We start from the raw sequence: 54,685 nt of genomic DNA on the forward strand, positions 1-54,685 counted from the left end.
AAATTGGCATTGAACATAGTGCACGCTGTTGAGTTCTCAAGAATCGGACACATCCCGCCTCCACACCAGAACGGTGCTTCACAACGAAAGTGATCGAAGATAATGTTGCTTGCGTTATACGCGTCTTCTCGGTAGACTAGGAGAAGTTTCTTTCTCCCTGTCGCCGTGGCAACTTGTATAACTTAGCACATCCGCAGGCCGTGTCAAATCCGGCTTCTTCGCGATGCCGTCACGCTCATAGGCGCTCCGACGTTGCTCGGTTCAGGACCTGAGTCCTGCGCCGGGCGGCGAAGTTGCTGGATCCGAGGAATCCTGCGAAGGCTTTACATCCGTGCGGCAGACCTGCTCCGAAAAGCTGTCTTGCCGAGTGGATGGTCCCGATTGAGGCCGGGACGTAGGAGCTGCTGCTCTTTCCGTTTCCCTGCGGCCTTTGTGGCGACTCGGAATAAGTTACGCAGCGATCGCGGTGCTGTCAAACGACGGGCCGAAATCGCACATCCCGGGCGTGTCGGGATCAGGGGTCCTCCCCGTCGGCGCCCGGTTCCGCGGGCGGATCCGGGGTCCGAGCCGGCTGCATCGGACCGAGGCGGGCACCCGCGCGCGCGGGATCCGACTCCACCGAGTGGAAGGACCCTCCCCGATAACGACGAGGAGCGCGCGACCCGGATCGCTCCGGTACCGCGCGCTCCTCGAGGGGATGCCGGGACTACGCCCCGATGCCGACCGCCTCGGGGGAGACGTCCGCATCGGGAGCCGAGGGCTCGAGCGCCTCGGCGACGCGCTGCGAGAGCGACGAGTCGACGTTCGCCCAGTACTGGAGCACGCGCTGCCGCAGCTCCGGACGGGTGACCTTCGACACGTGGCCGGCGATGTTCGCGACCAGGCGGGCGCGCGCGTCGTCGTCGAGGACCTCGCGGTAGAGCGTCCCCGCCTGACCGAAGTCGTCGTCCTCCGGGTGGAGGGTCGCCGCGGCGCGCGTCAGCTCGCCGTCGGTCTCCCAGCCGGCCGACTCCGCCGCCCGGGCGGGATCGGCGTGGGCGCCGCCCATCGTGTTCGGCGCGTAGACGGGCACCTCGGTCTTCTGGAAGTCGAACCGCATGGGGCCGTCCTTCGAGTACGAGTGCACGGGCGACTTCGGCGCGTTCACCGGCAGCTGCGCGTGGTTGGTCCCCACGCGGTAGCGGTGCGCGTCGGCGTAGCTGAAGATGCGCGCGAGGAGCATCTTGTCGGGGCTGGCCGCGATCCCGGGCACGAAGTTCGAGGGGGCGAACGCCGCCTGCTCGATCTGCGCGAAGTAGTTCTCGGGGTTCCTGTCGAGCGTCATGGTGCCGACCTGGATCAGCGGGTAGTCCGAGTGGGGCCAGACCTTGGTGAGGTCGAACGGGTTGAACCGGTAGCTCTTCGCGTCCTCGTACGGCATGACCTGCACGGACAGCGTCCACGAGGGGAAGTCGCCGCGGTCGATGGCGGAGGACAGGTCGCGGATGTGGAAGTCCGCGTCCTCACCGGCGATCTGGTCGGCCTGCTCCTGGCTCAGGATCTCGACGCCCTGATCGGTCTTGAAGTGGTACTTGACCCAGAAGCGCTCGCCGGCGGCGTTGATCCACTGGTAGGTGTGCGAGCCGAAGCCGTCCATGTGCCGCCACGAGGAGGGGAGGCCGCGGTCGCCCATGAGCCATGTGACCTGGTGGGCCGACTCGGGCGAGAGGGTCCAGAAGTCCCACTGCATGTCGTGGTCGCGCAGGTGGCTGCCAGGCAGCCGCTTCTGCGAGCGGATGAAGTCGGGGAACTTGATGCCGTCGCGGATGAAGAAGACGGGGGTGTTGTTGCCGACGAGGTCGTAGTTGCCCTCGCTCGTGTAGAACTTCAGCGCGAAGCCGCGGGGGTCGCGCCAGGTGTCGGGCGAGCCCTGCTCGCCGGCGACCGTGGAGAACCGCGCGAGCATCTCGGTCTCGACTCCGGGCTGGAAGAGCGCGGCACGCGTGTAGGCGCTGACGTCGGCGGTGGTGGTGAAGCGTCCGAAGGCTCCGCCGCCCTTGGCGTGGACGACCCGCTCCGGGATGCGCTCGCGGTTGAACTGGGCCAGCTTCTCGACGAGGTAGTGGTCGTGGAGCGCGAGGGGTCCGTCGGCTCCGACGCTCAGCGAGTGGTCGTCACTCGCGACCGGTGCTCCGGAGTTCGTGGTGGTGAATCGTTCCTCGGTCATGTTCCTCCTGTCGGCGAGGGGCACGTAGCCCGCCGCTGCGGTGTAGCGGATGTCGGTCAGTGGGCCAGGGCCAGGCAGTCGGGGCAGGTGCCCCAGAACGTGACGTCGGCGGTGTCCACGGCGAAGCCGCTCGCGGTCTGCGGATGCAGGCACGGCGCCTCCCCGACGACGCAGTCGACGTCGGCCACGGCCCCGCAGCGCCGGCACACCACGTGGTGGTGGTTGTCGCCGACCCGCAGCTCGAACCGGCGGGGGTGGCCCTCCGGCTCGATGCGGCGGACGATCCCGGCGTCGGTGAACGCCGAGAGCACTCCGTAGACGGCCTGGGCCGAGGCCTCGGGGAGGCCCTCGCGCACTCGGGCCAGGACCGCGTCGACCCCGGAGTGCGGGTGCTCCTCGAGAGCGAGGAGCACCGCGCGCCGGGTGGCGGTGACCTTGAGCCCGGAGGCTCGGAGCCGCTCGTCCACTGTCGTCATGCCGAGGACACTACCCGAGTTGTCTTGAGCGGATCAAAACAACGGGCGGCGTGGCGCGCTCGTCCGGGTGAACGGCCGGGAACGCTCCGGCGGCCCCGCGGAGGCTCCGATCAGGCGACCGGACCCTCGACCAGCACGACCTGGGCGGAGCGGGCGGCGCCCGCGGTGTCGGTCCACGAGATCGTCACCGACTCCCCGGGCTCGCGCTGCGCGAGCGAGGCGGACAGCTGGTCGGCCGAGGCGACGGCGACCCCGTCGACCGCGGTGACGACGTCCCCCGCCTCGAGGCCCGCCTGCGCGGCCGGCCCGCCCTCGACGACTCCGCCGATCACGGCGCCGGACGCGGTGGTCGCGAGCGCGCGCGAGGTCGGCGACGCGGTGCCGGAGGAGAGGGAGACGCCGAGGAAGGCCGGGTAGCCGATCTCGACGGTGGCCGTGTCGGCGCCCGCCTCGATGGTGGCGACGATGTCCAGGGCCTTCGAGATCGGGATCGCGAAGCCGGTGATGTCGGCCGTCCCGCTGGAGGCGGCGGTGTCCATCCCCACGACGCGGCCGGCGGAGTCGACGAGCGGGCCGCCGGAGTCGCCGGAGACGATGTCGGCGTCGGTCTGGATCAGCCCGGTCAGCGTCTCGGCGGAGATCCCCGACTCGGAGCGGGTGGTGATCTGCTGATCGAGACCCGTGACCGTGCCGGTGGCGGCGACCAGGTCGCCCGTCCCTCCCGCGTTGCCGACGGCGGTCACGGTGTCGCCCACAGCGACCCCGTCCGTGTCGAGCGAGGCGGGAGTGAGGCCGGAGGCGTCCTCCAGCTGCAGGACGGCGACGTCGTTCGTCGCGTCGGTGCCGACGACGCGGGCGGTGTAGCTGCGGCCCGTCGACTCCACCGTGACCGAGATCGCGGTGGCGCCCTCGACGACGTGGTTGTTGGTGAGGATCATGCCGTCGGAGGTGAGGATCATGCCGGTGCCGGCCGAGCGGGCGCCCTGGTAGGTGAGCTCGGAGGTGATCGTGACCACGCCGGCGGTCTGCGCGGTGCTCGCGGCCACGGCGTCGGTCGCGCCGGTGGCCGGCTCGGAGGCGGAGGAGCCGCCCTGCATCGACCCGTACGCGGAGGAGCCGCCCTGCGTCGATCCGCCCTGCGTCGATCCGCCCCAGGAGGGGACGATCACGTACCCGCCGCCGAAGGATCCCCGCGAGCCGCCGGGGTAGACGATCGTGGCGGCGCCGGCCGAGGCGGAGGAGGCCGCCTCGGTGCGGCCGGCGGTGGCGACTCCGCCTGCTGTCACTCCGATCAGCACGGCGAGGCCGAGGCCGCCGGCGATCAGCGCCCGACGACGACGACGACGGTCGTCCGCGCGCAGCGCGCGCACCTCGTCGGCGCCCGTCGCCTCGGTGATGGCGGGCTGGTCGGTGAGCTCTCGCTCGTCGGATTCGTGTCGCTCGTTCATGGTGTCGTCCTCGTGCCGGGGCCGCCCCTGACGGCGACCGGTTCCCATTCCACGCCCGGCCTCCCCGCGCCGCCTGGACGATGCTTATGCGGTTCCTATGAGCGCTCGCCCCTCTGAATGGTTGTAGCTTCAACCAAAAGCGGGTAGCGTCTCCGCCGTGACCACCTCCTCCCCCGACCTGCTCGCTCCCGACACCGCGATGGGCGCGGTGACCCTCCGCGTCGCCGACCTCGACGGGATGATCGCCTACTACCGCGACGCCGTGACGCTCGAGCTGCTCTCGCACGACGGACCGGTCGCGGTGCTCGGCCGCGGCGGAGTGCCGGCCGTGATCCTCCAGCACGCGCCCGAGCTGGTGCACGCCTCGCCGCGCAGCGCCGGCCTCTTCCACACGGCGATCCTCTTCGAATCGGAGGCGGCGCTCGCCGCGGCCGTGTACAGCGTCGCGACCCGGCACCCCGGCTCCTTCACCGGCAGCTCCGACCACCTGGTCAGCAAGGCCTTCTACTTCGACGACCCCGAGCACAACGGCGTCGAGCTCTACTGGGACCGCGACCGCACGCAGTGGTCGTGGACGCACGGGCGGATCGAGATGAGCACGCTCTTCCTCGACCCGAACGCGTTCCTGCAGGAGCACCTCACCGAGGAGTCGATCGCGCAGCCGCGCCTCGGCGGCGCCTCCGTCGGCCACGTGCACCTGAGCGTGGGCGACGTCGCCACCGCGAAGGAGTTCTACGTCGACCGGCTCGGCTTCGAGACGACGATCGCGTACGGCGGGCAGGCGCTCTTCGTCTCGGCGGGCGGCTACCACCACCACATGGCGATGAACACCTGGAACTCGGCGGGCGCCGGACGCCGGCAGCAGGCCCTCGGCCTCGGACAGGTCGAGATCGTGGTGCCCGGCGCCGACGACCTCGGCGCGCTCGGCGAGCGGCTGGCCCGCTCTGGAGTCGCCACCCGCGACGACGGCCGCACCCTCGCCTTCGAGGACCCCTGGGCGAACGCGATCCGCGTCACGACCTTCTGAGCGCCGCCGACCGCGGGGACCCCCGCGGGTACGATGGTCGCGCGGAAGACCGCACTCCCCCGAGACTCCGGAGAACACGGTGCCCACGATCGTCGTTGAAGTCATGCCCAAGGCCGAGCTGCTCGACCCGCAGGGGAAGGCCGTCGCCGGCGCGCTCGCGCGGCTGGGCCACTACGCCCTCCACGGCGTGCGGGTGGGCAAGCGCTTCGAGATCACCGTCGACGAGGTGACCGACGAGGTGCGCGCCTCGGTGCAGCGCATCGCCGACGAGATGCTCTCGAACTCGGTGATCGAGGACGTCGTCGGGATCCACTACCCGGCGGAGGCCGCCCGATGAGGATCGGCGTCATCACCTTCCCCGGCTCGCTCGACGACCGCGACGCCCAGCGCGCCGTCCGGTTCGCGGGTGCGGAGCCGGTCGCGCTGTGGCACGGCGACCACGACCTCGACGGCGTCGACGCGATCGTCCTGCCCGGCGGCTTCTCCTACGGCGACTACCTGCGCTGCGGCGCCATCGCCTCCCATTCCCCGATCATGCGCGAGGTCGTCGACGCGGCGAACGCCGGGACCCCGGTCCTCGGCATCTGCAACGGCTTCCAGATGCTCACCGAGGCGCACCTGCTGCCCGGCGGCCTGATCGCGAACGACATCGGATCCTTCGTCTGCCGCGACCAGCGCCTGATGGTCGCGAGCACCGAGACCGCCTGGACGAACGGCTTCGAGCCCGGCCAGGAGATCACGATCCCGCTGAAGAACGGCGAGGGCGGCTACATCGCCTCGGCCGACACGCTGCTCGAGCTCGAGGCGGAGGGACGCGTCGTCGTCCGCTACCTCGGCCACAACCCGAACGGCTCCATGAACGACATCGCCGGCATCAGCAACCGCCGCGGCAATGTGGTGGGGCTCATGCCGCACCCGGAGCACGCCGTCGAGGAGGGCTTCGGGCCCGACACGGCCGCCGCGATGCGCTCGGGTGTGGACGGGCTGACGTTCTTCACGTCGGCGCTGAAGTCGCTGCTCGCCTCCGCCTGACGCATCCGGTCCGGGCGGCTCCGCCCGCCCGCGACGCACGAGACCCCCGGTTCCGGCCGGGGGTCTCGTGCGTGATGGGCGATGTTCGCGGAGCCGCTCAGGGCCCGGTCAGGACCTCGGGCTCGGGGGTCATCGAGATGGTGGGGATCGAGGCGGTGATCACGGTGCCGTCGGAGCGGCGGGTGCCCTCGATGTCGGACGTGGTCGGCGCGCCGTGCAGGCGGCGGCCCTGGTGCGTGAGCGGGACGCGCACGGGGCTGCCGGCGGCGACGTGCACGCGCTCGTCGCGGACGGTGATCGCGGCGGAGTCGCCGGTCTCGACCGTCAGCAGGACCTCGGTCTGCGTCACCTCGACGCGCACGCGCGTGCCGTGGAGGGTGATGCGGAAGGCGAGGCGGTCCCAGTCGTCGGGCAGGCGCGGGTCGAGCGTGATCCGCCCACCGTGGTCGCGCATCCCGCCGAAGCCGTAGACGAGGGCGCTCCAGACGCCGCCCGTCGAGGCGACGTGGATGCCGTCCGCGGTGTTGCGGTGCAGGTCGGCGAGGTCGACGAACAGCGCCGACAGGAAGTAGTGGCGGGCCAGGTCGCTGTAGCCGACCTCGGCGGCGATGATCGACTGCACGACGGCCGAGAGGGTCGAGTCACCGGTGGTCAGCGCGTCGTAGTACTCGAAGTCGGCGCGCTTCTGCTCGGCGGTGAACTCGTTGCCCTGCAGCAGCAGCGCGAGCACGACGTCGGCCTGCTTGAGCACCTGGAAGCGGTAGATCACCAGCGGGTGGAAGTGCAGCAGCAGCGGGCGCTTGCTCGCGGGGGTGTTCTCGAGGTCCCACAGCTCCTTCTCGAGGAAGGCCGCGTCCTGCGGGTGGATGCCCGCCCGCGCGTCGAAGGGGATGTGCATCTTCTCGGCGGCGCGCGCCCACTCGAGCACCTCGCCCTCGTCGAGAGCGAGGCGGTCGGCCATCCGCTCGTACGCGGCGGGCTCGACGGCTTTCAGCAGCTCGACGGCGCGTGCGGCCGAGCGGAGGTTCGCCCGGGCCATGACGTTCGTGTACAGGTTGTCGTTGACGACGGTCGTGTACTCGTCCGGCCCCGTCACTCCGTGGATGTGGAAGTGGTCGTCGCCGTTGCTGCGCCAGAAGCCCAGATCGGCCCACATCCGCGCGGTCTCGACGAGGATGTCGATCGCTCCGCGGGCGAGGAAGTCGTCGTCGCCCGTGGCACCCACGTACTGCATGAGCGCGTAGGAGATGTCGGCGTCGATGTGGTACTGAGCGGTGCCGGCGGCGTAGTACGCCGACGACTCCTGCCCGTTGATGGTGCGCCAGGGGAACAGCGCGCCGCGCTGATTGAGCTCGGAGGCGCGCGAGCGGGCCGCCTCGAGCATGTTCTGCCGGAAGCGCAGGGCGTTCCGGGCGACGAGGGGCGCCGTGTAGCTGAGGAACGGGAGGACGTAGACCTCGGTGTCCCAGAAGTAGTGGCCGCCGTAGCCGGAGCCCGAGACGCCCTTGGCCGCGACTCCGCCGCCGTCGGTGCGGGCGGTGGACTGGGCGAGCTGGAAGAGGTTCCAGCGGGTGGCCTGCTGGATGGCGGGCTGGCCGTCCAGCTGCACGTCGGAGCGGGTCCAGAAGTCGTCCAGCCACTCGCGCTGCTTGACGAACTGCTCCTCGACCGGCGTCTCGCGGGCGCGGTCGAGCGTGCGGTCGCAGCGGTCGGCGAGCTCGCGCACGGGCACGCCGCGGGAGGTGTGGTAGGTCAGCGTCTTGACCAGGCGGACCGGCCGGCCGGCCTTGGCCTTCACGCGGTAGACGTGCTTGGCGAGGTCGTCGTCGATCTGGGAGGTCTGGTCCCACTCGTTCTCGGTCTCGAGCTGGTGCTCGGCGCCGCAGGCGACGGTCATCTGGGAGTTGGTGGTCCGGTAGCCGAGGAGGTAGCGGGTGCCGCTGACGCGCTTGAGGCGCGGCTGGAGCACGCGGTCCTCGAACGACTCCGCCTTGCGCGGGTCGAAGCCGGCCCCCTCGCTGCCGGAGGGGGCGTGGTACTCGTCGACGCCGTCCTGGCGGTTGAGGATCTGGCTCGAGATCAGCACGGACGCGTCGTGGTCGAGCATCTCGACCTCGTAGTCGAGGATCGCGAGGTGCCGGTCGGTGAAGGAGACCAGGCGGCGCGAGCGGATCAGGACGCGCTTGCCGGAGGGGGTGCGCCACTCCAGCTCGCGGGTGAGCACGCCGTTCGCGAAGTCGAGGCGGCGCGAGTAGGCGAGGACGTCGGCCTCGCTCAGCACGAAGGGCTCGTCGTCGACGTAGAGGCGGATGATCTTGGCGTCCGGCACGTTGACGATGGTCTGGCCGACGCGGGCGAAGCCGAACGCCTCCTCCGCGTGGCGGATGGGCCAGGTCTCGTGGAACCCGTTGATGAAGGTGCCGTAGGCGTAGCCGTCGCGCCCCTCCTCCACGTTGCCGCGGAGGCCGAGGTAGCCGTTGCCGGTGGCGAAGAGCGTCTCGGTGCGGCCCTGCAGCTCGGAGGCGAACTCGGTCTCGACGAGGGCCCACTCGTCGATCGGGAAGCGGTTCCGGTCGAGCGGGTCGGAGGTGATGGGGTTCATGCGGCGTCCTCGGGGGCGGGAGCGGTGGGGAGGAAGGGGAGCAGCTCGGCCAGGTCGTCCACGACCAGGTCGGCGCCGTGCTCGAGCAGGGTGTCGGCCCCGACTCCGCGGTCGACGCCGACGACGAGGCCGAATCCGCCCGCGCGGCCTGCCGCGACTCCGGAGTGCGCGTCCTCGAGGACGGCGCACTCGGCGGCCGGGAGGCCGAGGAGCTCGGCCGCGTAGAGGTAGGTGTCGGGCGCGGGCTTGCCGGCGATCGAGCGCTCGGCGGCGAGGAGCCCGTCCACGACGACCTCGAAGCGGTCGCGGAGGCCGGCCGCCTCGAGCACCGGCACGCCGTTGCGGGAGGAGGTGACGACGGCGACCTGCACGCCCGCGGCGATCGCGGCGTCGACGAAGCGGAGCGAGCCCGGGTAGGGAGCGACGCCGGTCTCGGCGAGGGTGCGGTTGAAGGCGTCGTTCTTGCGGTTGCCGAGCCCGCAGACGGTCTCGAGCGACGGGTCGTCCTCGGGCGCGCCCTCGGGGAGGGTGATGCCGCGCGAGGCGAGGAGCGCCCGGACGCCGTCGTACCGCGGGCGTCCGTCGATGTACCGGAAGTAGTCGGCGTCGGTGTAGCCCTCGGCGATCCCGCGCGAGGAGAGGTACTCCGTGAACAGCCGCGACCAGGCCTGCATATGGACGTCGGCGGTCGGCGTGAGCACGCCGTCGAGGTCGAACAGGAGCGCGCGGACGCCGCGGAGGGCGGAGGCGTCGGGGCGCGTCGGGGATGCAGTCACGGCGGGGAGGACCTCTGATCGGGGGCAGGCGTTCGGCGGTTCCGCCGATGACGGTCGTCCGCCGCGGACTGCAGGTATCGTATACGCCCCCCGGCCGCCGTGTGGAACCGTTTACACGTCCGTCATCTGCGCGCCGCCGGGGGCGTCGATCCGCTCGGGGGCGAGGCGGTGCCGCCCGAGGGGGAGCATGAGCGGAGTGCCCGAGGTCGGGTCGGTGATGATGCGGCTGTCGAGGCCGAACACGGCGAGCACCGTCTCCTCGGTGAGCACCGCGGCCGGGCTGCCGGAGGCGTGCACCGCGCCGTGCGCGATCGCCACGAGGTGGTCGGCGTAGCGGGCGGCCATGTTGAGGTCGTGCAGGACCATCACCACCGTCGTCCCGCGGGTGCGGTTGAGGTCGACGAGCAGGTCGAGCACCTCGATCTGGTGGCTGACGTCGAGGAAGGTGGTCGGCTCGTCCAGCAGCAGCACGTCGGTCTCCTGCGCGAGTGCCATCGCGATCCAGACGCGCTGGCGCTGCCCGCCGCTGAGCTCGTCGACGGAGCGGTCGGCCAGGGCGGCGGTGTCGGTCGCGTCGAGCGCGGTCGCGACGGCCTCGTCGTCGTGCGCGCTCCAGCGGCTCAGCATCCCCTGGTGCGGATGGCGGCCGCGGCCGACGAGATCCGCGACGGTGATGCCCTCCGGGGCGATCGGCGACTGCGGGAGGAGGCCGAGCGTGCGGGCGAGCTGCTTCGCCGGCGTCCGGTGCACGGCCCTGCCGTCGAGCAGCACGGCGCCGGAGCGGGGCGCGAGCAGGCGCGACATCGAGCGCAGGAGCGTCGACTTGCCGCAGGCGTTCGCTCCGACGATCGCGGTGATGCGGCCGGGCGGGACGACGAGGTCGAGGCCGTCGACGACGGTCCGGTCGCCGTAGCCGAGGGTGACCCCCTCGGCCGTCAGGGTGTGCGCGGTGGTCACAGTGAGCCTCCCGCTCTGTTGCTGCGGACGATGAGGTAGACGAGGTAGGGCGCCCCGAGGACGCCGGTGACCACTCCGACCGGGTAGCGCAGGCCCAGCCCGAACTGCCCGACGAAGTCGGCGACGAGCACGAGCAGCGCGCCGACGAGGGCCGAGGGGATGAGGAGCGACGCGCCGGGCCCGATCAGGCGGGCGGCGATCGGGCCGGAGAGGAAGGCCACGAACGCGATCGGGCCGGCGGCGGCCGTCGCGAAGGCGATCAGCCCGACCGCGGCGACGATCACGACGAGGCGGGTGGCGTTCACGCGGATGCCGAGCGCGGAGGCGGTGTCGTCGCCGAGCTGCGTGGCGGAGAGGTCGCGCGAGCGCGAGAGCAGGACGGGGGTGAGGACGACGACCGCGGCGAGGACCGGCACGACCTCGCTCCAGCTCGCGCCGTTGAGGCTCCCGGTGAGCCAGCGGGACGCCTCCTGCAGGTCCCACGCGGCGGCCTGCGAGAGCACGTAGGCGGTGAGGGAGTCGAGCATCGCGGCGACCCCGATGCCGATCAGGATCAGCCGGGTGCCGGCGACTCCGCTGCGGTAGGACAGGGCGTAGACGAGCAGGGCGACCACGAGTCCCGCGACGATCGCGAGGGCCGAGACCTGCGCGGCCCCGAGCGAGAGCGTCACGATCGCGAAGGCCGCGGCGGCGCTCGCCCCGGCGCTGATCCCGATGATGTCGGGGCTGGCGAGCGGGTTGCGGAGCATGGTCTGGAAGCTCACTCCGCCGAGCCCGAAGCACAGGCCCACCAGCAGGGCGAGCACGGCGCGCGGGAGGCGGAGGCGCCCGACGGTGAAGCTCGCCCCGGGGACCTGCTCGCCGAGGATCACGCGGAGCACCTCGTCGGGCGAGTAGACGGTCTGGCCGACCAGCAGGGAGACGGCGAGGACGGCCGCGATCAGGACAGCGAGGACGGCGACGACGATCCGGCGGCGGGCCCCGCGGCGGCGGCGGCCGGCCGCGACGGCGCGGGCGGTGGCGGAGGGCGCCTCGAGCAGCGCGGTCACAGCTCGCGCACCTTCTGGCGGCGGACGATCGCGATGAACACCGGGGCGCCGACCAGCGCGGTGACGATGCCCACGTCGATCTCGCTCGGGCGCGCGACGACGCGGCCGACGATGTCCGCCGCGATCAGGAGCACGGCGCCGGTCACCGCCGAGAACGGCAGCAGCCAGCGGTGGTCCACGCCGACGAGGAGGCGGCAGGCGTGCGGGACGACCAGGCCGACGAAGCCGATGGGCCCCGTGACCGCGGTCGTCGCTCCGCAGAGCACGACCGCGCCCAGGGCGGCCCCGCCGCGCGCGAGGGCGACCCGCTCCCCCAGGCCCGCGGCGAGCTCGTCGCCGAGCGCGAGGGTGTTGAGGCTCTTGGCCGAGAGAACGCAGAGGACGAGGCCGGCCAGGAGGAAGGGGAGCACCTGCGCGATGCTCGCGGCCGTCGCGCCGCCCATTCCGCCGATCTGCCAGGAGCGGATGCCGCCCGCGATGTCGGCGCGCGGCAGGACGATCGCGCTGATCACCGAGACGAGCGCGGCCGAGGTGGCGGCGCCGGCCAGGGCGAGCTTGAGCGGAGTCGCGCCGCCGCGCCCGAGCGAACCGACCGTGTAGACGAAGACCGCGGCGACCGCGGCCCCGCCGATCGCGACCCAGACGTAGGCGGCGGAGCTCGTCAGCCCGAAGAAGACGATGCCCGTCACGACCGCGAGCGAGGCTCCGGTGTTCACCCCGAGGATGCCGGGGTCGGCCAGCGGATTGCGGGTCACCCCCTGCATCAGCACGCCGGCGACGCCGAGGGCCGCGCCCGCGATCGCGGCGAGCACGGTGCGCGGGATGCGCTTGGCGACCGCGGCCTGCGCGAATCCGTCCGTGGACCCGCCGAACGCGGCGACGACGTCGCTCCACGCCACCTCCCGCGACCCCACCAGCACCGAGACCACGGCGGCGGCGAGCAGCACGGCCACGGCCGCGACCAGCCAGAGGGCGCGCAGCCGCCTCGGGCGGCGCACGGCGGCGACGCCCGAGGCGGCGGGAGGAGCGGCGAGGGTCACGCGGGTCGGATCCCGGCTCAGGCGGCCGGAGTGCTCTGCGCGGCCTTGGCGGCGGCCTCGTCGAGCAGGTCCAGGTAGTCGTCGAGGACCCACGAGATCGAGAGCGGCGTCGGGTTGGCGGCGGTGCCGAGCGGGGTGGAGGGCAGGCGCACGATGGCGTCGTCGGCGACCGCGGGGATCTGCGAGAGCAGCGGGTCGGCCTTGAGGGTGCTCACGAGCTCGTCGTCGCCGTAGGTGACGATCACGTCGACGTCGCTGAAGGCGTCGGCCTGCTCGGCGCTCTGCGTGAGCGAGAACTTGTCGGTCGCGGCGGAGGCGGTGGCGATGCTGCCCGGGGTCGCCATGCCGAGGTCCTCGAAGAACGCGGGGCGGGTGTCGTGCGAGGTGTAGAAGCTGACCTGGCTGAGGTCCGTCGGGTCGACGTGGGTGAGGAACATCGCCGAGGTGCCGGCCAGCTGCGGGTGCGCGGCGACCTTCTCCTCGATCTCGCCCTCGAGCTCGGTGATCAGGGCGGCGCCCTCGTCGGCCCTGCCCATCGCCTCGCTGTTCAGCGTGATCATGTCGCGCCAGGAGGTGCCCCAGGCGGTCTCGGGGTAGGCGACGACGGGGGCGATCTCGCTCAGGGTGTCGTAGTCCTCCTGCGTGAGGCCGGAGTAGGCGGCGAGGATGACGTCCGGGTCGGTGTCCGAGACTGCCTCGAAGTCGATGCCGTCGGTCTCGTCGAAGAGGACGGGGGTCTCGGCGCCGAGCTCGTCGAGCTTCTCGCTCACCCAGGGGAGGAGCCCGTCGCCGTCGTCGTCGCCGAAGTTGGCGGCGGCCATGCCCACGGGGACGACACCCAGCGCGAGCGGGACCTCGTGGTTGGCCCAGTTGACGGTCGCCACGCGCTCGGGGGCCGACTCGATGGTGGTGGTGCCGAGAGCGTGCTCGATCGTGATCGGCGTGAAGCCGCTGTCGGCGGCGGCGTCGTCTCCGGCGGCCGAGCCGCTGCAGCCGGCGAGGCCGATCGTCAGCGCGGTGGCGGCGAGCAGGGCGAGGGGCGTGGTGGCGCGGGGCATGGGTCCCTTTCGAGAGGCTGTGCGGGAGGCGGCGCAGGGTCCGAGTGGACCGGCACTAAGGACAGCCTAACCAAAGAATGTGCGTGCTCTCAGCCCCGATTCCTCGCCTCCCGAGGTCGCAGGCGCCCCGAGGCGCCGCTCGCAGAGCCCGGAGGCGGCCCCGCCACGGCCGCGGACGTCACGCCGTCGCGAGCCTCTCGACGGTGCGCAGGTTCCGGGTCGTCGTGGTGGAGCGGTAGGCGGAACGGGCGAGGATCCTCGCGACCGGAGTGTCCGTCGAGGAGCCGCGCGGGCAGCGCCAGTAGAGGACACCGGCGCCCCGGGCGACGAGCTCGACCGCCGGATCCGGCTCGCCGATCGCGGCCTGCGCGGCGTCGAGCGCCTCCTCGTCCGAGCCGAAGACGACGTACGGATGCGCCTCCTCGTCGATCCGCGGGAACGGGTAGGCGGCGAGCACCGCGGCGAGCGCCTCCTGCGTCACGAGCACGATCCAGGCGTCGTAGCCGAACCGCTCGGCGAGCGCCGCCTCGAGCGCGTGCTTCAGCTCGGCGGCCGGGCGGTCGGAGTCGAAGGCCGCGTTGCCGCTCGCGAGGACCGTCCGCACCCGGTCCACGCCGATCCCGGCGACCGTCTCGGCGAGCTCGGCGCTGCGGACGGTGCGGCCGTTGACGTTCACTCCGCGGAGGAGGGCGAGGAACCGGGTCATGCGGCCGACGGTAGCGTGACGGCATGGCGCGCGGAAGCGGACGACGACGACCCCGGCGGACCCTCGAGGAGGAGATCCTGCGGGCGAGCGAGCGCGGACCCGGGGCGAGGACGCGGGCGGAGACCGTCCCTCCCTCCGGACGCCGGCTGGTGGCGCCGCCCGCCTCGGGCACCCTGCTCCACGTCGACGTGGACGCGCTGGTGGCGCTCGCCGCGCGGGAGGACCTGCTGATCGCGCTGGAGCGGCGGATCGGCGAGCACGCGGTGGCCGCGACTCCGGTGCTCTCGTGGTGGTCGGCGACTCCGTCGGTCCCGGGCGAGGAGGAGGAGCGTCGGCTCGACGCGCTCGTGCTGCGAACGGTGGAACTCGGGGCGGGGCCGGCCGAGGACGTGGACTCGCGGCTGCGGGAGCTGGCGCACGAGGGCGGTCTGGACGAGCTGGGCTCCGCTCTGGCGCTGCTCGCGCGGGTCCCGGATCCGCCGGCGGCGTTCCAGGATCCGGACGGGTTCCTGCGCGTGACGGTCCCGGAGTCGCCGTTCGAGCGGCGGCTCGAGGTCCTCGCGGAGGCGCAGGGCCGGGCGGGCGAGCTGCTGGTTCTGCTGCGCGACTGCGCGTTCACCGCGACCCTGCCGCGGCGGCGCTCGGCGATCGCTGCGATGAGCGGGCGGATCCGGGCGGCCGCGGACTCGGGGCGCCTCGACTCCCGGCGGCTGGACGAGCTCGCGGAGGCGGTGGACGCGGCGCTCGAGAAGCGGTGGACCGTGCTCTGACGGCGGTCGGCGTTACGGGCGCGCCCGTCGCAGTGACCGTTCGCGCACCGGTTCAGCCCCCGCGCACTCCGGGTGAATAGGCTGGACGGATGCCTCTCACCGGTCTCGACCTCCGCCGCTTCCCCGCCGCCCTGAACGACGAGGGCGGTCCCGACGCCGCCACCGCCGCGTGGGCCACCGCGATCAACGCGGGCTTCCACGAGAAGGAGTTCACGCCGGAGAAGCTGCGGGACTGGGCCGAGCACATGGTCGCCGACCAGCGCGTGCTGACCGCGGTCGTCGACTCCTCCGCCCCCGAGGGACTCGACGGCGCGGGCGTGCCGGTCGGCACCTACGCGGCGTTCCCCGGGGCCCTGCAGGTCGGCGGCGGACGCGAGCTGCCGGCGCACCTCGTCTCGCAGGTGACCGTGCGGCCCACGCACCGGCGCCGCGGCATCCTGCGCGCGATGATCACCGAGGACCTGCGCCTGGCGAAGGAGGCCGGCACCCCGGTCGCCGCGCTCACGGCGAGCGAGGCCTCCATCTACCGCCGGTTCGGCTTCGGCCGCTCGGCCTTCACCCGCTCCATCCGCGTCGACACCGGGCCGCGCTTCGGCCTGCAGACCGAGCCCGCCGGCCGCGTCGAGGTGGTCGCGACGAGCTGGCTGCAGCCGCGCATCCCCGCGGTGTTCGCCGCGTTCCAGGCGTCGACCCCCGGCTCGCTGACCCGCCAGTCGCGCTACGAGGCGAACTCCGTCGGCACCGCGTCCGGCGAGACCACGCCCGGCCTCGACGTCCGCTCGGCCGTCCACCTCGACGAGGAGGGGACGCTCGACGGCTTCGTGACCTACCGCGCGGTCGGGCCCGAGGACGACAAGACCCTCGAGATCGTCGACCTCGTCGCCCCCGGCGCCGACGCCTACCTCGCGCTCTGGGGCTACCTCGGCGCGGTCGACCTCGCCTCCGCGGTGACCTGGGACATGGCGCCGGTGGACGACCCGCTGACCTGGGCGCTCCGCGACGCGCGCGTGGTGCAGGTGAGCCACGTGGGCGACCTGATCTGGCTGCGGATCCTCGACGTCGCCGCCGCGTTCTCGGCCCGGCCGTGGACCGCTGACGGCTCGGTCGTCGTCGAGGTGGCCGACGGGCTCGGGCTCGCCGACGGCCGCTACCGCCTCACCGCCTCGGGCGGCTCCGCCACCGTGGAGCGCACCGGGGACGAGGCCGAGCTCGCGCTGGACGTGGCCGACCTGGGCTCGCTGCTGCTGGGCTCGGTGCGGCCGTCGATCCTGGCGAAGGCCGGGCTGGCGCGCGTCACGGGCGAGGCGGGGCGGATGGACCGCCTGTTCGCGCCGATCGCGACGCCGTACTGCATCTCGTTCTTCTAGGAGGCACCGCCCGCTCGGCTGCAGCGCCCGGCCGGCGGCAGCGCGCTGCCGGCGGTGTCCGGCTCCCGCGCCGCCGCCGCCGTCCCGCGCACCTCAGCCGCCGCGGACTGCCAGCCGCCTCCGGGCGTCCGCGCATCCCGCGTCGGTCATGCTGGAGGACCCGTCCCCGACACCGGCAGGAGTTCCGCGTGGGTGCATCCGTGATCGTCGACGTCATCGTCGTGCTGAGCCTCATCGGCGCGCTCGTCGACGGTCTGCGGCGCGGTCTGCTCCGGACCCTCGGCGGTCTCGCCGGGATCGTCGCGGGCGCGATCGGCGCCTCGTTCGCCGTGCCCGCCGTCTCGTCGTGGGCGGCCGGCAGCGAGTGGCGCCTGCTCGCCGTGATCGGCACCGCCGTGCTGCTGCTGGGCGTCGGCTACGCGATCGGAGCGACGCTCGGCGCGGTCATCGGCCGCGGAGCCGACCGCGTGAAGCTCGGCCTGCTCGACCGGCTCGCGGGCGGCGTCGCCGGCGTCGCGATCTCCGGCCTGGTCTGGATCGCCGTCACCTCGGCCGTCTCCCTCCTCGGCGTCCCCCTCGTCACGACCTCGGTCGCCGGATCGACGGTCATCCGCACGATCGACGACCTCACCCCCTCCCCCGTCCGCGCCTTCCTCGCCCAGCTGCAGTCGACCGTGGTCGACGAGGGCACGTCGTGGGTCGTCGAGGCGCTCGACGCTCCCACCCAGGCGCCCGCGATCCCGGACGTCTCGACCGACGACCCGGAGGTCGCCGCCGCCACCCGCTCGGTCGTGCGCGTCTCCGGCACGGCCTGGGCCTGTGACGTCGGAGTGACGGGCAGCGGCTTCGTCGTCTCGGACGACCGCGTGATCACCAACGCGCACGTGGTCGGCGGAGTCTCGCAGCCGGTCGTCGAGGCGCCGGGCGAGGCCCCGCGCACCGGCCGAGTCGTCTACCTGGACCCGGCCGCCGACCTCGCCGTGATCGCCGTCGACGGGCTCGACGCCTCCCCGCTCCCGCTCGACGACGCCGTCGCCGCCGGGGACGACGCGGTGGTCGCGGGCTACCCCTTCGGCGGCCCGCTGACCCTCGGCTCGGCCGAGATCTCCTCCGACGCCACGGTCTCGCTGATGGTCGACGGAGCACCGACCTCACGCGAGGTGCTGACCCTCGCCGCCGTCGTCAACCAGGGCAACTCGGGCGGCCCGCTGCTCTCTCTCGAGGGCACCGTGTCGGGCGTGGTCTTCGGCAAGGCCGCCTCCGTCGACAACGTCGGCTACGCCATCCCGCTCTCGGTCCTCACTCCCGTGGTCGAGCGGGCCGCCTCGCTGACGGACGCCGTCGATCCGGGGGCCTGCCGCTCGAAGTGAGCGGTCACGGCAGCGGTCCGTCGACCAGCACGAGGGTGAGGTCGTCGAGCCGCACCGTCTCGGGCCGCGCCGACTCGAGGTAGGCGGACACGCGCGGATCGACGGGGAAGCGCGCCGACCGCTCGATCGCGATGGCGACGATCCCTGCGGACGACGGATCGGTCGTCACCCGGTCGCCGATGTAGGGCACGTAGACGCCCGAGGACATGCCCTGCGCGAGGACCAGGCCGCCGTCGAGGCCGCGCTCGCGCAGCACGTCGGCCACCCGCGCGATCCCGGTCGGCCGCTCCTGGGCGATCCCCGCCGAGGTGGCGATCGCGATCACGAGGGAGGCGGCCAGCAGCACCGCGCCGGCGCCGCGGGCGAGGGGTGCGGGCAGCACGATCCCGCCGCGCAGTGCCTCCGCGATGCCGATGCCCGCCAGCGCGCAGAGGAGCCACGCCCACGCCGCGTAGTAGTGCGGCAGCGCGACCGAGCTGATCGCCAGGTGGAACACGAGGAGGAGCAGCGTCGCGGCGCCCAGGTAGAGCACCAGCGCGCGGCGCCGCGGAGCGAGCAGGGCCAGCAGGGTCCCGAGGAGCAGCACGGCGAGCGCCGCCGGCCCGATGCCGACGACCATGAACCAGAGGTTCGCCCACCACGGAGGGAAGACGTACGCGGTCCCGGCGACCTCGATCAGGTGGCCGTCGGCGTTGTGCTCGGACTGGACCTCGAGCAGATACCGGACCGCCTCGACCGGGTGCACCGGCAGGTAGGCGAGCACCCCGGTGACGACGAACGCGACGGAGAGGGCGAGGCCGCCCCGCAGAGCCCGGGCCCTGCTCCCCGACCACAGCAGCGGCAGCAGGAGCACGGGCGCGAGGACCGCGGTGGTCAGCTTCGAGGTGACCGACAGCGCCAGCAGCGCACCGGCCAGCGCGATCAGCCAGCCGCTCCGCCTGCCCGGGGAGGCGCGCGACCAGGTCCACGCCGCCGCCATCGCCGCGACGGCGAAGAGCACCATGAACGGCTCCAGGAGCGCGAGGCGGTCGATCCGGGTGCCGGCGCCCACGGCGGTGCGCGGGAGGAGGAGGAACAGGCCGGCCGGGACGAGCGCGAGCGTCGGGCCGAGCTCGCGCCGGAACCAGAGCCAGAGCACCACCCCGGTGAGGAACGCGGCCGCGCCGGCGGCGATCCTGCCCGCGAGCAGCCCCTCGCCGAGCAGCACCTGCGCGAGCCCGATCAGGTACTTCGCCGTCGGCGGATGCTCGAGGTTCGCGCTCACGTCGCCGTGCAGGTAGTCCCACCCCGCGGCGAGGTACACGGGCTCGTCCGACGAGATGTTCGCCGCTCCGAGGTTCCCGAAGCACTGGTAGAGCCCCCACAGCACGGTCCCGATCAGAGCCGCCCGCTTCACCCGCCCGATCCTAGGCGCCGGTGCCCGCACCGCTCCACCGGAGGGCCCGGGCCGCGGCGACCGCGGCGGGTAGGATCGACGCGCATCCCGTCCCCCTCCCCTGGAGCCTCCAGCACATGGCAGACAGCCGCACCGCCGTTCCCGACACCACTGCGAACGCGGAGGCGACGCCCGAGCGGGAGCAGCCCTACGCGGCCCTCGGACTCAAGCCCGACGAGTACGCGAGCATCCGCGAGATCCTCGGCCGCCGCCCCACGAGCGGCGAGCTCGCGATGTACTCGGTGATGTGGAGCGAGCACTGCTCCTACAAGTCGTCGAAGATGTACCTCCGCCAGTTCGGGCAGAAGGTCTCCCCCGCCATGAAGAAGAACCTCATGGTCGGCATGGGCGAGAACGCCGGAGTGGTCGACGTCGGCGAGGGCTGGGCCGTGACCTTCAAGATCGAGAGCCACAACCACCCGAGCTACATCGAGCCCTTCCAGGGTGCGGCGACGGGGGTCGGCGGCATCGTCCGCGACATCATCTCGATGGGCGCCCGGCCGGTCGCGGTCATGGACGCGCTGCGCTTCGGGGCGATCGACGACCCCGACACCGCGCGCGTGGTGCACGGCGTCGTGGCCGGCATCTCCTTCTACGGCAACTGCCTCGGCCTGCCGAACATCGGCGGCGAGACCTACTTCGACTCCGTCTACCAGGGCAACCCGCTCGTCAACGCGCTGGCCGTCGGCGTCCTCCGCCACGAGGACCTGCACCTCGCGAACGCCCGCGGCGTCGGCAACAAGGTCGTGCTCTTCGGGGCGCGCACCGGAGGCGACGGCATCGGCGGCGCGTCGATCCTCGCCTCCGACACCTTCGCCGACGGCGGACCGACCAAGCGCCCCGCGGTGCAGGTCGGCGACCCGTTCGCCGAGAAGGTGCTCATCGAGTGCTGCCTCGAGCTGTTCCGCAAGGACCTCGTCGAGGGCATCCAGGACCTGGGCGCCGCGGGCATCTCGTGCGCCACCTCGGAGCTGGCCTCCAACGGCGACGGCGGCATGTTCATCGAGCTCGACTCGGTGCTGCTGCGCGACCCCTCGCTCACGGCGGAGGAGATCCTCATGTCGGAGTCGCAGGAGCGGATGATGGCCGTCGTCACGCCCGAGAAGCTCGACGCGTTCCTCGAGGTCGTCGGCAAGTGGGACGTCGAGACCAGCGTGCTCGGCGAGGTCACCGACTCCGGCCGCCTCATCATCAACTGGCACGGCGAGGAGATCGTCAACGTCGACCCGCGAACCGTCGCGGTCGACGGCCCGGTCTACGAGCGCCCGATCGAGTACCCCTCCTGGCTCGACGCGCTGCAGGCCGACTCCTCCTCCCGACTGCCCCGCTCGACCGGCGGCGACGCGCTGCGCGCCGAGACCCTGGCGCTCCTGGGCTCGGCGAACCTCGCCGACAAGAGCTGGATCACCTCGCAGTACGACCGCTACGTGCTCGGCAACACCGCGCTCAGCTATCCCGACGACGGCGGCATGGTCCGCGTCGACGAGGAGTCGGGCCTCGGCTTCGCGGTCGCGACCGACGCGAACGGGCGCTGGTGCCAGCTCGACCCGGCGCAGGGCGCCCGCCTGGCGCTGGCGGAGGCGTTCCGCAACGTCGCCGTCACCGGAGCGACCCCGGTCGCCGTCTCGGACTGCCTCAACTTCGGCAGCCCCGAGAACCCCGAGGTGATGTGGCAGTTCCGCGAGGCCGTGGGCGCGCTCGCCGACGCCTGCCTCGAGCTCGAGATCCCCGTCACCGGCGGCAACGTCTCGTTCTACAACCAGACCGGCGACGTGCCGATCTTCCCGACCCCGGTCGTCGGCGTCCTCGGCGTGATCGACGACGTCGCGCGCCGCATCCCCTCCGGCTGGCAGGACGAGGGCGACAACCTCTACCTCCTCGGCACCACCCGCGACGAGCTCGACGGCTCCGCGTGGGCCGGCACGATCCACGACCACCTCGGCGGGCTGCCCCCGCAGCTCGACCTGGCCGCCGAGCGCGCGCTGGCCGAGCTGATCTCGGCGGGCGCGAAGGAGTCGCTCATCGCCTCCGCTCACGACCTCGCCGACGGCGGGCTCGTGGTGGCGCTGGCCGAGTCGGCGCTGCGCTTCGGCGTCGGGGCGCGCATCTGGCTCGACGAGCTGATGGAGCGCGACGGCGTCGACGCGACGGCCGCGCTGTTCTCGGAGTCGACCGGCCGCGTGCTCGTGTCGGTGCCGCGCGAGGACGACGTGAAGTTCCGCGGGCTCTGCGAGGGCCGGGGCTACCCGGTGCTGCGCATCGGCGTGACCGACGCGGCGACCCCCGCGGTCGAGGTGCAGGGCCTCTTCACGCTGCCGCTGGACGAGCTCCGCTCGGTGAACGGCGCCGTGCTGCCGCGCCACTTCGGCTGAGCCTCCGGGCGATCCGAGTCCGCAGGAGTCGCGGTGGTCGAGCTGGACCACCGCGACTCCTGCGGTACCGGCTCCGCTCCGGAGTTCCGTGATTACGGAATGTTTGCAATAGTGGAGCATGACCTCCTCCCGAGACCTCGCCGGCGAGGTCGACGAGCTCCGAGCGCGGCTGGACCGCCTCGAGCGCGCCGACACTCCCGCCGCGCCCGCCGCCGACGATCCGCTCTGGGCCCTGACCGCTCTCCGCGAGCGCCTGCCCTCTCCCGGCGGAGTCGTCTTCGCCGGCTCGGTCGCCACTCCGGCCGGCCCCGTCGAGTGGCAGTACGGCCTCAGCACCGACGCGTTCTTCGAGCGCGACTGGGGAGCGAGCCCCGGGCCGACCGCGCTCGCCGCGCTGGGCAGCCCCGTGCGTCTGCGGTTCCTGCAGGCGGTGGCCGGCGGAGTCGAGACCGTCGCCCAGCTCGCCGATAGCGAGGGCGCGGGCACCACCGGGCAGATCTACCACCACGTCAACCAGCTGGTCGCCGCCGGCTGGCTGGAGGCGCGCGGCCGCGGCCGCTACGGCGTCCCGCCGGAGCGCCTCGTCCCCCTGCTCGTGATCCTGCTCGCCTCCGGAGGACCGCGATGACCCGCCGCCGCCTCGCCCTCGCCGCCGCCTCCGCCGCGGCCGTCGTCCTGCTCGGCGGAGTGCTGCTCCGTCCCTCCGCTCCGACCCTCTCGACCGAGGCGACGGGCGACGCCGAGATCGCCGGGTGGCTCCGGACCGACGTCGGAGACGGGGCGCGGAACCACCTCGTCGCGGCCGTGATCACGCCCGACGGCGTGCGCTACGGCGGACTCGGAGCCGACGAGCGGACCGAGGTCGAGATCGGATCGGTCACGAAGACGATGACCGCGCTCCTCCTCGCCCGGAGCGTCGCCGACGGGACCGTCGGGCTCGAGGACCCCGCCGCGGAGCACGCCGACGTCGGCGGCTTCACCGGGACGCTCGAGGAGCTGGCGACCCACCGCTCCGGCCTGCCGCGCCTCCCCACCGGTGTCGGCGACCTCGCCTCGACGCTCGTCGCCCAGCTTCGCGGCACGGACCCCTACGCGGGCTGGTCGGCCGACGACGTCCTCCGGCAGGCCGCCGAGGCGGACCAGGGCGAGCACGTGCACGCCTACTCGAACCTCGGTGCGGCGGTGCTGGGCCAGACGCTCGCCCGCGCCGAGGGCCGCGACTACGCCGACCTCCTCCGCGAGCGCGTCCTCGCTCCGCTCGGGATGTCCGCGACCTCCGTCCCGGAGACCGCGGACGCCCTCCCCGCCGACGCGCCGACCGGCTTCTCGGCGAGCGGGCGGTCCGTCGACGCGTGGACGATGGCGGGCTACGCGCCGGCGGGCGGCGTCCGCTCCACGGCGGCGGACATGGCCCGCTACGCGCAGGCCCTCCTCACCGACGACCCCGCGCTGGGCGTGCCCGCGGCGAGCGTCCTGGATCCCCGATTCGACGCCGACGGGGCGCGGATCGGCCTCGGCTGGTTCACCTCGGAGTCGGAGGACGGCGGATCCGTGACCTGGCACAACGGAGGGACCTCCGGCTACTCGACGATGCTCGCGATGGACCGGGAGCGCGGCGTGGCCGTGTTCGTCAACGGAGACACGGCGAGCTCGGTCGACGAGCTCGGCCTGCGCCTGCTGCAGCGCGCCGGGGAGGAGTCGTGATGGTCGCCTCGATCCTCGTCCTGCTCGTCGTCGCGTTCACCGTCGGCCGCTTCGCCCTGGGGAGCATCCCGTGGCGCCGGGCGGCCGGGTTCCTCGACCGCGACCGCGTCCGGACGCTCGCCCGCGGCGTCGAGGCCGTCGCCGTGCTGCTGCTCGGGCGGGCGCTCGTCGACTGGTCGGCGCTGACGCTGCTCCCCTGGGCCGTGCTGGTGGCTCTCACCGCGGCCGGGGCGGCCGGCGCCGTGCTGCGCTGGGACGGGCTGCCGTGGTTCGAGGACCCGGCGCGCCGCCGCTCGCGGACGACCGGGCTCGCGGCGACCGTCGCCGTATCGGCGGTCCTGATCGGCGTCCTGGGCTGAGCGCCGCGCACATGCCGTCGGATCCGCGCCTTCCGCGGTGGTCGCGTGCTGCTGCGAGGCGGGAGGAGTGGCGGCGGGCGCGGCGTCAGCCGGTCTGCGCGGGGAGGTCGTCGGGCTCGGCGTTGTCGAGGACGCGGCCGTTCTGGTCGCCGACGCTCAGGACGGTCGTCGGGCGGAGGTTGAGGGTGTCGCCGCCGTAGAGGCTGTCGATGTCGACGCCGTCGCGGCGCACCGAGTTCAGCGCGGAGAGGTAGTCGGAGCTGATGCAGAACCGGTCCGCGATCCGCTCGCTGATGTCGCCCGCTGCCACCAGGTAGGAGGCCGGGGCGCCGTCGGAGGCGGTGCTCGCCGTCCCGGTCGCGCCGACGCGGGTGCCGCGGTCGCGCACGCGCTCGAGGTCGACGCCGTCGAGCGTCCCCTCGTCGAGCGCCTGGACGACGCACTCGCCCGAGACGTCCTCGACGGGTGCGGGAGTGGTCGAGACGCTCGGCACCGGCCGCGGCGCGGAGTCGGCTCCGGCGGCGGGCGGTGCGGTGGAGGCGGTCGGCTCGGCGGGTGGGGCGGCGGGGTTCGTCGCCTCCGCCGTGCAGCCGGCGAGCAGGACCACGGCGGAGAGGGCGATCACGAGGCGCTGCGTCGTCCGGACCATTCCGCGACTCTAACCCGGCACCCGGGCGGCCGGGCGCCACCGCGCCCAGCGGGCTGCGGGCGATCCGGTCGAGGCCGCTGGACCCGGCCGACGCGCAGGCCCGAGGCGGGGCGCGGGGCGGCCCCTGGACGGCGCGCCCCCGATTGACCTCCCCCGTCGATCGCACCCATGCCGAGCACCTGTTGGACACGCGGCCCGAACCGGAGTCGACTGGGACCATGCAGTACACGCACCTCGGTCGCACCGGCCTGTCCGTCTCCCGCACCGTCCTCGGCACCATGAACTTCGGCATGCAGACCGAGGAGTCCGACTCGTTCGCGATCATGGACCGCGCGCACGAGCTGGGCGTCAACTTCTTCGACACGGCCAACGTGTACGGAGGCGAGGCCGGCCGCGGCGCCACCGAGGAGATCGTGGGCCGCTGGTTCGCGCAGGGCGGCGAGCGCCGCGAGCGCACCGTCCTCGCGACCAAGGTCTTCGGCGACATGGGCGAGTTCGCCGCTCCCGGAGCCGAGCGCGGCCGCGACTCCTGGCCCAACGGCGGCCGCCTCTCGGCGCTCACCCTGCGCCGCGCGCTCGACGAGAGCCTCCGCCGCCTGCAGACGGACCACATCGACCTCTACCAGTTCCACCACGTCGACCGGACGACGCCCTGGGACGAGATCTGGCAGGCGATGGAGGTCGCCGTCCAGCAGGGCAAGGTCCTCTACGTCGGCTCCAGCAACTTCGCCGGCTGGCACCTCGCCCAGGCGCAGGAGGCGGCGCGCGCCCGCCACTTCACCGGCCTCGCCTCCGAGCAGTCGATCTACAACCTGCTCGTCCGCGACGTCGAGCGCGAGGTCCTGCCCGCCGCGCTGCACTACGGGCTCGGCGTCATCCCCTGGTCGCCGCTGCAGGGCGGACTGCTGGGCGGCGTGCTCGAGAAGACCGCGGAGGGCGGGCGCCGCTCCTCCGAGCGCACCCTCGCCGCGATCGAGGAGTACCGCCCCGCCCTGGAGCAGTGGGAGGCGTTCGCCCGCGAGCGCGGCGAGGCGCCCGGCGAGCTGGCGCTGGCGTGGCTCCTCCACCAGCCCGCCGTCACCGGTCCGATCACCGGGCCGCGGACGCTCGAGCAGCTCGAGAGCGCCGTCGCCGCCGTCGACATCACCCTCGACGCCGAGGCCCTCGCGCGCCTCGACGAGATCTTCCCCGGCCACCGGACCGCCCCCGAGGACTACGCCTGGTGACCACCCACCCCACTGCGAAGGAGCATTCATGAAGCAGCGCACTCTCGGCGACCTCCAGGTCGGCGCGATCGGACTCGGCGGCATGCCGATGTCGATCGAGGGCCGCCCGGACCGCGAGCGCTCGATCGCCACGATCCACGCCGCCCTCGACGCCGGCGTGACCCTGATCGACACGGCCGACGCCTACCACCTCGCCACCCAGGACGACCTCGGCCACAACGAGCTGCTGATCGCGGAGGCGCTGCGCAGCTACGGCGGCGACACCTCCGCCGTGCTCGTCGCCACCAAGGGCGGCCACCTGCGCCGCGAGCCCGGCCCCTGGGATCAGGACGGCCGCCCCGAGTACCTCAAGGAGGCGGCTCGCGCGTCCGCGAAGCGCCTCGGCGTCGATGCGATCGGCCTCTACCAGTACCACCGGCCCGACCCGGCGGTCCCCTACGCCGACTCGATCGGAGCGCTGGCCGAGCTGCTCGACGAGGGCGTCGTCCTCCGCGCGGGCATCTCGAACGCCGACCCGGACCAGATCCGCGAGGCGCACGGCATCCTCGGCGAGCGCCTGGTCTCGGTGCAGAACCAGTTCTCGCCGTCGTTCCGCTCCAGCGAGCCGGAGCTCGAGCTCTGCGCCGAGCTGGGACTGGCGTTCCTGCCGTGGAGCCCGCTCGGCGGCATCTCCTCGGCGGGCGAGCTCGGCTCGCGCTACTCCGCGTTCGCGGTGGTCGCCGAGGCCCGCGGCGTGACGCCGCAGGTCGTCTGCCTCGCCTGGGAGCTGGCGAAGGCCCCGGTCGTGCTGCCGATCCCGGGCGCCTCCCGCCCCGAGAGCATCCGCGACTCCGCCACGGCGGCCGACCTGGAGCTCACGCCCGAGGAGCTGGCCTCGCTCGACTGAGCCCGTTCATGACGGAGGAGGGATCCGGTCGAGGCACCGGTCCGACGCTGATCGCGGGATCTCGGCGCTGGTCCCTCCTCCGTTGCGAGCACGATCCCGCTCAGACCGCGTCCTGCAGCGGCTGCGGGAGGGCCGAGACGAACGCGCGGGCCGCGGCGCTCGGCCGCTCCGGCACCGCCACCATCGTCCGCCACACCAGGAGCGGATCGGCGAGCGCCACCGCCCGCAGCCCGGCCGGGCGCTTCTCGGCGAAGTGCGCCGGCACGACCGCGATCCCCATGCCGTACTCGACCAGGTCGAGCAGCGTGTGCACGTCGTTCACCTCGAGCTCGACCTCGAACGCGAGGCCGTGCGCCGCGAACGCCCGCGCCGCGAGGTGACTCGCCGCCCAGTGCTCCTGCAGCCCCACGATCGTCTCGCCCGCCAGGTCCGGGATGCGGCAGCCGACGCGGCTCGCGAGCGGGTGACCCGGGCGCACGAGCACCGCGAAGCCCTCGCTCGCCAGCGGCATCGTCCGCACGCCGCCCGGCACGGCTCCGATGTCGGCGACCAGCGCCAGGTCGAGGCGGCCGGCGGCGACGGAGTCGAGCAGCGTGCCGGACCCCTCGTGGATCAGCCGGAGCGCGACTCCCGGGTGCTGCTCGCGGAAGGTCGCGAGCTCGCGCGGCAGGTGCACGCCGCCGAGGCACTCCTCCGTGCCGACCGCGAGGCTCCCGCGGAGCACCCCCTGCACGGCGAGAACCGCGTCGCGGGCGGCGAGCGCGCTGGCGACCGAGCGCTCCGACTCCGCGAGCATCGCCCGGCCGGCCGGCGTCAGCTCGACCCGGCGCGTGCTGCGGGTGAAGAGGGGGCTGCCCAGCTCGCTCTCGAGCGCACGGATCGACGCCGAGAGGCCCGACTGCGAGATCTGCAGAGCGCTCGCGGCGCGGGTGAAGTGCTGCTCCTTCGCGACGGCGAGGAAGTGTTCGAGCTGACGCAGTTCCATGGGTCCATCCTCGTCGCGCGGGCGGAGGAGCGGGGACCGGACCCGGCACTCCCCAGCGGCCGCTCGGCCGCCGGGTGCGGAGCCGGCCGGCGGGTACGGCGGCCGCCGTCGCGAGAGCCGGCCCGGCTCAGGCGTCGGCGGACGAGATCGCGAGGACGATCGCCGTCAGCGTCGCCCGCAGGCGCTCGAGCGACGCGGGCTCCGACTCGTCCTCGAGGATCGACTGCTTGACCGCGTCGTCGTAGCCCGCCACCAGCAGGCGCACGGCGGTCGTGGGCTCGAGGGAGAACTCGCGGCGCACCTGGCGCAGCGCCCCGTGCACGATCTGCACGAGCGAGGCGTCGAAGCCGGCGCGGAAGTCGCGGTACTGCGGAGCGATCCGCGGGTCGCGGAGCGCGAGCAGCTCGAACTCCGACTCGACCACGCACCAGCGGCGGTTGTCGGTGGCAGGACCCTGAAGGAAGTCGAGGATGACCACGGCCAGCGTCTCGGCCGTCAGCGGCTCGTCGGCCGAGACGACGCGCGGGATCGTGCGGTCCATCTGCTCGACGAGGGCGGTCACCCGGGCGCCGTTCTCCCGCTCCATGAGCGCGAAGAACAGCTCCTCCTTGCTGGAGAAGTTGGAGTAGAAGGCGCCGCGCGAGAACCCGGCGCGCTCGCAGATCTGCTCGACGGACGCGCTGTGCACGCCGGTCTCGGCGAAGACGTCGTAGGCCGCGTCGAGCAGGCGCTCGCGGGTGCGGCCGCGGCGGGAGGTCTCGGGAGGGGTGGAGTCGATCGCCGTCATCACCAGCCTCCTGCCCGCCCTGTCAACACCTTCGACGCCGTTCACCTTATCCGATACATTCACGTATCGAATACGGTCCTGTATCGGATACGCTCGTGTATCGGAGCCCGGCTCCGCCCTGGTACAGAGACGTATCGCCATCCTCCCCACCCATCGTCAGGAGACCGCGTGTCGTCGCTGCTCTACCGTCTCGGTCGTCGCGTGTACCGCGCCCACCGCCTCGTCGCCGTCCTGTGGCTGCTGATCGTGGTGGCGGGCGGAGGAGGAGCGCTGCTGCTCAACCAGGGCACCGACAACACGTTCTCCATCCCGGGCACGCAGTCGCAGACCGCCCTCGACCAGCTCGAGCGCACCTTCCCCCAGGTCAGCGGCACGTCCGCGCGGTACGTGGTCGTCGCGCCCGACGGAGGCAGCGTCCAGGACGCCGACGTGAAGGGCCCCGTCAGTGACGCGGTCGCCGCGCTCGGCGACGTCGACGAGGTCGCGGCCGTCACGGACCCCTACTCCGACAGCGTCTCCGGCACGATCTCCGACGCCGGGAACGCCCTCGTCATCACCGCCCAGATGGACGGCTCCGCCACCACCACGAGCCCCGAGAGCCGCGACGCGCTGAAGGCCGAGGCGACGACCCTCCAGGACGCGCTGCCCGCCGGCTCCGTGGTCTCGCTCGGCGGCGACCTCTTCGCCCAGAACCTCCCCGGCGTGACCATCACGGAGGCGATCGGCCTCGTGGTCGCCCTCGTCGTCCTCGTGCTCACCTTCGGCTCGTTCCTGGCCGCCGGCATGCCGCTGGTCACCGCACTGCTCGGCGTCGCCCTCTCGATGTCGGCCATCTTCATCGCCACCCGCTTCGCCTCGATCTCCTCGACCACGCCGCTCCTGGCGCTGATGCTGGGCCTGGCGGTCGGGATCGACTACGCCCTCTTCATCATCAGCCGCCACCAGGACCAGCTGAAGCAGGGCATGGACCCGGAGGAGTCGACCGCGCGGGCGACCGCGACCGCGGGCTCCGCCGTCGTCTTCGCGGGCCTGACCGTGATCATCGCGCTCGTCGGCCTCTCGGTCGCGGGCATCCCGTTCCTCACCACGATGGGCGTCGCAGCGGCGGGCGGAGTCGCGATCGCCGTGGTCATCGCGCTCACCCTGACCCCCGCCCTCCTCGGCTTCGCCGGCGCGCGGCTGCGCCCGAAGGAGCGCCGCGCGAAGAAGAAGGCCGCGAAGGCCGCCGCCGCCGCGGGCACCCACGTCGACACCGAGGCGCACGAGGAGGCAGCGACCGCCTCCCCCGGCGGCCACGTGCACGCCGAGGTCCCGCGCGGGTTCTTCCGCGGCTGGGTCCGGGTCGTCACGCGCTTCCCGATCGTGACGATCATCGCGGTGATCGGCGTGCTCGGCGTCGCGAGCATCCCGGCGCTCAGCCTCCGCCTCGCCCTGCCGGACGCCGGCTACCAGGCCGAGGGCACTCCCGCGCGCACCACCTACGACCTGCTCGCCGAGAACTTCGGCGCCGGCTACAACGGCCCGCTCATCGTCACCGGCACGATCATCGGCTCGACCGATCCGCTCGGCCTGATGGACGACCTCAAGGGCGAGATCGAGAAGCTCGACGGAGTCGCCTCGGTGCCGCTCGCGACGCCCAACGAGACCGCCGACACCGGCATCATCCAGGTCATTCCCGAGGGCGGCCCCGACTCCGAGGCCACCAAGGCGCTGGTCGCCGAGATCCGCGACAAGCACGACTACTTCCAGCAGGAGTACGGCGTCGACCTCGCGGTGACCGGCCAGACCGCGGTCGGGATCGACATCTCGGACACTCTCGCCAAGGCCCTACTGCCGTTCGGCCTGCTCGTCGTGGGCCTGTCGCTGGTGCTGCTGACGATGGTGTTCCGCTCGCTCTGGGTGCCGATCAAGGCGACGCTGGGCTACCTGCTGTCGGTCGGTGCGTCCTTCGGCGCCGTGGCGGCGGTGTTCGAGTGGGGATGGTTCTCGGACGCTCTGCACGTCGACAAGACGGGCCCGATCATCAGCTTCATGCCGATCATCCTGATGGGCGTGCTCTTCGGCCTCGCGATGGACTACGAGGTGTTCCTGGTCTCGCGGATGCGCGAGGACTACGTGCACGGGAGGCCGGCGCGCGCCGCCGTCGAGTCGGGCTTCGTCGGCTCGGCCAAGGTGGTCACGGCCGCCGCGGTCATCATGTTCTCGGTCTTCGCCGCCTTCGTGCCGGAGGGGGACACCAACATCAAGCCGATCGCGCTCGGGCTCGCCGTGGGCGTCTTCGTCGACGCGTTCATCGTGCGGATGACGCTGGTGCCCGCCGTGCTGCACCTGCTCGGCGACCGCGCCTGGCACATGCCGCGCTGGCTCGACCGCGTCCTGCCGTCCTTCGACGTCGAGGGCGAGGGCCTCACGAAGGAGCTCGCGCTGGCCGACTGGCCGGAGCCCGGATCCACGGACGTGATCGCGGCCGAGGACCTCCGCCTCGACGGACCCGACGGTCCCGTCTACAGCGGCGTCTCGCTGCGGGTCGCTCCCGGCTCCTCCCTCGTGGTCCACGGGCCGCACCGCTCCGGCCGCACCGCGCTGCTGCTGAGCATCGCCGGTCGGCTCGCCCCCGACTCCGGGCGCCTGAAGGTCGCGGGCCTGGTCGTGCCGATCCGCTCCGCCGCCGTGCGCGGCCGGGTCGGGCTGGTGCGCCTCGCCGGAGCCGCCGACCCCGTCGCCGACGTCCGATCGGCCCTGGAGTCGGCCCCGCCGATCCTGGTGCTCGACGACCTCGACACGGTCACCGACCCGCAGCTGCGCGGCGCGATCCGGGCCGAGCTCGACGCCGCCCGCGCCGCCGACGACGCGTTCACCGTGGTCGCCTCCTCCGTCGACGCCGAGGCGCTCGACGACCTCCTCCCCTCCGACCGCGGCGTGCTCGCGGTCTCGCCCGCGGCCGAGCGCCGCGCGATCGCAAAGGTCCTCTGACAGATGGCTCTCCTCTCCCTCGAACGCCCCCGCGGCGTCAAGAAGGTGTCCTGGCTGACCCTTCTCGGGATCGTCCTGGTCCCCCTCGTCATCGGCGGCCTCCTGGTGTGGGCGCTGTGGAACCCGACCGAGCGACTCGACACGATCACGGCCGCCGTGGTCAACGAGGACACCCCGGTCGAGATCAACGGGCAGACCGTGCCGCTCGGGCGCCAGCTCGCGGCCGGCCTGGTGACGGGCGGCACCGACTCCGCGAGCTCGGACGCCCCCTCCTCCACCCCCTCGGCGAGCGCGACGCCGTCCGCGAGCACGACCCCGGTGCCCAACGTCTCCGGCTCGGACTCGACGGGCAACTTCACCTGGGTCCTCACGGACAAGGACGACGCCGCCAAGGGCCTCGCCGACGGCAGCTACGCGACCGTCGTGACGATCCCCTCGTCCTTCTCCGCCGCCGCCACCTCGTACTCCGGCGACGCCGCGGAGGCGACGAAGGCGACCATCGACATCGCCACCAGCGAGAAGGCCAAGCTCGTCGACGACGCCATCTCGGCCACCGTGACCAGCACCGCCACGTCGCTGCTCAACACGCAGCTGACCACGGCCTACCTCGAGAACGTCTACGTCGGCTTCAACACCCTCAACGAGCAGATCGGCCAGGCGGCCGAGGGCGCGGGCACGCTCGCCGACGGCGCCGACCAGCTCGGCACCGGCGCCTCCACCCTCGCCGACGGCACCAGCAGCCTCGCCGACGGGATCGACGAGCTCGCCACCGGCGCCTCCTCGCTCTCGGACGGCGTCGGGCAGATCGGCACCGGAGCCTCGTCCCTCGCCGACGGCGTGGGGCAGCTGGGCACCGGAGCCTCCGACCTCTCCGGCGGAGTCGCGCAGCTGGCCACCGGTGCGCGCGGCCTCTCCGGCGGAGTGGGACAGCTCGCGACGGGCGCCCGCGACTCGGCGACCAAGACGACCGCGCTGCAGGGCGGCGCCTCCGACCTGGCCGACGGGCTCGACCAGCTGAGGGAGGGAGTGGTGAGGACCGGCGACGGGACCCAGCAGGTCGCCGCCCTCAGCGCCGGCGCCGCCGCCGCCACTGCGGGGACCTTCGAGGCGCTCAGCGCCGCGCTCGAGGGCTGCGAGACGACGCAGTGCCTCGCCGCGCGCGCCGTCATCGCCTCGGCGGGCGGACCCACCGGCGCGACCACCCTCGCCACGACGACCGCGGGAGCCGTCGCCGGGATCGACGCGGGCATCCGCCTCGGCGGCGACGGGCAGCCCTCGCTGATCGACGCGGTCGGGCAGTCCGCCACCGGCGCGCGCACTCTCTCGGGGGGCATCGGACAGCTGTCCGGCGGCCTGACGCAGCTCGCGGACGGCGCGGACGACGCCGCGGACGGAGCGTCCCAGCTCGCCGACGGCCTCGACACCACGGCGGCCGGGTCCGCGCAGCTCGCGACCGGCGCCACCACCGCCGCGGCCGGCGCCCGCGACCTCGCGACCGGCGCGACCACCGCCGCGGGCGGTGCCGCCGACCTCGCCGCGGGAGCCTCCTCCGCCGCCGACGGAGCCGACCAGCTCGCCGACGGCGCGAGCGGGGTCTCGGACGGCGCCGTGCAGCTCGCCGACGGCACCCGCACGCTCGCGACCGGCCTCGACGCCGCGGTCGCGCAGCTCCCGACCTACACCGAGTCGGAGTCGACGAACCTCGCCGACGTCGTCTCGGACCCGGTCGAGAACGCGAGCAGCGCGACCGACCTGTTCGGAGCCTCCAGCGTCCCGTTCTTCGCGACGATCGCCCTCTGGCTCGGCGCCCTCGCGACGTTCCTGGTGCTCGCGGCGTTCTCGCACCGTGCACTCTCCTCGACCCGCTCCTCCGCGGCGCTCGCCCTCTCCTCCTACGTGCCGGCGCTCGTGATCGGCGTGGTGCAGGGACTCGCGGTCGCGATCGTGATGAGCGGCGTCGCGGGCCTGGAGCCGGGCCGCTGGGTCGGCTTCGCCCTCCTGGCGATGCTCACCGGCGCCTCGTTCGCCGCGGTGAACCAGGGGCTGGTCGCCCTGCTCGGAGGGATCGGCCGCTTCCTCGCGATGGTCGCGGCGGTGATCGCGCTCGGCGCGGGCATCATCTCGACGGTCCCCGGGCTGTTCGACGACGTGCTCGGGTTCCTGCCGCTCTCGGCGGCGCAGAACGCGCTGTCCGGAGTGGTCGAGGGCACCGACGGCACGGCCGGCGCCGTCGTCGGCCTGGTGATCTGGCTGCTGTTCGGGCTGCTGCTCACCGTCGCCGCGATCGCCCGTCGCCGGGTCGTCTCGGTCCGCGCCCTGCACCGCACCGCGGAGGCGTAGGCCGCGCCTCGCGCCACTCCTCCCCCGAACCGGGGACGGGTGGCGCGAGGATCGCGCCACCGACGCGCCTCTCCGGGCGACCGGTCCCGGCCGGGGCTAGCCTGACGCGATGGAGTCGGAACCGATGGCGATCCGGACGCGACGGGTGTACGGCCCGTCGGTCCTGCGACGCCTCCGCGCCCTCCTCCTGCGGCTCCTCGGCGCCGGCCTCGCGGCCGTGCTCATCCCGTTCGCCGTCCTCGCGGACCGCCGCGGCGTCCTCGACGAGTCGGTGCTCGCGCTCGGGCTCCTCGCCCTCACCGTCGTCATCGGACTGGCCTCGGCGGTCTCGCTCTTCGTCGTCTCCCCCACCCGCGTGATGACGACCGAGACGCAGGTCGTGCTGATGCGCGGCCGCCGCCGCCGCGAGCAGTGGCCCCGCCGGTCGGTCCGCTTCCTCGAGTCCGCCGACGGCGACGGCTTCGTCGCCTGGTGCCGCGGAGACGGAGTCGAGGTCCGCTGCGGCCACTTCCGCCCGGAGGACCTCGCCGCCCTGCTCGCCGACCTCGGCGCCGCCGCCCGCGTCCGCGACGCCCTGCCGCCCGCTCTGGCCGGGCCCGCCTCGGCCGTCCGCTTCCGGCCGCACCGCGCTCCGCTCCAGCGCCGGGCGGTCGCCCTGGTCGTCGTCGCCACGGAGGCGTTCGCCGCCGGCGTCCTGGCCGTCGCCCTCGCGGGATCCCCGTCGGGCGACCGCGCGCAGATCGCGCTGGGGGCGGTCGTCGTGGCGCTCTCCCTCCCGCTCGGGCTGGTCGCCGCGCGGCTGGCGCTGCGGCCCGGGCTGCCGGGCTCGATCGTGGTGTCGGAGTCGGCCATCCAGATCGACGGGCTGATCTTCCCGCTCGAGGCTCTGCGCTCGGTCGTCGCCTCGAGCCCGACGGGGAGCCGGAGCCTCCGCCTGACCCTCACCGAGACGAACGGCCGCATCACGGAGGTCCCCCTCGGGCTGCGGGTGCCGACGCTGCGGCGCGACCAGCTCTTCCCCGACTACCCGCTGCTGCTCGGCGTGCTGCGCGAGCGCACGGCGGGGCTGCTGCGGATCGAGGGCTGAGGCTCAGTCCTCGGCGCCGTCGGCGATGCGCTGGTGGTGGTGGATGACCTCGGCGACGATGAACCCGAGGAACTTCTCGGCGAACGCCGGGTCGAGGTGCGACTCCTCGGCGAGCGCCCGCAGCCGCGCGATCTGGCGCGCCTCGCGCTCGAGGTCCGCGGCGGGCAGCCCGTGCGCGGCCTTCAGCCGGCCGACCTTCTGCGTGAACTTGAAGCGCTCGGCGAGCAGGTGGATCAGCGCCGCGTCGATGTTGTCGATGCTCTGACGGATCTGCACGAGCTCGGCCCGCGCCAGGGACTCCTCGTGCGACGGCTCCTCGTGCGACAGCTCCTCGGTCATGCCCCGACCCTAACGGACCGCCCCCGGACACGACGACGGCCCCTGCCCGGAGTCCGGGAGGGGCCGTCGAGAGGGCCCGGTCAGTCGACCAGGTTGATCTGCACGGGGATGTTGCCGCGGGTGGCGTTGGAGTACGGGCAGAGCTGGTGCGCCGCATCGGCCACCTTCTGCGCGTCCTCGGAGCTCGCCTTCGGCACGTAGACGTCGAGCTCGACCGAGAGGCCGAAGCCGTCGGAGTCGTTCTTCCCGATCGAGACGCTGGCCGAGACGGCCGCGTCGGTCGTGTCGATCTTCAGCTGGCGACCGGCTCCGTGCAGGGCGCTGAGGAAGCAGGCGGAGTAGCCGGCCGCGAACAGCTGCTCGGGGTTGGTCCCCTCGCCGGAGCCGCCGAGCTCCTGCGGGGCGCGGGTGTCGAGGTCGAGACGGTCGTCCTCGGTGCGGACGTGGCCGTCGCGTCCTCCACCGGAGGCGTGGGCGATGGCGGTGTAGAGAGCATCCATCCCCCCATCCCACCACTCGGCCGCCGTGAGTCGGGTGAACGCGGGATGCACGTCCGTGCGTTCTCCCGGGAATCCCCCTCGGGAACGCTCCGGGGAGCGTCAAGCCCCTCCCCCTCGGCGCCCTCCGGGTGTGCGGTGGAGGGACACCGACCCCGACCGGCGCGAGCCGGAGAACGGACACGAGCATGCGAGCACTCACCTGGCAGGGCATCGAGAAGGTCTCGGTCGAGACCGTCCCCGACCCCCGCATCCAGCAGCCGACCGACGCGATCGTCCGGATCACCTCGACCGCGATCTGCGGCTCCGACCTGCACCTCTACCGCCTCCTCGGGCCCTACATCGACCGCGGGGACGTGCTCGGCCACGAGCCCATGGGCGTCGTCGAGGAGGTGGGCTCCGGAGTCACCACCCTGAAGCCCGGCGACCGGGTCGTCGTGCCCTTCACCATCGCCTGCGGCGAGTGCTTCATGTGCCGCCGAGGGCTGCAGTCGCAGTGCGAGACGACGCAGGTCACCGAGTACGGCTCGGGAGCGGCGCTCTTCGGCTACACGAAGATGTACGGCCAGGTCCCCGGCGGGCAGGCCGAGCTGCTCCGCGTGCCGCTGGCCGACTACAACACGATCGTCGTCGGCACGGACCTGCCGGACGAGCGCTACCTCTTCCTCAGCGACATCGTGCCCACCGCCTGGCAGGGCGTGGAGTACGCGCAGGTGCCCGACGGCGGGACCCTGGTCGTCTTCGGACTCGGCCCGGTCGGCCAGTTCGCGGCGCGGATCGGCGCCCACCGCGGCTACCGCGTCCTCGCCGTGGAGCCCGTCGCCGAGCGGCGCGCGATGGCCGAGCGGTACGGCGTGGAGACGTTCGACCTGTCCGATGACATCGCCGCGCAGCTGCGCGACCTCACGGACGGGCGCGGCCCCGACTCCGTCGTCGACGCGGTCGGCATGGAGGCGCACGGCTCGCCTGTCGGCTCGTTCGCGCAGTCGATGGCGGGGCTCCTGCCCGACCCGATCGCCCGCAAGGCGATGGACACGGTCGGCGTCGACCGCCTCGCCGCAGTGCACGCCTCCCTCGACCTGGTGCGCCGCGGCGGCACCGTGTCGCTGAGCGGGGTCTACGGCGGAGAGGCCGACCCGATGCCGCTGAAGTCGATGTTCGACAAGCAGGTGACGGTGCGGATGGGCCAGTGCAACGTGAAGCGCTGGATCGACGACCTGCTGCCGCTGGTGGAGGACTCCTCCGATCCGCTCGGCGTGATGGACCTCGTGACCCACCGGGCGCCGCTCGAGGACGCTCCGGCCCTCTACGAGACCTTCCAGAAGAAGGAGGACGGCTGCATCAAGGTCGTCCTGCACCCCTAGCCGGGGAACAGCGAAGGCGGCGCCCCCCGAGGGGAGCGCCGCCTTCGCGGTACTGCCGAGACCTACTTGAAGACGTCCTTGACGTCCTCGCCGGCCTTCTTGGCCGAGGCCGCGGCCTGGTCCTTCTGGCCTTCGGCCTTCAGGCTGTCGTCGTTCTTGTGGTCGCCCAGGGCTTCCTTCGCCTTGCCGGCGATGTCCTGAGCGGCGTTCTTGATCTTGTCATCGAGCCCCATGGTGGTGCCTCCTTCGCTGATCGTTGGCACGACCGTAGGACCGGGAACTGCCCGCTTCCTGGGAGCGGGAAGGGGCTTGCCCGGGTGCCCGCTGGACTGCGATGATTCGCGCCCTCGACCGGTGCCGGCCGGTCGAGGGCGCGGGATCAGGTCGCCGGGGTGGCGGACTCGGACGGAGCGGACTGCGAGGGCGCGTTCGTGGGCGTCTGCGACGATCCGTCGTCGGCGCTGGTGGGCACCGCGCTCCCCGACTGGTACGGCGTCTGGGCGTCGCCGGTGCAGCCGGCCAGCAGGCCGATCGTCAGGGCGGAGGCGCCGAGCGCCCCGAGGACCCGTGCGGCGCTCACTTGCCCGTCACCGCGTCCTTGACGGCCCCCACTGCCTTCTCGACGATGTTCGGCTTCGGGTCGGTGCCGTAGAGGCGCTCGTCCGGCTGCGTGGGCGGAGGCATCGGGACGTTGCCGCCGGGCTCCGCGACACGGTAGCTGAACTCTCCCTTGCCGTCCGGGGTCGGGCCCGAGGCCCAGCTGCCCTCGGAGGCCGCTGCTCCGTCCGAGAAGTTGATGTACTCGTACGACACGGAGCGCTCCTCCTTCGAGATCGGGAAGTTCGAGGGCACGGGCAGGTCCTCCCGGCCCTCCGCGCGCAGCTCGGCGGCCGCCGCGATCCACTGGTTCTGGTGCATGGTGTCGCGGGCCAGGAGGAACGACAGGAGGTCGCGCACGCCGTGGTCGTCGGTCATGTGGTAGAGCCGGGCGACCTGGAGCCGGCCCTGCATCTCCGCGTTCGCGTTGGCGGTGAAGTCGGCCAGCAGGTTGCCGCTGGCGGTGATGTAGGAGCCCTGCCACGGGTTGCCCATGCTGTCGACGGGGCGCGCGCCGGCGCCGGCCACGATGGCGTGCTGCACGTCGGAGCCGCCGATGACCGCCGCGAGCACGGGGTCCTTCTTCATCGCGTCCTCGGACTGCTCGACCGGGGCCTTCTCGAGCAGCTGGGCGATCATCACGGCGATCATCTCGACGTGGCCGAACTCCTCGGCGCCGATGCCGAAGAGCAGATCCCGGTACTTGCCCGGGTCGTGGGCGTTCCAGGCCTGGAAGCCGTACTGCATCGCCACGGTGATCTCGCCGTACTGGCCGCCGAGCACCTCCTGGAAGCGGCGGGCGAAGACCGCGTCGGGCTTCGAGGGCGTGGACGTGAACTGGAGTTCCTGACGGTGGAAGAACATGACTGGTTGCCTTTCCGGGGTAGCCGGGCGGATCCGGGTGCGGACGTCCGATGTCTGTCCTCTCGACGGTAGGGAGCCCTGTTCGCGGGTCAGAAGGGGCTTGACGCGGTGGCTGAGCAGTCGATCCACGGGCCCTCGGGACCCGCCCTCGTGGGCGCGGGATGGTAGCCCCAACAGGGGGTCAGCCGCTATGCCCTTCCCGGTACTCGAGGGCCCGAACAGACTGGCGACGCCGGCACGCATTCATCCCCCACTCGATCCTGGAAGGGACAGACGATGTCGAACATCGATCCCGCTTCACCTCCGTTCGGAGACGGCGCCGCGAACTTCGGCGCGACCGAGACCCCCACCGACAGCGGGGCGCACGTCGCCCCCACGGACACGTCCTCCGGCTCCTCCACGGGCGGTGCAGCCGACTCCGCGAAGGAGAAGGCGAGCGCCGCCGCGGGCACCGCCAAGGACCAGGCCGGCGCCGTCGCCGGCGACGCCAAGCAGGCCGCGAGCGAAGTGCTCTCGACCGGCAAGGACGAGGCCGCCAACGTGGTCCAGGAGGCCAAGGTCCAGGTCAAGGACCTCTACGACCAGAGCCGCACCCAGCTCACCGAGCAGGCCCACGCCCAGAAGGAGAACGCCGCCAAGGGCGCCCGCGCCTTCAGCGACGACCTGACCGCGCTGGCCAACGGCGAGGGCGGCAGCGACAACGCCGCCGCGAAGCTCGTCTCCCAGGCGGCCACCCGCGTGCAGGGTGTGGCCTCGTGGCTCGAGAACCGCGACCCGTCCGAGCTCCTCGACGACGTCCGCGCGTTCGCCCGCCGCCGCCCGGGTGCCTTCATCCTCATCGCCGCGGCGACGGGACTCGTCGGCGGGCGCCTCATCCGCGCCCTGACCGCCGAGGCGAAGGACGAGAAGGAGGCGACGAGCACCCGCACCGACGGGCCCGAGTTCGACGCCCCCGCCTCGACCACCGCGTACTCCGACGCCTCCGCGTACGACGCGCCCGTCGCGTCCGCCTACGGCACCGTCGGCTCGAGCTCCCTCGAGCGCGACTACGCGCCGACCGAGCCCGTCGCCGACCCGCTCGACGGCGGCTTCCCGAACGGCGGCCGGCTGTGACCGACCCGACGGGCGTCCACCGCTCGACGGAGACGCCCGACCAGCGGGCCGGGTCGACGTCGCTGGGCGATCTGCTCGGCGAGGTCTCGCGCGACCTCTCCACGCTGATCCGCCAGGAGATGGCCCTCGCGAAGGCCGAGCTCAAGGAGTCCGCCGGCAAGGCGGGCAAGGGAGCGGGCCTCCTCGGCGGGGCGGGCTACGCCGCGCTGATGGCCGTGCTCTTCCTCTCGATCGCCCTCTGGTGGGGCCTGGGCACTCTGATCGGCAACGGCTGGTCCGGAGTGGTAGTGGCCGTCATCTGGGCGATCGTGGCCGCGATCCTCTACGCGGTGGGCCGCAAGAGCCTGAAGCAGGTCGACGGCGCTCCCGAGACGGTCGACTCCCTCAAGAAGATTCCCGACACCCTCAAGCCGAACGGGGCAAGACGATGACGTACGACGCAGGACAGAACAAGACACCCGAGGAGATCCGGGCGGACATCGAGCGCACGCGCCTCGAGCTGGGCGGGGACGTCGACGCGCTGGCCGAGAAGGTCAGCCCGTCCGCCATCGCGCAGCGTCAGACCGACAAGGTCAAGTCGGCCGTGGGCTCCGTCCGCGACCGCGTGATGGGCTCGGCGCACGACGCCTCCGACTCGCTCTCGAGCGGTGCGGGCTCGGCGAAGGCCAAGGCCGAGGGCAACCCGTTCGCCGTGGGGCTCATCGCCCTCGGCGCCGGACTCCTCGTCGCCTCGCTCATCCCCGCCTCCAGCAAGGAGAAGGAGGCGGCGAGCCGCGTCAAGGAGCAGGCCCAGCCGGTCGTCGACAAGGTGACCGACGCGGCCAAGGAGGCGGCGAGCGAGCTCCGCGAGCCCGCGCAGCAGGCCTTCGCCTCCGTCAAGGAGACCGCGACCGACGCCGCGCAGAACGTCAAGGAGGCGGGCACCTCCGCCACCGACGACGTGAAGGACTCGGCCCGCGAGGCCAAGCACGCCGTCCAGGAGGACGTGCAGCACTGATCCGTCGGCGCTGACAGGGCGGTGGGCCTCCGGGCCCGCCGCCCTTCGTCGTGCCGCCGGGAATACACCGCCGCCCGCACTCCTTGCCCTCCGTATGCGATCGATCGTCTACTCCCGCACCGGTGACTCCTCCGTCCTCTCCCTCGTCGACCGGGAGGAGCGGGCGCCGGGCGCCGGCGAGGTCCGCGTCCGCGTCCTGGCGTCGGGCGTGAATCCGACCGACTGGAAGGCACGCGCCGACGGCGACCTCGCGTTCGACGAGGTCGTCCCGAACCAGGACGGCGCCGGTGTCGTCGAGGCGGTCGGCGAGGGCGTCGAGGGCCTGGCCGTCGGCGACCGGGTCTGGATGTACCTCTCCGCGCACCGCCGCCCCACCGGCACCGCGCAGGAGTCGGCGGTGCTCGCCGCCGAGCACGTCGTGCGCCTGCCCGAGGGCGTCGGCGCCGACGTCGCCGCGAGCCTCGGCGTCCCCGCGATGACCGCCCACCGCGCCCTCACCGTGCACGAGCACGGCCCCTCCCGTCTCGCGCCCGGCACCCTCGCCGGCCGCACCGTCCTGGTCCAGGGCGGCGCCGGAGCCGTCGGGCACGCCGCGATCCAGCTCGCGGTCTGGGCCGGGGCGACCGTCATCGCGACGGTGAGCAGCGACCCCAAGGAGCGGCTCGCCCGTGCGGCCGGTGCGCAGCACGTGCTGCAGTACCCGGACGACGCGCTCGCCGACCGGATCCGCGGGCTCGCCCCCGAGGGCGTCCAGCACGTGGTCGAGGTCGCCCCGGCTCAGAACGCCGCGCTCGACGTCGAGGTGCTCGCCAACCACGGCAGCATCGGGTACTACGCGAACAACAACGGCGACGAGTTCACCGTGCCGATCGTCGCGAGCTTCGCGAAGAACGCCCGCTGGCAGGGCCTGCTGCTCTACACCGTGGGCGAGGAGGCACTGCAGGCCGCGGCCGAGGACATCACCGCGGCGCTCGTCGACGGCGCGCTCCCGGTGGGCGAGGAGGCGGGCCTCCCGCTGACTTGGTTCCCGCTCGAGGAGACCGCGGCCGCCCACGACGCGGTCGAGCAGGGCGCGACGGGAAAGGTGCTCATCCGCGTCGCCGACTGACCGCGAGGGCTCGCCTCTGATCGACTCCCGGCCGGATCAGCCCCGGAGCGGGGGCGAGCCCGGGACGGTCGAGCGGTCGGCCAGGCCGGCCACGAGCTCGGCGAGCGCCTCCTCCGCCGTGCGGGTCGGCGCCCAGCCGAGCTCGGCGCGGGCGCGCTCGGTCGACATGACCGGGACGTTGCCCGCGATGTCGAGCCAGCCCGCGTCGGTGCGCTGCAGGCGCAGGTGCCAGGTCGCCGTGACGACGGAGCGGAGCAGCCCGAACGGCACTGTGACCAGGCGGGCGCCGAAGGCGTGCGCCAGCCGCTCCGGAGTGAGGACCGGCTCGGCCGCGATGTTGAAGGCCCCGCCGGCGCGCCGGTCGAGCGCGCGCCAGAAGGCGTCGGCCACGTCGTCGGCGTGCACGCCCTGGAAGACGATGCTCCGCGGCAGCGGCAGGACCGGGATCCGGACCGCCTTCAGCCACCGCGTCGGGTAGTGGGGACCGGCGAAGAGCCCGGCGATCTCCGTCGCCGCTCCGCGCTGGAAGACGAGCCCCGGGCGCAGGCGCGTGACGACGATCTCGGGGTGCCGCTCCTCGAAGGCGTCGAGCTGCCGCTCGTTCGCGGCCTTGTGGCGGCTGTAGGTCGAGGTGTGCAGGCCGCCCGTGGGCCAGTCCTCGGTGACCCGGATCGACTTCGGCGCCGCGCTGTAGGCGCCCACGGACGAGGCGACGGCGACCTGGCCGACTCCCGCGGCGGCGACCGCCTCGAGCACGGCCGCGGTGCCTCCGACGTCGACCAGCCGCTGGAACGGCTCGTCGTGGCTGGGCTGCAGCGCCCAGGCGAGGTGCACGACGGCGTCGACGCCGGCGAAGGCCTCGCGGAGCCGCCGCGGGGCGACGCTCGACGCGAGGTCGATCTCGACCCAGCGCACGTCGCGGTACTCCTCCGAGCGGAGCCGAGGGGCCCGGCGGGCGATGCCCACGATCTCCTCCACCCCGGCCTCGCCGTGCAGGCGCCGCAGCAGCGCCGTCCCCAGGTTGCCGGTCGCCCCGACGATCGCGATCCGCATGGCGTCATCCCTCCGGGAGCAGCGCACGCCGACCCCCTCCTCCGAGGCTAGGCAGGGGCGCCGCCGCGGAGGAGCCGCTTGACAGCGGGCACGACGGGACGCTCGGCGGGGACCGCCGGCCGCCGGCGGGGTGAACGCTCCTCCCCAGGGCGGACGCGGCCTAGACCACGGCGGGAGCGGGCGCATCCCCCCGCGCGGCCGGCCGACGATCCCTAGCCTGGGACGATGCTGCCGACACCGCCCCGCCGCGTCCTCCCCGTGCGACACGAGGTCGAGGGCGTCACGCTGCGGACGGTCGACACCGGTCCGGCCGGGGCGGGCGCGGTGTTCGTCCTGATCCACGGGATCGGGATGTCGCACCACACCTTCTCGCCGCTCGCCGCCCGCCTGAAGCGGCACGGCCGGGTGATCGGCGTCGACCTCGCCGGCTTCGGCGCGAACGGGCGACCGCGGCGGAGGGTCGGCCTCGAGGACCACGCGCGGCAGGTCGAGCAGGTCCTCCGCGGACTGGGCGTCTCGCGCGCGGTCGTCGTCGGGCACTCGATGGGGTCGCAGGTGGCGGTCGAGCTGGGGCTGCGCGCGCCCGGCCTCGTCGACGGCGCGGTGCTCATCGGGCCGGTGGTGGATCCGCAGCGGCCCGGAGCGGTCCGCCAGGGGCTCGCGCTGCTGCGGGACTGCCTCGGCGAGCCGGTGGGCGTCGACGCGATCCTGCTGGCCGACTACCTGCGCGGCGGCCTGCGCTGGTACCTGCGCCAGCTGCCCGAGATGCTGCGGCATCCGGTCCAGGAGCGCGTCGCCCGGCTGGAGGTGCCGGTCCTCGTCGCCCGCGGCCGCGACGATCCGATCGCCACCCGTGACTGGTGCGAGCGGCTCACGGCCCACGCGCGCGAGGGGCGGCTCGTCGAGTTCGCCGGCTCGCGCCACGTCGTCCCCCGCACCGAGCCCGGAGCGCTCGCCCGCGAGATCCTCCGCTTCGCCGCCGCGCTCGGCGAGAGGCCCGCCGCCCCGCTCCCCCTCCGGTCGGAGCCGGCCGCATGAGCCGGCTCCGGCGCCTGGTCCGCGACGCCGTCTGGTGGATCCGCGACTACGCCTACGCCGTCGCCTGGCAGGTGCGCGGCGTCCTCTCGCGCCGTGCCCCGGACGACTACCTCGACGGCGACCGGCGGCCCGTCGTGGTCCTGCCGGGGATCTGGGAGACCTGGTCCTTCCTCCGCCCGATCATCGATCCGCTGCACGAGCGCGGGCACCCTCTCCACGTGCTGACGAGCCTCGGCCGCAACGGCCGCCCGGTCGCCCGGACGGCCGAGGACGTGGCCGCCTACCTCGCCGAGCACGGGCTCCGCAACGTGGTGATCGTCGCCCACAGCAAGGGCGGGCTGATCGGCAAGTACGTGATGACCGAGCTCGACCCGGACGGCCGGGTCGACCGGATGGTCGCCGTGGCGACCCCGTTCGGCGGCTCCCGCTACGCGCCCTACCTGGTCCTCCGGAGCCTGCGCGCCTTCTCGCCGCGCGACGCCACGACCCTGCTGCTGTCGAGCCGCTCCGGAGCGAACGCGCGGATCACCTCCGTGTTCGGCCTCTTCGATCCGCACATCCCCGAGGGCAGCATGCTCGAGGGCGCGGTCAACGTCCGGATCGAGACCGGCGGGCACTTCCGCATCCTGAGCGACCCCGAGACGCTCACCGCGGTCGTCACGGCGGTCTCGGCTGAGGAGCGCGCCGACGGAGAGGCGCCCTGACGACGGCGGAACCCCTGACGACTCCGTAGCAACCCGCGTCGCCGCGGCGGAACCCCCTGGCGCCTCCGGCCCGCGAGGCGGAGCGTGGAGCCATGCCCGCCTCCTCCACCGGCCCGACCGAGCTCCTCCTCGTCCGTCACGGCGAGAGCCTCGCCAACATCGCGGCGAGCGCCGCCGAGGCCTCGGGGGCTCACGAGATCGCCGTCGACCGCCGCGACCCCGACGTCGAGCTCTCCCCCGCCGGCGAGGAGCAGGCGCGCGCGCTCGGCCGCTGGCTGGCCGAGGAGGCGCGGCCCGCCTCCGCCTGGACGTCGCCCTACCGCCGCGCCTCCGCGACCGCGCGTCTCGCCCTCGGCGAGGCCGGCATCGACCTGCGGCTGCGCCCCGACGAGCGCCTGCGCGACCGCGACCTCGGCGTCACCGACCGCCTCACCTCCGCCGGCGTGCGGGCCCGGATGCCCGAGGAGGCGGCGCGGCGCGAGTGGCTCGGCAAGTTCTACTACCGGCCGCCGGGAGGCGAGGCCTGGACGGACCTCGCGCTCCGCGTCCGCGCCTTCGTCGACCACCTCGCCGTCGCCGCGCCTCCCGGGCCGGCGATCCTCTTCTGCCACGACGCGGTCGTCCTCGTCCTCCGCTACGTCCTCGAGGGCCTCTCCGAGCACGAGCTGCTCGACATCGGCGCCTCGACGCCCGTCGCCAACGGCTCCGTCACCCGTCTCGTCCGCGACGGCGGCGCGTGGCGCCTCGACCTCTTCAACCGCACGTCCCACCTCGAGCGCTCCGGCACCCCCGTCACCCGGCACGACGACCGCGCGGACGGAGAAGGAGACCCTCATGAGTGACCTCGTCTCCCGCGCCCTGCTCGAGCAGCGCTGGCCCCTCCCGGAGCCCGGAGGCTCGAAGCACTCCCGCGGCGACGTGGTCGTCGTCGGCGGCGCCCGCAAGACGCCCGGCGCCGCGATCCTCGCGGGGATCGCCGCGCTGCGGACCGGCGCGGGGCGCATCACGCTCTGCGTCGCCGAGTCGGTCGCGTCGGCCACCGCGGTCGCGCTGCCGGAGTGCGGAGTGGTCCCGCTCGCGGAGACCCGGACCGGCTCCGTCTCGGGCCGCGGGCTCGACGTCCTGGCCGGCGAGCTCTCCTCCGCCGACGTCGCCCTGATCGGACCCGGCCTGGACGACCCGCGCGCGACCGCCGCGACCCTGCGGGCCCTCGCTCCGCTCCTCGACGACGTGCCGGCTGTGCACCTCGACGCCTTCCCGCTCGGAGTCCTGCCCGGGCAGCGCCGTCTCGCACGGAGGCTCGCGGGCCGGCTCCTGCTGACCCCGAACTCGGAGGAGGCGTCCCGGCTCCTCGGCGAGGAGGTCGACGACGTCGAGCGGGCCGCCCTCGCGGTCGCCGAGCGCTACTGCGCGGTGGTGAGCCTGTTCAACACGATCGCCTCGCCCGACGGCGACGCGGTGCGGATCGAGGGCGAGCACCCCGGGCTGGCCACCGCGGGCAGCGGCGACGTGCTCGCCGGAGCGACGGCGGGCCTGCGCGGGCGCGGCGTCGATCCGATGGGCGCGGCCGCGTGGGGCGCGTTCCTGCACACGGAGGCGGACACGCGCCTCTCCGCGCGGATCGGCCCGGCCGGGTACCTCGCGAGCGAGATCCCGGGGGAGTTCCCGCGCGTGCTGGCGGGCTGAGCGGCGCGGGTGCACTGAGGACGGCAGTCGTTCCGAGGCGGGCCGGCGGTGCGAGCGCCCCGGACCGAGCCGGCGGCGTGAGCGGCGGCGATCACCGTGACCGCGGCGTCGACCTCAGTGCGCGACGTCGGCGACCGAGAACGCCACTCCCGGCGTGATCAGGATCGAGGTCTCGCGGGGCTCGCCCTCGCCCTGGTTCACCGTGATCCAGCGCGACGCGGAGCCGTCCAGGGCGCGGTCGATGCTCTCGCGCACCTCCGCGGCCGACGTCTCGCTCAGGCTGAACGGCGCTCCGCCGTAGATGATCTCGACGCGCTTCACAGCATGCTCTCCTCGCTCTGACGGGCGGTCCCGTGGGGCTCCTCGCTGATCCGCAGCCCGTGCGCCGTGTGCGAGTCGGCGAGCAGCTGGCGGATCCAGTCCGGGTTGATGTTCGGGGCACGGCCGCCGTGGTACTTGAAGCGCAGCGGGATGGCGGGGTGCAGCCAGATCGAGGTGCGTCCGTCGCCGACCGCCTGCGAGTCCTTCCACGAGAAGTAGAAGGACTCGTTGCGCGCGAGCTTCGAGCCGATCACGATCTGCAGGTGCGCCAGCAGACGGTCGTCGAAGTCGGCCTCGAGGGTCGAGTCGTAGATCAGTCGCCCCATCAGGCGGTTCTCCGTTCGGGAAGTCGCCCGTCCGCGAAGGATCGGGCGGAGTCGTGAGTGTCGATCCTACCGGCGCCCCGGATGCTCACCAGGAGTCGTCCTCCCCGTGGAAGTGCGGGATCTCGGTGTCGACGGCGGAGAGGGGCCCGGCGCCGCCGTCCTCCTCGGCCACGGGGTGCGAGACGCCCAGGCGGGCCGTCTCGCGGGTGAAGCGCTCGACGAGCTCCTCGTCGAGGAGCTCCTCGGCTCCGTCGTCCTCGGACTCCGAGAACAGCTGGCTCGCCGGTCCGATCAGCAGCGCCGCCCGTCCGGGCCGGCCGGACTCCTGGCGGATCGGGATGTCGACCGTGATCGACCCCTTGGTGAGCGCCAGCGCCTCCGCGTAGGCCAGCAGCGACCGCGCGATGGCGGTACCCGTCAGCACGGAGCTGCCGGCGTAGTGGATGCGTTCCATGCCTCCTTCCTACTCCTCGGGCGGCCGCCCGGTCAGCGGTTGCGCGGTCGAGGGAGGGAGCGCTAGCGCCGTCTCGATCCGGCGGTCGAGCGCGTCGCGGACGGCCGGCCACTCGGCCGCGAGGATCGAGTGGACGGCCGTGTCGCGCCACGAGCCGTCGGCCCGCCGCTGGTCGTGGCGGAGTACCCCCTCGAACACGGCGCCGAGGCGGAGGATCGCGGACCGCGAGCGCGCGTTCACCGCATCCGCCTGGAGCTTCACCCGCTCGTAGCCGCTGTCGAAGGCGAGCCCGAGCACCAGCCGCTTCGCCTCCGGGTTCACGACGGTGCCCCACGTCTCGGGCGCGTAGGCCGTCCAGCCGAGGTGGGCCGCCTCGCGCGCCTCGTCGAAGTCGGCCAGCGAGGTCGTGCCGACGACGCGTCCCTCCTGCAGCACGGCGAACGGCAGGCCCGTGCCCCAGGGGTAGTAGCGGTCGACGAAGGCGCGGAACTCCTCCGGGGTGCCGGGGAGGCCGGACGGTCCTCCTCCGTAGCCGCCGGCGAACACCTCCGGACGCCCGATCGCCCGCCCGAGCGGCTCGACGTGCTCGACGGCGAGCGGCTCGAGGACGATCGAGCGGCCGACGAGCGTGACGGGACCGGGGCGGCGGGGACTGCTCATGCGATCAGTGTGGGGCACCGTGCCAGCATGGCTCCATGAGCACCGCCGCGCTGTTCGAGTCCGCCGCCGCCGCCCTCGTCGGCCTGCTCGCGCAGGTGCGGGACGATCAGTGGGAGCAGCCGGGGCTCGGTGTCTGGGACGTCCGCGGCCTCGCGGGACACGCCTCGCGGGCGGTGCTGACCGTCGAGGCGTACCTCCTCGCTCCGGAGCCGCCCGAGCCGACCATCGAGGACGCGCTCGACTACTACGCCGCGCTGGCCGGGAACGTCGCCGACCCCGCGGCGGTGGCGCGGCGCGGGGTCGAGGCGGGGCTGCTGCTCGGCGACAGGCCGGCTCAGGCGCTGGCGGAGGCGGCGGGCCGCGCGGTCGAGCTGGCCGCCGCCCAGCGTCCCGGCCGCCTCGTCGCCGTGGGCGGCCACGCGATCGAGCTGGACGAGTACCTCCGGACCCGGCTGCTCGAGCTGGTCGTGCACACGCTCGACCTCTCGCGGGCCACCGGGATCCCGCACGTGCTGCCCGCCGAGGCCGTCGAGGCGTGCATCGCGCTGACCGGTGGGCTGGCCGCTCGAGCCGGACGCGGCGAGGAGCTCCTGCTCGCGCTGAGCGGGCGGGAGCCCCTCGCCGCGGGGTTCTCGGTGGTGTGAGGGCGCCGGCCCTCCGGCTGCGGGTTCTGCGCGGCGCCGGCCCTCGGGGCACCGGGTCCTCCGTGTGAGGGCGCCGATCCTCGGGCCGCGGGTTCTACGTGGTGCCGGTCCTCAGGCCACGGCGAGAGCGGCGACCGGCGACACCTTCGTGGCGCGGCGGGCGGGCAGCACGGCCGAGACGACCGTGATCACGACGCCCACCACGAGCACCGCCACCAGGATCGGCACCGGGACGGTCGGCGGGATCAGTCCGATGCCCGGCAGCGAGCCGAACACCGAGATCGCGCCGCACCAGCCGTAGACGATCCCGAGCACGATGCCGAGCACCGCGGCAGCGATGATCATCTGCGCCGCCTCGAGCACCACCATCGACCGCACCTGCGAGCCGGTGAAGCCGAGCGCGCGGAGCAGGCCCAGCTCGCGCCGGCGCTGCAGCACGCTGAGCGACAGCGTGTTGACCATCCCGACGGCGGCCAGGACGACCGAGAAGCCGAGCAGGACGCTCATCACCGCGGTGCTCACCTGGATGAACTGCTCGAACGCCGCGATCACCTCGGGGTTCGTCTCACCCGAGCGCTCCATGATCGTGCCGAAGGTGGCGGCGGCGACCGCGAACATCGTGACCAGCGACACTCCGATGACCAGTCCGATGACGGCGCGGGCGCTGCGCGCCGGATTGCGGACGGCGTTGGCGGACGCCAGGCGGGCGACGGGGCCCCGGCCGAAGGCGCGGCCCACGAGGGCCGTGAGCGGAGGGAGCAGGACGGGCGCCCCGAGGATCACGCCGGTGAAGGACGCCATGCCTCCGACGAGCCCGAGCAAGACGCCGCCGGGGTTGGCCATCCCGAACACCACGCCGCCGGCGAGCAGCAGCGCGCCGACCACGACGAAGACGATCGCCGTGACGTTGCGGGCGGTGCGGCCTCGCAGCTCCTCGTAGCGGGGCTCGGCGGAGGATCCGGCGGCCTGCGACGGCGCGACCGCGAGCACGCGGCGCGATCCGGACCACGAGGCGATGACCGTCGAGGCGACCACGGCGATCAGCGGCAGCACGAGGCCGGGCGAGACGAGCGGGTAGTCGAAGCGGGGCAGGGTGCCGCTCCGGATGGCGAGCTCCGCGGCGAGCGCCACGAGAGCGACGCCGGCGACCAGGCCGATCGCCGCTCCGAGGAGCCCCTGCAGGAGGCCCGTGCGGACGATCCCGCTGCGCAGCGACCGGCCGGAGGCGCCGAGCAGGCGCAGCAGGGCGATCTCGCGCGTGCGCCCGGCGATGACGGTCGAGACCGCGTTGGCCGTGACGATCCCGCCCACGAACACCGCGATGCCGAAGAAGACGGCGCCGACCATCCCGAGCATGAGGGCGACCTGGCCGATGCCGTCGATCCCCGCTGCCGCGAAGGCCGCGACCATGTCGGCGATGACCTGCACGAGCACGGCGCCGAACGCCGCGGCGAGTGCGGCGACGGTGACGATGGCGCCCCCGCCCTGGCTCGAGCCCGTGCGCACGCCGCTCACGCCGCGCCCTCCATCGTGAGCATCGCGCGCGAGATCTCCTCGGCGCTCATCCCGCGGCGGTCGTCGACGACGGCCCCGTCGCGGAGGAAGACGATGCGGTCGGCGTAGGCCGCGGCGATCGGGTCGTGGGTGACCATCGCGATCGACTGGCCGTACTCGCGCGTGGAGGCGCGGAGCAGGCTGAGGACCTCGCGGCCGGTACGGGAGTCCAGGTTGCCGGTGGGCTCGTCGGCGAAGATCAGCTGCGGCCGGGTGGCGAGGGCGCGGGCGATCGCCACGCGCTGCTGCTGCCCGCCCGAGAGCTCGTGGGGCCGGTGCGTGAGGCGCTCGCGGAGCCCGAGGGACTCGATCAGCCGGGCGATCCACTGCTCCTCGTCGCCGGTCACGGAGCGGCCGTCGAGCTCGAACGGGAGGCGGATGTTTCCGCGCACGTCGAGCGTGGGGACGAGGTTGAAGGCCTGGAAGACGAAGCCGACGCTGCGGCGGCGGAGCACGGTCAGCTCGGCGTCGCTCATCGAGGTGATCTCGGCGTCCCCGAGGAACACGCGGCCGGAGGAGGCGGTGTCGAGGCCGGCGAGGACGTGCATGAGCGTCGACTTGCCGGATCCGCTGGGGCCCATCACGGCGGTGAACTCGCCCCGCTCGATCGAGAGCGTGACGTCGTCGAGGGCGACGACGGGCGGCGTGCTGCCGTAGAGCTTGCGCAGGCCCTCGACGCGCGCCACGACGGAGGAGGTCTGGTTCTGCATGTCCTCGACGCTACGGAGGCACCCGTGTCGCCGGCGTCGTCCGCAGTGGCTCGCGGCGTCATCCCTCCGGCGGACCCGCGATGGTCCTGCGGGGTCAGCGGGGCCGGAGTCCCGCCCGGCGGAGGGCGAGGGCCGCCAGCGCGGCGGTGACGGCGGGGTCGCCGGTCCTCCAGCCCGCGGCGGCCTCCGGGTGCGCGGCGAGGATGTCGCGGGGGGACGCCTGGGTGAGCGCGCGCAGGGCCAGCAGCTCGGTTCCGCCGCCGGTCGAGCCGAGGGCGCGCAGCTCGGCGGTCCGGCGGGCGAAGCGGAGCCGGGGCCGGAGCCAGAGCACGGCCAGGAGCAGGAGCGGGAGGCCCCCGACGGCGAGCCCGGCGACCACGGCCAGGGCGCTCGCGAGCTGCTGCTGGTCGCGTCCGGCGGCGGCGAGCACGGAGCCGGCCCCGCTCGCCTCGTCGAACGGAGCGCGCACCGCGTCGCCGAGCAGGGGGATGCCGCCGAGGGTGGTCCCGGCGTCGCTCATGGTCGAGCCGAAGCCGCTGCCGGCGCTCTCGAGCCGCCGGCCGATCTCGGCCAGGCCGGCGATCAGCGAGCCGACCGCGATCCCCGCGGCGATCGCCACGACGGCCACGCCGAGAGCGAGGGCGTCGGCCAGGATCTGCCGCGCGCGGACGGCCGGGAGGTCGGCGTAGATCTGCATGCGCCGATTATCCGGCGCGCTCGGCGGCGGTCGTGTCCACACCGGAGGCAGGATTCGTCGAGAGGGCCGGGGATCCGCGTCACTCCGCGAGGTCACCGAGGTTCTTCCTCCGTTGTGACCACGTCGGCCGCCTCCGAGAGGGCTGCCCGGCCCGGCTCCTCGCCGCCTCTAGTCGAGCAGGTCGTGCAGCACGACGACCTGCTCGCGCTCCGGGCCGACGCCGATCGCCGAGAACCGGGCGCCGCTCATCGCCTCGAGCGCGCGCACGTAGTCCTGCGCGGTCTGCGGCAGGTCCGAGAACTCGCGGCAGCCGGAGATGTCCTCCTGCCAGCCGGGGAACTCCTCGTAGATCGGCTTCGCGTGGTGGAAGTCGCTCTGCGAGACCGGGACCTCGTCGTGGCGCACGCCGTCGACGTCGTAGGCGACGCAGACGGGGATGGTCTCGAGGCCCGAGAGCACGTCGAGCTTGGTGAGGACGAAGTCGGTGACCCCGTTGATCCGCGCCGAGTAGCGGGCGATCGGGGCGTCGTACCAGCCGCAGCGGCGCGGGCGGCCGGTCGTGGTGCCGAACTCGAAGCCCTGCCGGCGGAGGTACTCACCCCACTCGTCGAAGAGCTCGGTCGGGAACGGGCCGGCGCCGACGCGGGTCGTGTACGCCTTGATGACCGCGATGACGCGGTCGATGCGGTTCGGTGCGACTCCGGAGCCGGTGGCCGCTCCTCCCGAGGTCGCGTTGGAGGAGGTGACGAACGGGTACGTGCCGTGGTCGACGTCGAGCATCGTGGCCTGGCCGGCCTCGAACAGCACCGTTTTGCCCGCGTCGAGCGCCTGCGAGAGGACCAGCGACGTGTCGGCGACCATCGGGCGCAGGCGCTCGGTGTACTGCAGCAGGTCCTCCAGCACCTGCTCGACCAGGATCGCGCGGCGGTTGTAGACCTTCACCAGCAGGTGGTTCTTCTGGTCGAGGGCGCCCTCGACCTTCTGGCGGAGGATGTTCTCATCGAAGAGGTCCTGGATGCGGATGCCGACGCGGTTGATCTTGTCGGCGTACGCCGGGCCGATGCCGCGGCCGGTGGTGCCGATCTGGCGCTTGCCGAGGAAGCGCTCCGTCACCTTGTCGAGGGTGCGGTGGTAGCTGGTGATGACGTGCGCGTTGGCGCTGACGAGCAGCTTCGACACGTCGACGCCGCGGGCGCTCAGCGCCTCGAGCTCGTGGAACAGCACCTCGATGTCGACGACGACGCCGTTCGCGATGACCGGGACGACGCCCGGGGTGAGGATGCCGGAGGGGAGCAGGTGCAGGGCGTACTTCTCGTCGCCCACGACGACGGTGTGCCCGGCGTTGTTGCCGCCGTTGAACTTCACGACGTAGTCGACGCGGCTGCCGAGGAGGTCGGTGGCGCGTCCCTTGCCCTCGTCGCCCCACTGGGCGCCGGTGATGACGATTGCTGGCATGGCGTGTCCTTCTCGACGGGAGGGGCGGGGGTGGGCGGGTGCGGCGCGGCAGTCGTGCCGCCTCCGCGCGACCAGCCGCTCGATTCTAGCGGAGGGGCCGGAGGACGGCTCCTGCGCTCGGGGTCGACCCGGCGGACTCTTTCGCCGCGGGCCGGCCCCGCGGACTCCCCCCGGCTCCGCGTCGGTCCCGCCGACGCATCGCCGAGCAATGCTCTCGATCCCGTCATGCGCAGTTCACACGCGGCGCATAGATTCGAGGACGTTCACACTCCACTCATCACGCGAACAGGACCACGATGCGCAGACTCCGCGCCGCAAGCCTCCTCGCCGTCGTCGCACTCGGAGCCGCCACCGCCGCTCCGATCGCCTCGGCCGCCCCTCTCGACGACGGCGTCGAGCTCACCCTGGTGTCGACGACCGACACGCACGGGCACGTCTACGACTGGGACTACTTCGCGAACGCGCCGTACCCGGCCGACGGTGCGCTCGGCCTCACCCGCGTCGCGACCGAGGTCGACCGCCTCCGCGCCGAGAAGGGCGAGGAGTCCGTGCTCGTCATGGACAACGGCGACGCGATCCAGGGCACGCCGCTCACCTACTACTACGGCCTCGGCGACGGCGCCGCGGGCGTCCTCTCCGGCAAGACGACGCACCCGATGGCCACCGCGTTCAACACCATCGGCTACGACGCGCAGGTCGTCGGCAACCACGAGTACAACTACGGGCTCGACATGCTCAGCGCGTACGAGGGCGACCTGAACGCCCCGCTGCTGGGCGCGAACGTCGTCGACGTCGCCACCGGCAAGCCGTACCACGACCCCTACACGCTGATCGAGCGCGAGATCGACGGGAAGACGGTCACCGTCGGCGTCCTCGGCCTCGTCACCCCCGGCGTCCGCGTCTGGGACAAGCAGTACGTCGACGGCGTCCTCGAGTTCCAGGACATGGTCGCCGCCGCGAAGCAGTGGGTCCCGATCGTGCAGGAGCAGGCGGACGTGGTCGTCGTCCTCGCGCACACCGGCCAGGGCACGGTGCCGGACGCCGAGTACGACGCCGCCGACCTCAACGAGGACGTCGTCAACAACATCGCGACGCAGGTCCCCGGCATCGACGTGGTCGTCGCCGGCCACAGCCACAAGGACCTGCCGCAGACGCTGTTCACCAACGTCGCCGGCGAGCAGGTGCTGGTCACCCAGCCCGAGTTCTGGGCGCAGGGCCTCACCGAGGTCACCCTGAACCTGGTGCCGGACGCCGCGGGCGGCCTCGAGGTCGACTGGTCGGCCGGGAACGCGCCCGTCACGCAGCCCGTCTACGCGAAGGACATCGCCGAGGAGTCGCCCGCACTGGTCGCCGCCCTCGCCGAGCAGCACGCCGCCACGATCGAGTACGTGAACACCCCCGTCGCCGACTCGGTCGAGGAGCTCTCGGCCGCGACCTCGCGCTACGAGGACACCCCCATCATCGACTTCATCAACACCGTCCAGGCCGAGACCGTCGAGACGGCTCTCGAGGGCACCGAGTGGGCCGACCTGCCGGTGATCTCGCAGGCGTCGCCGTTCTCGCGCACCGCCGTCTTCCCGAAGGGACAGGTCAGCATCCGCGACATCGCGGGCCTGTACATCTACGAGAACACCCTCCGCGGAGTGGAGCTGACCGGAGCCGAGGTGCGCGACTACCTCGAGTTCTCGGCCCGCTACTTCGTGCAGACCGCCGAGGGCGCCGTGTTCGACCCCGAGACCGGCACCAACGCGACGACCGAGGACCGCCCCGACGGCATCCCGGACTACAACTACGACGCGATCTCGGGCCTGGACTAC

Annotated in this window: 54 protein-coding genes (1 of these 54 cut by a window edge); 26 read left to right on the forward strand and 28 right to left on the reverse strand. The window is 73.3% G+C overall.

Annotated features, from left to right (window positions below; translation table 11 throughout):
- Positions 1-706 precede the first annotated feature (706 nt).
- The 3 genes from C5C29_RS07545 to C5C29_RS07555 all read right to left on the reverse strand — a co-directional run bounded on the left by C5C29_RS07545 (position 707) and on the right by C5C29_RS07555 (position 4,130).
- The gene (locus tag C5C29_RS07545; RefSeq protein WP_104308185.1) at positions 707-2,206 is read right to left on the reverse strand and encodes a catalase; all 1,500 of its coding nucleotides are present in this window, start codon (positions 2,204-2,206) and stop codon (positions 707-709) included.
- Positions 2,207-2,262: 56 nt separating this feature from the next.
- The gene (locus tag C5C29_RS07550; RefSeq protein ID WP_104222735.1) at positions 2,263-2,682 is read right to left on the reverse strand and encodes a Fur family transcriptional regulator; all 420 of its coding nucleotides are present in this window, start codon (positions 2,680-2,682) and stop codon (positions 2,263-2,265) included.
- Between the two features lie 110 nt (positions 2,683-2,792).
- Complete coding sequence (locus tag C5C29_RS07555; protein ID WP_258069474.1) at positions 2,793-4,130, reverse strand: S1C family serine protease; 1,338 nt, start codon at positions 4,128-4,130, stop codon at positions 2,793-2,795.
- Between the two features lie 199 nt (positions 4,131-4,329).
- Here C5C29_RS07555 and C5C29_RS07560 point away from each other — a divergent pair, with 199 nt between their 5' ends.
- The 3 genes from C5C29_RS07560 to purQ all read left to right on the forward strand — a co-directional run bounded on the left by C5C29_RS07560 (position 4,330) and on the right by purQ (position 6,189).
- Positions 4,330-5,157, forward strand: a complete 828-nt coding sequence (locus C5C29_RS07560) for a VOC family protein (protein WP_104247499.1) — start codon at positions 4,330-4,332, stop codon at positions 5,155-5,157.
- Between the two features lie 79 nt (positions 5,158-5,236).
- Positions 5,237-5,494 (forward strand): phosphoribosylformylglycinamidine synthase subunit PurS, encoded by a 258-nt coding sequence (purS, locus tag C5C29_RS07565; protein WP_104308186.1) that lies wholly within the window; start codon positions 5,237-5,239, stop codon positions 5,492-5,494.
- Entirely contained in the window at positions 5,491-6,189 is a 699-nt protein-coding gene (gene purQ, locus C5C29_RS07570; RefSeq protein WP_104222737.1) for a phosphoribosylformylglycinamidine synthase subunit PurQ, read from the forward strand. The genes purS and purQ overlap by 4 nt, the downstream gene beginning before the upstream one ends.
- A 97-nt stretch (positions 6,190-6,286) precedes the next feature.
- On the opposite strand, the gene C5C29_RS07575 is transcribed toward purQ, so the two are convergent.
- The 7 genes from C5C29_RS07575 to C5C29_RS07605 form a co-directional block, all read right to left on the reverse strand.
- Positions 6,287-8,791, reverse strand: a complete 2,505-nt coding sequence (locus C5C29_RS07575) for a glycoside hydrolase family 65 protein (protein WP_104255974.1) — start codon at positions 8,789-8,791, stop codon at positions 6,287-6,289.
- Positions 8,788-9,567: an HAD family phosphatase gene (locus C5C29_RS07580; protein WP_104222739.1), complete on the reverse strand. Its 780-nt coding sequence runs from the start codon at positions 9,565-9,567 to the stop codon at positions 8,788-8,790. Before C5C29_RS07580 ends, C5C29_RS07575 begins: the two co-directional genes overlap by 4 nt.
- A gap of 111 nt (positions 9,568-9,678) precedes the next feature.
- Positions 9,679-10,524 (reverse strand): ABC transporter ATP-binding protein, encoded by an 846-nt coding sequence (locus C5C29_RS07585; protein WP_104267818.1) that lies wholly within the window; start codon positions 10,522-10,524, stop codon positions 9,679-9,681.
- Positions 10,521-11,573: an iron ABC transporter permease gene (locus C5C29_RS07590; protein ID WP_258060555.1), complete on the reverse strand. Its 1,053-nt coding sequence runs from the start codon at positions 11,571-11,573 to the stop codon at positions 10,521-10,523. Before C5C29_RS07590 ends, C5C29_RS07585 begins: the two co-directional genes overlap by 4 nt.
- Positions 11,570-12,613: an iron ABC transporter permease gene (locus C5C29_RS07595; protein WP_104308187.1), complete on the reverse strand. Its 1,044-nt coding sequence runs from the start codon at positions 12,611-12,613 to the stop codon at positions 11,570-11,572. Before C5C29_RS07595 ends, C5C29_RS07590 begins: the two co-directional genes overlap by 4 nt.
- A gap of 17 nt (positions 12,614-12,630) precedes the next feature.
- On the reverse strand, positions 12,631-13,671 hold the full coding sequence (locus C5C29_RS07600; RefSeq protein WP_104222743.1) for an iron-siderophore ABC transporter substrate-binding protein: 1,041 nt from the start codon (positions 13,669-13,671) through the stop codon (positions 12,631-12,633).
- A gap of 178 nt (positions 13,672-13,849) precedes the next feature.
- Complete coding sequence (locus C5C29_RS07605) at positions 13,850-14,377, reverse strand: DUF1697 domain-containing protein (RefSeq protein ID WP_104308188.1); 528 nt, start codon at positions 14,375-14,377, stop codon at positions 13,850-13,852.
- A gap of 23 nt (positions 14,378-14,400) precedes the next feature.
- Here C5C29_RS07605 and C5C29_RS07610 point away from each other — a divergent pair, with 23 nt between their 5' ends.
- The 3 genes from C5C29_RS07610 to C5C29_RS07620 all read left to right on the forward strand — a co-directional run bounded on the left by C5C29_RS07610 (position 14,401) and on the right by C5C29_RS07620 (position 17,884).
- Positions 14,401-15,147, forward strand: a complete 747-nt coding sequence (locus tag C5C29_RS07610) for a DUF2254 family protein (protein WP_104308189.1) — start codon at positions 14,401-14,403, stop codon at positions 15,145-15,147.
- An 89-nt stretch (positions 15,148-15,236) separates the two neighbouring features.
- Complete coding sequence (locus C5C29_RS07615; protein WP_104222746.1) at positions 15,237-16,514, forward strand: GNAT family N-acetyltransferase; 1,278 nt, start codon at positions 15,237-15,239, stop codon at positions 16,512-16,514.
- Positions 16,515-16,702: 188 nt separating this feature from the next.
- Entirely contained in the window at positions 16,703-17,884 is a 1,182-nt protein-coding gene (locus C5C29_RS07620) for a MarP family serine protease (protein ID WP_258062192.1), read from the forward strand.
- Between the two features lie 4 nt (positions 17,885-17,888).
- On the opposite strand, the gene C5C29_RS07625 is transcribed toward C5C29_RS07620, so the two are convergent.
- On the reverse strand, positions 17,889-19,280 hold the full coding sequence (locus tag C5C29_RS07625) for a glycosyltransferase family 39 protein (protein WP_181074906.1): 1,392 nt from the start codon (positions 19,278-19,280) through the stop codon (positions 17,889-17,891).
- A 116-nt stretch (positions 19,281-19,396) separates the two neighbouring features.
- Between C5C29_RS07625 and purL the strand changes: the two genes are divergently transcribed.
- The 4 genes from purL to C5C29_RS07645 all read left to right on the forward strand — a co-directional run bounded on the left by purL (position 19,397) and on the right by C5C29_RS07645 (position 23,754).
- Positions 19,397-21,691, forward strand: a complete 2,295-nt coding sequence (gene purL / locus C5C29_RS07630; protein WP_104234263.1) for a phosphoribosylformylglycinamidine synthase subunit PurL — start codon at positions 19,397-19,399, stop codon at positions 21,689-21,691.
- A 118-nt stretch (positions 21,692-21,809) separates the two neighbouring features.
- The gene (locus C5C29_RS07635; RefSeq protein WP_104308190.1) at positions 21,810-22,319 is read left to right on the forward strand and encodes a helix-turn-helix transcriptional regulator; all 510 of its coding nucleotides are present in this window, start codon (positions 21,810-21,812) and stop codon (positions 22,317-22,319) included.
- Positions 22,316-23,395, forward strand: coding sequence for a serine hydrolase (locus C5C29_RS07640; protein WP_104308191.1), 1,080 nt, complete (start codon positions 22,316-22,318; stop codon positions 23,393-23,395). Before C5C29_RS07635 ends, C5C29_RS07640 begins: the two co-directional genes overlap by 4 nt.
- On the forward strand, positions 23,395-23,754 hold the full coding sequence (locus C5C29_RS07645; protein ID WP_104308192.1) for a hypothetical protein: 360 nt from the start codon (positions 23,395-23,397) through the stop codon (positions 23,752-23,754). Before C5C29_RS07640 ends, C5C29_RS07645 begins: the two co-directional genes overlap by 1 nt.
- 85 nt (positions 23,755-23,839) lie before the next feature.
- Here C5C29_RS07645 and C5C29_RS07650 read toward each other — a convergent pair whose 3' ends face one another.
- A complete protein-coding gene (locus tag C5C29_RS07650; RefSeq protein ID WP_104308193.1) occupies positions 23,840-24,403 on the reverse strand; it encodes a hypothetical protein in 564 nt (187 codons plus the stop codon).
- A 218-nt stretch (positions 24,404-24,621) separates the two neighbouring features.
- Between C5C29_RS07650 and C5C29_RS07655 the strand changes: the two genes are divergently transcribed.
- Both C5C29_RS07655 and C5C29_RS07660 read left to right on the forward strand, forming a co-directional pair.
- Positions 24,622-25,629 (forward strand): aldo/keto reductase, encoded by a 1,008-nt coding sequence (locus tag C5C29_RS07655; protein WP_104308194.1) that lies wholly within the window; start codon positions 24,622-24,624, stop codon positions 25,627-25,629.
- Positions 25,630-25,657: 28 nt separating this feature from the next.
- Positions 25,658-26,515: an aldo/keto reductase gene (locus C5C29_RS07660; RefSeq protein ID WP_104308195.1), complete on the forward strand. Its 858-nt coding sequence runs from the start codon at positions 25,658-25,660 to the stop codon at positions 26,513-26,515.
- 100 nt (positions 26,516-26,615) lie between these two features.
- On the opposite strand, the gene C5C29_RS07665 is transcribed toward C5C29_RS07660, so the two are convergent.
- Positions 26,616-27,500, reverse strand: a complete 885-nt coding sequence (locus C5C29_RS07665) for a LysR family transcriptional regulator (protein WP_104222755.1) — start codon at positions 27,498-27,500, stop codon at positions 26,616-26,618.
- A 127-nt stretch (positions 27,501-27,627) separates the two neighbouring features.
- Positions 27,628-28,287, reverse strand: a complete 660-nt coding sequence (locus tag C5C29_RS07670) for a TetR/AcrR family transcriptional regulator (RefSeq protein ID WP_104234269.1) — start codon at positions 28,285-28,287, stop codon at positions 27,628-27,630.
- A 168-nt stretch (positions 28,288-28,455) separates the two neighbouring features.
- Between C5C29_RS07670 and C5C29_RS07675 the strand changes: the two genes are divergently transcribed.
- The 3 genes from C5C29_RS07675 to C5C29_RS07685 all read left to right on the forward strand — a co-directional run bounded on the left by C5C29_RS07675 (position 28,456) and on the right by C5C29_RS07685 (position 34,687).
- Positions 28,456-31,260 carry an MMPL family transporter gene (locus C5C29_RS07675; protein ID WP_104222757.1) on the forward strand — a complete coding sequence of 935 codons (2,805 nt, stop codon included), beginning with the start codon at positions 28,456-28,458 and terminating at the stop codon, positions 31,258-31,260.
- A gap of 3 nt (positions 31,261-31,263) precedes the next feature.
- Entirely contained in the window at positions 31,264-33,600 is a 2,337-nt protein-coding gene (locus C5C29_RS07680; protein WP_104222758.1) for a YhgE/Pip domain-containing protein, read from the forward strand.
- Between the two features lie 109 nt (positions 33,601-33,709).
- Positions 33,710-34,687, forward strand: a complete 978-nt coding sequence (locus C5C29_RS07685; protein ID WP_146076942.1) for a hypothetical protein — start codon at positions 33,710-33,712, stop codon at positions 34,685-34,687.
- Between the two features lie 3 nt (positions 34,688-34,690).
- Here C5C29_RS07685 and C5C29_RS07690 read toward each other — a convergent pair whose 3' ends face one another.
- Together C5C29_RS07690 and C5C29_RS07695 are read right to left on the reverse strand one after the other, a co-directional pair.
- Complete coding sequence (locus C5C29_RS07690) at positions 34,691-35,026, reverse strand: chorismate mutase (protein WP_104222760.1); 336 nt, start codon at positions 35,024-35,026, stop codon at positions 34,691-34,693.
- An 80-nt stretch (positions 35,027-35,106) separates the two neighbouring features.
- A complete protein-coding gene (locus C5C29_RS07695) occupies positions 35,107-35,526 on the reverse strand; it encodes an organic hydroperoxide resistance protein (protein WP_104222761.1) in 420 nt (139 codons plus the stop codon).
- A gap of 185 nt (positions 35,527-35,711) precedes the next feature.
- Here C5C29_RS07695 and C5C29_RS07700 point away from each other — a divergent pair, with 185 nt between their 5' ends.
- Positions 35,712-36,887 (forward strand): zinc-dependent alcohol dehydrogenase, encoded by a 1,176-nt coding sequence (locus C5C29_RS07700; RefSeq protein ID WP_104222762.1) that lies wholly within the window; start codon positions 35,712-35,714, stop codon positions 36,885-36,887.
- A gap of 62 nt (positions 36,888-36,949) precedes the next feature.
- Here C5C29_RS07700 and C5C29_RS07705 read toward each other — a convergent pair whose 3' ends face one another.
- The 3 genes from C5C29_RS07705 to C5C29_RS07715 all read right to left on the reverse strand — a co-directional run bounded on the left by C5C29_RS07705 (position 36,950) and on the right by C5C29_RS07715 (position 38,348).
- The gene (locus tag C5C29_RS07705) at positions 36,950-37,120 is read right to left on the reverse strand and encodes a CsbD family protein (protein WP_104222763.1); all 171 of its coding nucleotides are present in this window, start codon (positions 37,118-37,120) and stop codon (positions 36,950-36,952) included.
- A gap of 146 nt (positions 37,121-37,266) precedes the next feature.
- Entirely contained in the window at positions 37,267-37,467 is a 201-nt protein-coding gene (locus tag C5C29_RS07710; RefSeq protein ID WP_104222764.1) for a hypothetical protein, read from the reverse strand.
- On the reverse strand, positions 37,464-38,348 hold the full coding sequence (locus tag C5C29_RS07715) for a manganese catalase family protein (protein WP_104222765.1): 885 nt from the start codon (positions 38,346-38,348) through the stop codon (positions 37,464-37,466). The genes C5C29_RS07710 and C5C29_RS07715 overlap by 4 nt, the downstream gene beginning before the upstream one ends.
- Before the next feature lie 276 nt (positions 38,349-38,624).
- On the opposite strand from C5C29_RS07715, the gene C5C29_RS17440 reads away from it, so the two are divergent.
- From C5C29_RS17440 to C5C29_RS07735, 4 genes are all read left to right on the forward strand, one after another.
- Positions 38,625-39,461, forward strand: coding sequence for a hypothetical protein (locus tag C5C29_RS17440; RefSeq protein WP_104222766.1), 837 nt, complete (start codon positions 38,625-38,627; stop codon positions 39,459-39,461).
- Positions 39,458-39,892, forward strand: coding sequence for a phage holin family protein (locus C5C29_RS17445; protein WP_104308196.1), 435 nt, complete (start codon positions 39,458-39,460; stop codon positions 39,890-39,892). The genes C5C29_RS17440 and C5C29_RS17445 overlap by 4 nt, the downstream gene beginning before the upstream one ends.
- Complete coding sequence (locus C5C29_RS07730; protein ID WP_104222768.1) at positions 39,889-40,458, forward strand: DUF3618 domain-containing protein; 570 nt, start codon at positions 39,889-39,891, stop codon at positions 40,456-40,458. Before C5C29_RS17445 ends, C5C29_RS07730 begins: the two co-directional genes overlap by 4 nt.
- Before the next feature lie 94 nt (positions 40,459-40,552).
- Positions 40,553-41,566, forward strand: a complete 1,014-nt coding sequence (locus C5C29_RS07735) for an NADPH:quinone reductase (protein WP_104308197.1) — start codon at positions 40,553-40,555, stop codon at positions 41,564-41,566.
- Positions 41,567-41,602: 36 nt separating this feature from the next.
- On the opposite strand, the gene C5C29_RS07740 is transcribed toward C5C29_RS07735, so the two are convergent.
- Positions 41,603-42,619 carry an NAD-dependent epimerase/dehydratase family protein gene (locus C5C29_RS07740; protein ID WP_104222770.1) on the reverse strand — a complete coding sequence of 339 codons (1,017 nt, stop codon included), beginning with the start codon at positions 42,617-42,619 and terminating at the stop codon, positions 41,603-41,605.
- Positions 42,620-42,844: 225 nt separating this feature from the next.
- Here C5C29_RS07740 and C5C29_RS07745 point away from each other — a divergent pair, with 225 nt between their 5' ends.
- The 4 genes from C5C29_RS07745 (at position 42,845) to C5C29_RS07760 (ending at position 46,047) form a co-directional block, all read left to right on the forward strand.
- Positions 42,845-43,657 carry an alpha/beta fold hydrolase gene (locus C5C29_RS07745; protein WP_104222771.1) on the forward strand — a complete coding sequence of 271 codons (813 nt, stop codon included), beginning with the start codon at positions 42,845-42,847 and terminating at the stop codon, positions 43,655-43,657.
- On the forward strand, positions 43,654-44,361 hold the full coding sequence (locus C5C29_RS07750) for a triacylglycerol lipase (protein WP_104222772.1): 708 nt from the start codon (positions 43,654-43,656) through the stop codon (positions 44,359-44,361). The genes C5C29_RS07745 and C5C29_RS07750 overlap by 4 nt, the downstream gene beginning before the upstream one ends.
- Before the next feature lie 92 nt (positions 44,362-44,453).
- Complete coding sequence (locus tag C5C29_RS07755; protein ID WP_104222773.1) at positions 44,454-45,203, forward strand: histidine phosphatase family protein; 750 nt, start codon at positions 44,454-44,456, stop codon at positions 45,201-45,203.
- Entirely contained in the window at positions 45,196-46,047 is an 852-nt protein-coding gene (locus C5C29_RS07760; RefSeq protein ID WP_104222774.1) for an NAD(P)H-hydrate dehydratase, read from the forward strand. The genes C5C29_RS07755 and C5C29_RS07760 overlap by 8 nt, the downstream gene beginning before the upstream one ends.
- Positions 46,048-46,161: 114 nt before the next feature.
- Here the strand turns inward: C5C29_RS07760 and C5C29_RS07765 are convergent, their stop codons facing one another.
- From C5C29_RS07765 to C5C29_RS07780, 4 genes are all read right to left on the reverse strand, one after another.
- Positions 46,162-46,368, reverse strand: coding sequence for a hypothetical protein (locus tag C5C29_RS07765; RefSeq protein WP_104222775.1), 207 nt, complete (start codon positions 46,366-46,368; stop codon positions 46,162-46,164).
- Complete coding sequence (locus C5C29_RS07770; protein ID WP_104222776.1) at positions 46,365-46,694, reverse strand: ATP-dependent DNA ligase; 330 nt, start codon at positions 46,692-46,694, stop codon at positions 46,365-46,367. The genes C5C29_RS07765 and C5C29_RS07770 overlap by 4 nt, the downstream gene beginning before the upstream one ends.
- 85 nt (positions 46,695-46,779) lie before the next feature.
- On the reverse strand, positions 46,780-47,148 hold the full coding sequence (locus C5C29_RS07775; RefSeq protein WP_104222777.1) for a hypothetical protein: 369 nt from the start codon (positions 47,146-47,148) through the stop codon (positions 46,780-46,782).
- Between the two features lie 9 nt (positions 47,149-47,157).
- The gene (locus C5C29_RS07780; protein WP_104222778.1) at positions 47,158-47,808 is read right to left on the reverse strand and encodes a GNAT family N-acetyltransferase; all 651 of its coding nucleotides are present in this window, start codon (positions 47,806-47,808) and stop codon (positions 47,158-47,160) included.
- Positions 47,809-47,843: 35 nt separating this feature from the next.
- Between C5C29_RS07780 and C5C29_RS07785 the strand changes: the two genes are divergently transcribed.
- Complete coding sequence (locus tag C5C29_RS07785) at positions 47,844-48,452, forward strand: maleylpyruvate isomerase N-terminal domain-containing protein (protein ID WP_104222779.1); 609 nt, start codon at positions 47,844-47,846, stop codon at positions 48,450-48,452.
- A gap of 111 nt (positions 48,453-48,563) precedes the next feature.
- Here C5C29_RS07785 and C5C29_RS07790 read toward each other — a convergent pair whose 3' ends face one another.
- The 4 genes from C5C29_RS07790 to C5C29_RS07805 all read right to left on the reverse strand — a co-directional run bounded on the left by C5C29_RS07790 (position 48,564) and on the right by C5C29_RS07805 (position 52,868).
- The gene (locus C5C29_RS07790; protein ID WP_104222780.1) at positions 48,564-49,967 is read right to left on the reverse strand and encodes an ABC transporter permease; all 1,404 of its coding nucleotides are present in this window, start codon (positions 49,965-49,967) and stop codon (positions 48,564-48,566) included.
- The gene (locus C5C29_RS07795; RefSeq protein ID WP_104308198.1) at positions 49,964-50,716 is read right to left on the reverse strand and encodes an ABC transporter ATP-binding protein; all 753 of its coding nucleotides are present in this window, start codon (positions 50,714-50,716) and stop codon (positions 49,964-49,966) included. The genes C5C29_RS07790 and C5C29_RS07795 overlap by 4 nt, the downstream gene beginning before the upstream one ends.
- Before the next feature lie 94 nt (positions 50,717-50,810).
- Positions 50,811-51,413: a hypothetical protein gene (locus C5C29_RS07800; RefSeq protein ID WP_104225708.1), complete on the reverse strand. Its 603-nt coding sequence runs from the start codon at positions 51,411-51,413 to the stop codon at positions 50,811-50,813.
- A gap of 168 nt (positions 51,414-51,581) precedes the next feature.
- Positions 51,582-52,868 (reverse strand): adenylosuccinate synthase, encoded by a 1,287-nt coding sequence (locus C5C29_RS07805; RefSeq protein WP_104250676.1) that lies wholly within the window; start codon positions 52,866-52,868, stop codon positions 51,582-51,584.
- A 296-nt stretch (positions 52,869-53,164) separates the two neighbouring features.
- Here C5C29_RS07805 and C5C29_RS07810 point away from each other — a divergent pair, with 296 nt between their 5' ends.
- A protein-coding gene (locus tag C5C29_RS07810; RefSeq protein WP_104308199.1) for a bifunctional UDP-sugar hydrolase/5'-nucleotidase crosses the window boundary here: on the forward strand, positions 53,165-54,685 show its 5' portion. Its footprint extends 504 nt past the window's final position; 1,521 of the gene's 2,025 nt are visible here — the first part of the coding sequence; the start codon lies at positions 53,165-53,167; its stop codon lies beyond the right edge, outside the window.

Source organism: Rathayibacter sp. AY1H2, assembly GCF_002931985.1.
Taxonomy (GTDB): Bacteria; Actinomycetota; Actinomycetes; order Actinomycetales; family Microbacteriaceae; genus Rathayibacter.

What these genes read in the sequence shown, in the direction of transcription:
- C5C29_RS07545 (WP_104308185.1), bottom strand. Translation starts at nt 2,206, where the DNA reads ATGACCGAGGAACGATTCACCACCACGAACTCCGGAGCACCGGTCGCG.
- C5C29_RS07550 (WP_104222735.1), bottom strand. Translation starts at nt 2,682, where the DNA reads ATGACGACAGTGGACGAGCGGCTCCGAGCCTCCGGGCTCAAGGTCACC.
- C5C29_RS07555 (WP_258069474.1), bottom strand. Translation starts at nt 4,130, where the DNA reads ATGAACGAGCGACACGAATCCGACGAGCGAGAGCTCACCGACCAGCCC.
- C5C29_RS07560 (WP_104247499.1), top strand. Translation starts at nt 4,330, where the DNA reads ATGGGCGCGGTGACCCTCCGCGTCGCCGACCTCGACGGGATGATCGCC.
- purQ (WP_104222737.1), top strand. Translation starts at nt 5,491, where the DNA reads ATGAGGATCGGCGTCATCACCTTCCCCGGCTCGCTCGACGACCGCGAC.
- C5C29_RS07575 (WP_104255974.1), bottom strand. Translation starts at nt 8,791, where the DNA reads ATGAACCCCATCACCTCCGACCCGCTCGACCGGAACCGCTTCCCGATC.
- C5C29_RS07600 (WP_104222743.1), bottom strand. Translation starts at nt 13,671, where the DNA reads ATGCCCCGCGCCACCACGCCCCTCGCCCTGCTCGCCGCCACCGCGCTG.
- C5C29_RS07605 (WP_104308188.1), bottom strand. Translation starts at nt 14,377, where the DNA reads ATGACCCGGTTCCTCGCCCTCCTCCGCGGAGTGAACGTCAACGGCCGC.
- C5C29_RS07610 (WP_104308189.1), top strand. Translation starts at nt 14,401, where the DNA reads ATGGCGCGCGGAAGCGGACGACGACGACCCCGGCGGACCCTCGAGGAG.
- C5C29_RS07615 (WP_104222746.1), top strand. Translation starts at nt 15,237, where the DNA reads ATGCCTCTCACCGGTCTCGACCTCCGCCGCTTCCCCGCCGCCCTGAAC.
- purL (WP_104234263.1), top strand. Translation starts at nt 19,397, where the DNA reads ATGGCAGACAGCCGCACCGCCGTTCCCGACACCACTGCGAACGCGGAG.
- C5C29_RS07635 (WP_104308190.1), top strand. Translation starts at nt 21,810, where the DNA reads ATGACCTCCTCCCGAGACCTCGCCGGCGAGGTCGACGAGCTCCGAGCG.
- C5C29_RS07640 (WP_104308191.1), top strand. Translation starts at nt 22,316, where the DNA reads ATGACCCGCCGCCGCCTCGCCCTCGCCGCCGCCTCCGCCGCGGCCGTC.
- C5C29_RS07645 (WP_104308192.1), top strand. Translation starts at nt 23,395, where the DNA reads ATGGTCGCCTCGATCCTCGTCCTGCTCGTCGTCGCGTTCACCGTCGGC.
- C5C29_RS07650 (WP_104308193.1), bottom strand. Translation starts at nt 24,403, where the DNA reads ATGGTCCGGACGACGCAGCGCCTCGTGATCGCCCTCTCCGCCGTGGTC.
- C5C29_RS07655 (WP_104308194.1), top strand. Translation starts at nt 24,622, where the DNA reads ATGCAGTACACGCACCTCGGTCGCACCGGCCTGTCCGTCTCCCGCACC.
- C5C29_RS07660 (WP_104308195.1), top strand. Translation starts at nt 25,658, where the DNA reads ATGAAGCAGCGCACTCTCGGCGACCTCCAGGTCGGCGCGATCGGACTC.
- C5C29_RS07665 (WP_104222755.1), bottom strand. Translation starts at nt 27,500, where the DNA reads ATGGAACTGCGTCAGCTCGAACACTTCCTCGCCGTCGCGAAGGAGCAG.
- C5C29_RS07670 (WP_104234269.1), bottom strand. Translation starts at nt 28,287, where the DNA reads ATGACGGCGATCGACTCCACCCCTCCCGAGACCTCCCGCCGCGGCCGC.
- C5C29_RS07680 (WP_104222758.1), top strand. Translation starts at nt 31,264, where the DNA reads ATGGCTCTCCTCTCCCTCGAACGCCCCCGCGGCGTCAAGAAGGTGTCC.
- C5C29_RS07685 (WP_146076942.1), top strand. Translation starts at nt 33,710, where the DNA reads ATGGAGTCGGAACCGATGGCGATCCGGACGCGACGGGTGTACGGCCCG.
- C5C29_RS07690 (WP_104222760.1), bottom strand. Translation starts at nt 35,026, where the DNA reads ATGACCGAGGAGCTGTCGCACGAGGAGCCGTCGCACGAGGAGTCCCTG.
- C5C29_RS07695 (WP_104222761.1), bottom strand. Translation starts at nt 35,526, where the DNA reads ATGGATGCTCTCTACACCGCCATCGCCCACGCCTCCGGTGGAGGACGC.
- C5C29_RS07700 (WP_104222762.1), top strand. Translation starts at nt 35,712, where the DNA reads ATGCGAGCACTCACCTGGCAGGGCATCGAGAAGGTCTCGGTCGAGACC.
- C5C29_RS07705 (WP_104222763.1), bottom strand. Translation starts at nt 37,120, where the DNA reads ATGGGGCTCGATGACAAGATCAAGAACGCCGCTCAGGACATCGCCGGC.
- C5C29_RS07715 (WP_104222765.1), bottom strand. Translation starts at nt 38,348, where the DNA reads ATGTTCTTCCACCGTCAGGAACTCCAGTTCACGTCCACGCCCTCGAAG.
- C5C29_RS17440 (WP_104222766.1), top strand. Translation starts at nt 38,625, where the DNA reads ATGTCGAACATCGATCCCGCTTCACCTCCGTTCGGAGACGGCGCCGCG.
- C5C29_RS07730 (WP_104222768.1), top strand. Translation starts at nt 39,889, where the DNA reads ATGACGTACGACGCAGGACAGAACAAGACACCCGAGGAGATCCGGGCG.
- C5C29_RS07735 (WP_104308197.1), top strand. Translation starts at nt 40,553, where the DNA reads ATGCGATCGATCGTCTACTCCCGCACCGGTGACTCCTCCGTCCTCTCC.
- C5C29_RS07740 (WP_104222770.1), bottom strand. Translation starts at nt 42,619, where the DNA reads ATGCGGATCGCGATCGTCGGGGCGACCGGCAACCTGGGGACGGCGCTG.
- C5C29_RS07745 (WP_104222771.1), top strand. Translation starts at nt 42,845, where the DNA reads ATGCTGCCGACACCGCCCCGCCGCGTCCTCCCCGTGCGACACGAGGTC.
- C5C29_RS07750 (WP_104222772.1), top strand. Translation starts at nt 43,654, where the DNA reads ATGAGCCGGCTCCGGCGCCTGGTCCGCGACGCCGTCTGGTGGATCCGC.
- C5C29_RS07755 (WP_104222773.1), top strand. Translation starts at nt 44,454, where the DNA reads ATGCCCGCCTCCTCCACCGGCCCGACCGAGCTCCTCCTCGTCCGTCAC.
- C5C29_RS07760 (WP_104222774.1), top strand. Translation starts at nt 45,196, where the DNA reads ATGAGTGACCTCGTCTCCCGCGCCCTGCTCGAGCAGCGCTGGCCCCTC.
- C5C29_RS07770 (WP_104222776.1), bottom strand. Translation starts at nt 46,694, where the DNA reads ATGGGGCGACTGATCTACGACTCGACCCTCGAGGCCGACTTCGACGAC.
- C5C29_RS07775 (WP_104222777.1), bottom strand. Translation starts at nt 47,148, where the DNA reads ATGGAACGCATCCACTACGCCGGCAGCTCCGTGCTGACGGGTACCGCC.
- C5C29_RS07780 (WP_104222778.1), bottom strand. Translation starts at nt 47,808, where the DNA reads ATGAGCAGTCCCCGCCGCCCCGGTCCCGTCACGCTCGTCGGCCGCTCG.
- C5C29_RS07785 (WP_104222779.1), top strand. Translation starts at nt 47,844, where the DNA reads ATGAGCACCGCCGCGCTGTTCGAGTCCGCCGCCGCCGCCCTCGTCGGC.
- C5C29_RS07795 (WP_104308198.1), bottom strand. Translation starts at nt 50,716, where the DNA reads ATGCAGAACCAGACCTCCTCCGTCGTGGCGCGCGTCGAGGGCCTGCGC.
- C5C29_RS07800 (WP_104225708.1), bottom strand. Translation starts at nt 51,413, where the DNA reads ATGCAGATCTACGCCGACCTCCCGGCCGTCCGCGCGCGGCAGATCCTG.
- C5C29_RS07805 (WP_104250676.1), bottom strand. Translation starts at nt 52,868, where the DNA reads ATGCCAGCAATCGTCATCACCGGCGCCCAGTGGGGCGACGAGGGCAAG.